Annotated in this window: 59 protein-coding genes (2 of these 59 only partly in view); 31 read left to right on the forward strand and 28 right to left on the reverse strand. The window is 54.6% G+C overall.

Annotated elements, in window-relative coordinates; genetic code table 11:
* The 6 genes from ACN0VD_RS08275 to ACN0VD_RS08300 form a co-directional block, all read left to right on the forward strand.
* Nucleotides 1-96: the final stretch of a DUF2460 domain-containing protein gene (locus ACN0VD_RS08275; RefSeq protein WP_417593464.1), read on the forward strand. Its footprint begins 2,253 nt before the window's first position; the window shows 96 of its 2,349 coding nt (coding positions 2,254-2,349); its start codon lies beyond the left edge, outside the window; its stop codon occupies nt 94-96.
* A complete protein-coding gene (locus ACN0VD_RS08280; RefSeq protein ID WP_417593465.1) occupies nt 93-911 on the forward strand; it encodes a DUF2163 domain-containing protein in 819 nt (272 codons plus the stop codon). Before ACN0VD_RS08275 ends, ACN0VD_RS08280 begins: the two co-directional genes overlap by 4 nt.
* A 20-nt stretch (nt 912-931) precedes the next feature.
* Nucleotides 932-1,330, forward strand: a complete 399-nt coding sequence (locus tag ACN0VD_RS08285) for a peptidoglycan endopeptidase (protein WP_417593466.1) — start codon at nt 932-934, stop codon at nt 1,328-1,330.
* Nucleotides 1,331-3,556, forward strand: a complete 2,226-nt coding sequence (locus ACN0VD_RS08290; RefSeq protein WP_417593467.1) for a phage tail protein — start codon at nt 1,331-1,333, stop codon at nt 3,554-3,556.
* 51 nt (nt 3,557-3,607) lie between these two features.
* On the forward strand, nt 3,608-4,057 hold the full coding sequence (locus tag ACN0VD_RS08295; protein ID WP_417593468.1) for a DUF2793 domain-containing protein: 450 nt from the start codon (nt 3,608-3,610) through the stop codon (nt 4,055-4,057).
* Between the two features lie 191 nt (nt 4,058-4,248).
* The gene (locus ACN0VD_RS08300; protein ID WP_417593469.1) at nt 4,249-5,358 is read left to right on the forward strand and encodes an OmpA family protein; all 1,110 of its coding nucleotides are present in this window, start codon (nt 4,249-4,251) and stop codon (nt 5,356-5,358) included.
* A gap of 312 nt (nt 5,359-5,670) precedes the next feature.
* Here ACN0VD_RS08300 and purQ read toward each other — a convergent pair whose 3' ends face one another.
* The 5 genes from purQ to purC all read right to left on the reverse strand — a co-directional run bounded on the left by purQ (nt 5,671) and on the right by purC (nt 10,315).
* A complete protein-coding gene (gene purQ / locus ACN0VD_RS08305) occupies nt 5,671-6,327 on the reverse strand; it encodes a phosphoribosylformylglycinamidine synthase subunit PurQ (RefSeq protein WP_417593470.1) in 657 nt (218 codons plus the stop codon).
* Entirely contained in the window at nt 6,327-6,581 is a 255-nt protein-coding gene (gene purS, locus ACN0VD_RS08310; RefSeq protein WP_417593471.1) for a phosphoribosylformylglycinamidine synthase subunit PurS, read from the reverse strand. Before purS ends, purQ begins: the two co-directional genes overlap by 1 nt.
* A 119-nt stretch (nt 6,582-6,700) precedes the next feature.
* Entirely contained in the window at nt 6,701-8,119 is a 1,419-nt protein-coding gene (locus ACN0VD_RS08315) for a surface lipoprotein assembly modifier (protein WP_417593472.1), read from the reverse strand.
* Nucleotides 8,120-8,128: 9 nt separating this feature from the next.
* Complete coding sequence (locus tag ACN0VD_RS08320) at nt 8,129-9,385, reverse strand: hypothetical protein (RefSeq protein ID WP_417593473.1); 1,257 nt, start codon at nt 9,383-9,385, stop codon at nt 8,129-8,131.
* 153 nt (nt 9,386-9,538) lie between these two features.
* Nucleotides 9,539-10,315 carry a phosphoribosylaminoimidazolesuccinocarboxamide synthase gene (purC, locus tag ACN0VD_RS08325; protein WP_417593474.1) on the reverse strand — a complete coding sequence of 259 codons (777 nt, stop codon included), beginning with the start codon at nt 10,313-10,315 and terminating at the stop codon, nt 9,539-9,541.
* A 174-nt stretch (nt 10,316-10,489) separates the two neighbouring features.
* Between purC and ACN0VD_RS08330 the strand changes: the two genes are divergently transcribed.
* The 3 genes from ACN0VD_RS08330 to parC all read left to right on the forward strand — a co-directional run bounded on the left by ACN0VD_RS08330 (nt 10,490) and on the right by parC (nt 14,230).
* Nucleotides 10,490-10,954, forward strand: coding sequence for a hypothetical protein (locus ACN0VD_RS08330; RefSeq protein ID WP_417593475.1), 465 nt, complete (start codon nt 10,490-10,492; stop codon nt 10,952-10,954).
* Nucleotides 10,951-11,733, forward strand: coding sequence for a ceramidase domain-containing protein (locus tag ACN0VD_RS08335; protein ID WP_417593476.1), 783 nt, complete (start codon nt 10,951-10,953; stop codon nt 11,731-11,733). Before ACN0VD_RS08330 ends, ACN0VD_RS08335 begins: the two co-directional genes overlap by 4 nt.
* Nucleotides 11,734-11,956: 223 nt before the next feature.
* Complete coding sequence (parC, locus tag ACN0VD_RS08340; protein WP_417593477.1) at nt 11,957-14,230, forward strand: DNA topoisomerase IV subunit A; 2,274 nt, start codon at nt 11,957-11,959, stop codon at nt 14,228-14,230.
* A 720-nt stretch (nt 14,231-14,950) separates the two neighbouring features.
* Here the strand turns inward: parC and ACN0VD_RS08345 are convergent.
* Nucleotides 14,951-15,418, reverse strand: a complete 468-nt coding sequence (locus ACN0VD_RS08345) for a hypothetical protein (RefSeq protein WP_417593478.1) — start codon at nt 15,416-15,418, stop codon at nt 14,951-14,953.
* A 181-nt stretch (nt 15,419-15,599) separates the two neighbouring features.
* The gene (locus ACN0VD_RS08350) at nt 15,600-16,385 is read right to left on the reverse strand and encodes a DUF2189 domain-containing protein (protein WP_417593479.1); all 786 of its coding nucleotides are present in this window, start codon (nt 16,383-16,385) and stop codon (nt 15,600-15,602) included.
* A 309-nt stretch (nt 16,386-16,694) separates the two neighbouring features.
* On the opposite strand from ACN0VD_RS08350, the gene ACN0VD_RS08355 reads away from it, so the two are divergent.
* The gene (locus ACN0VD_RS08355; protein WP_417593480.1) at nt 16,695-17,372 is read left to right on the forward strand and encodes a nitroreductase; all 678 of its coding nucleotides are present in this window, start codon (nt 16,695-16,697) and stop codon (nt 17,370-17,372) included.
* A gap of 98 nt (nt 17,373-17,470) precedes the next feature.
* On the opposite strand, the gene acs is transcribed toward ACN0VD_RS08355, so the two are convergent.
* From acs to ACN0VD_RS08380, 5 genes are all read right to left on the reverse strand, one after another.
* Nucleotides 17,471-19,426 (reverse strand): acetate--CoA ligase, encoded by a 1,956-nt coding sequence (gene acs / locus ACN0VD_RS08360; protein ID WP_417593481.1) that lies wholly within the window; start codon nt 19,424-19,426, stop codon nt 17,471-17,473.
* An 81-nt stretch (nt 19,427-19,507) separates the two neighbouring features.
* A complete protein-coding gene (locus tag ACN0VD_RS08365; protein WP_417593482.1) occupies nt 19,508-20,695 on the reverse strand; it encodes a CCA tRNA nucleotidyltransferase in 1,188 nt (395 codons plus the stop codon).
* A complete protein-coding gene (locus tag ACN0VD_RS08370; RefSeq protein ID WP_417593483.1) occupies nt 20,692-21,291 on the reverse strand; it encodes a CoA pyrophosphatase in 600 nt (199 codons plus the stop codon). Before ACN0VD_RS08370 ends, ACN0VD_RS08365 begins: the two co-directional genes overlap by 4 nt.
* On the reverse strand, nt 21,288-21,848 hold the full coding sequence (locus tag ACN0VD_RS08375) for a DUF1285 domain-containing protein (protein WP_417593484.1): 561 nt from the start codon (nt 21,846-21,848) through the stop codon (nt 21,288-21,290). Before ACN0VD_RS08375 ends, ACN0VD_RS08370 begins: the two co-directional genes overlap by 4 nt.
* A gap of 47 nt (nt 21,849-21,895) precedes the next feature.
* Nucleotides 21,896-22,408, reverse strand: a complete 513-nt coding sequence (locus tag ACN0VD_RS08380) for a GNAT family N-acetyltransferase (RefSeq protein ID WP_417593485.1) — start codon at nt 22,406-22,408, stop codon at nt 21,896-21,898.
* A gap of 129 nt (nt 22,409-22,537) precedes the next feature.
* On the opposite strand from ACN0VD_RS08380, the gene ACN0VD_RS08385 reads away from it, so the two are divergent.
* Nucleotides 22,538-23,404 (forward strand): DUF1499 domain-containing protein, encoded by an 867-nt coding sequence (locus tag ACN0VD_RS08385; RefSeq protein WP_417593486.1) that lies wholly within the window; start codon nt 22,538-22,540, stop codon nt 23,402-23,404.
* 18 nt (nt 23,405-23,422) lie between these two features.
* On the opposite strand, the gene ACN0VD_RS08390 is transcribed toward ACN0VD_RS08385, so the two are convergent.
* Nucleotides 23,423-24,589, reverse strand: coding sequence for a PQQ-dependent sugar dehydrogenase (locus tag ACN0VD_RS08390; RefSeq protein ID WP_417593487.1), 1,167 nt, complete (start codon nt 24,587-24,589; stop codon nt 23,423-23,425).
* A gap of 152 nt (nt 24,590-24,741) precedes the next feature.
* Here ACN0VD_RS08390 and ACN0VD_RS08395 point away from each other — a divergent pair, with 152 nt between their 5' ends.
* Together ACN0VD_RS08395 and ACN0VD_RS08400 are read left to right on the forward strand one after the other, a co-directional pair.
* Entirely contained in the window at nt 24,742-26,067 is a 1,326-nt protein-coding gene (locus ACN0VD_RS08395; protein WP_417593488.1) for a methyltransferase family protein, read from the forward strand.
* Between the two features lie 37 nt (nt 26,068-26,104).
* A complete protein-coding gene (locus tag ACN0VD_RS08400) occupies nt 26,105-26,680 on the forward strand; it encodes a DNA-3-methyladenine glycosylase I (protein WP_417593489.1) in 576 nt (191 codons plus the stop codon).
* On the opposite strand, the gene ACN0VD_RS08405 is transcribed toward ACN0VD_RS08400, so the two are convergent.
* Nucleotides 26,681-27,160 (reverse strand): c-type cytochrome, encoded by a 480-nt coding sequence (locus ACN0VD_RS08405; protein ID WP_417593490.1) that lies wholly within the window; start codon nt 27,158-27,160, stop codon nt 26,681-26,683.
* A 249-nt stretch (nt 27,161-27,409) separates the two neighbouring features.
* Here ACN0VD_RS08405 and ACN0VD_RS08410 point away from each other — a divergent pair, with 249 nt between their 5' ends.
* Nucleotides 27,410-28,672 carry a DUF2254 domain-containing protein gene (locus tag ACN0VD_RS08410; protein ID WP_417593491.1) on the forward strand — a complete coding sequence of 421 codons (1,263 nt, stop codon included), beginning with the start codon at nt 27,410-27,412 and terminating at the stop codon, nt 28,670-28,672.
* Between the two features lie 184 nt (nt 28,673-28,856).
* On the opposite strand, the gene ACN0VD_RS08415 is transcribed toward ACN0VD_RS08410, so the two are convergent.
* Together ACN0VD_RS08415 and ACN0VD_RS08420 are read right to left on the reverse strand one after the other, a co-directional pair.
* Complete coding sequence (locus ACN0VD_RS08415; RefSeq protein WP_417593492.1) at nt 28,857-29,471, reverse strand: GNAT family N-acetyltransferase; 615 nt, start codon at nt 29,469-29,471, stop codon at nt 28,857-28,859.
* Between the two features lie 80 nt (nt 29,472-29,551).
* On the reverse strand, nt 29,552-30,436 hold the full coding sequence (locus tag ACN0VD_RS08420; protein WP_417593493.1) for a mechanosensitive ion channel family protein: 885 nt from the start codon (nt 30,434-30,436) through the stop codon (nt 29,552-29,554).
* 84 nt (nt 30,437-30,520) lie between these two features.
* Between ACN0VD_RS08420 and ACN0VD_RS08425 the strand changes: the two genes are divergently transcribed.
* Entirely contained in the window at nt 30,521-31,933 is a 1,413-nt protein-coding gene (locus ACN0VD_RS08425; RefSeq protein WP_417593494.1) for a phospholipase D-like domain-containing protein, read from the forward strand.
* 212 nt (nt 31,934-32,145) lie between these two features.
* Here the strand turns inward: ACN0VD_RS08425 and ACN0VD_RS08430 are convergent, their stop codons facing one another.
* The 3 genes from ACN0VD_RS08430 to ACN0VD_RS08440 all read right to left on the reverse strand — a co-directional run bounded on the left by ACN0VD_RS08430 (nt 32,146) and on the right by ACN0VD_RS08440 (nt 33,333).
* The gene (locus tag ACN0VD_RS08430; RefSeq protein ID WP_417593495.1) at nt 32,146-32,550 is read right to left on the reverse strand and encodes a YidH family protein; all 405 of its coding nucleotides are present in this window, start codon (nt 32,548-32,550) and stop codon (nt 32,146-32,148) included.
* Nucleotides 32,551-32,664: 114 nt separating this feature from the next.
* Nucleotides 32,665-32,850 carry a PLD nuclease N-terminal domain-containing protein gene (locus ACN0VD_RS08435; RefSeq protein WP_417593496.1) on the reverse strand — a complete coding sequence of 62 codons (186 nt, stop codon included), beginning with the start codon at nt 32,848-32,850 and terminating at the stop codon, nt 32,665-32,667.
* Between the two features lie 39 nt (nt 32,851-32,889).
* Nucleotides 32,890-33,333 carry a PA2169 family four-helix-bundle protein gene (locus ACN0VD_RS08440; protein WP_417593497.1) on the reverse strand — a complete coding sequence of 148 codons (444 nt, stop codon included), beginning with the start codon at nt 33,331-33,333 and terminating at the stop codon, nt 32,890-32,892.
* Between the two features lie 131 nt (nt 33,334-33,464).
* On the opposite strand from ACN0VD_RS08440, the gene ACN0VD_RS08445 reads away from it, so the two are divergent.
* The gene (locus tag ACN0VD_RS08445; RefSeq protein ID WP_417593498.1) at nt 33,465-34,853 is read left to right on the forward strand and encodes a mechanosensitive ion channel family protein; all 1,389 of its coding nucleotides are present in this window, start codon (nt 33,465-33,467) and stop codon (nt 34,851-34,853) included.
* Between the two features lie 107 nt (nt 34,854-34,960).
* The gene (locus tag ACN0VD_RS08450; protein ID WP_417593499.1) at nt 34,961-35,386 is read left to right on the forward strand and encodes a BLUF domain-containing protein; all 426 of its coding nucleotides are present in this window, start codon (nt 34,961-34,963) and stop codon (nt 35,384-35,386) included.
* Between the two features lie 72 nt (nt 35,387-35,458).
* Here the strand turns inward: ACN0VD_RS08450 and ACN0VD_RS08455 are convergent, their stop codons facing one another.
* Nucleotides 35,459-35,674 carry a hypothetical protein gene (locus ACN0VD_RS08455; protein ID WP_417593500.1) on the reverse strand — a complete coding sequence of 72 codons (216 nt, stop codon included), beginning with the start codon at nt 35,672-35,674 and terminating at the stop codon, nt 35,459-35,461.
* 229 nt (nt 35,675-35,903) lie between these two features.
* Here ACN0VD_RS08455 and ACN0VD_RS08460 point away from each other — a divergent pair, with 229 nt between their 5' ends.
* Complete coding sequence (locus tag ACN0VD_RS08460; RefSeq protein ID WP_417593501.1) at nt 35,904-36,095, forward strand: NepR family anti-sigma factor; 192 nt, start codon at nt 35,904-35,906, stop codon at nt 36,093-36,095.
* Entirely contained in the window at nt 36,082-36,672 is a 591-nt protein-coding gene (locus tag ACN0VD_RS08465) for a sigma-70 family RNA polymerase sigma factor (RefSeq protein WP_417593502.1), read from the forward strand. Before ACN0VD_RS08460 ends, ACN0VD_RS08465 begins: the two co-directional genes overlap by 14 nt.
* A 169-nt stretch (nt 36,673-36,841) precedes the next feature.
* On the opposite strand, the gene ACN0VD_RS08470 is transcribed toward ACN0VD_RS08465, so the two are convergent.
* Complete coding sequence (locus ACN0VD_RS08470) at nt 36,842-37,621, reverse strand: response regulator (protein WP_417593503.1); 780 nt, start codon at nt 37,619-37,621, stop codon at nt 36,842-36,844.
* A 120-nt stretch (nt 37,622-37,741) separates the two neighbouring features.
* On the opposite strand from ACN0VD_RS08470, the gene ACN0VD_RS08475 reads away from it, so the two are divergent.
* From ACN0VD_RS08475 to ACN0VD_RS08500, 6 genes are all read left to right on the forward strand, one after another.
* The gene (locus tag ACN0VD_RS08475; RefSeq protein ID WP_417593504.1) at nt 37,742-38,080 is read left to right on the forward strand and encodes a DUF883 family protein; all 339 of its coding nucleotides are present in this window, start codon (nt 37,742-37,744) and stop codon (nt 38,078-38,080) included.
* Nucleotides 38,081-38,274: 194 nt separating this feature from the next.
* Nucleotides 38,275-39,780, forward strand: coding sequence for a sensor histidine kinase (locus ACN0VD_RS08480; RefSeq protein ID WP_417593505.1), 1,506 nt, complete (start codon nt 38,275-38,277; stop codon nt 39,778-39,780).
* Nucleotides 39,780-40,517, forward strand: coding sequence for a Crp/Fnr family transcriptional regulator (locus tag ACN0VD_RS08485; RefSeq protein WP_417593506.1), 738 nt, complete (start codon nt 39,780-39,782; stop codon nt 40,515-40,517). The genes ACN0VD_RS08480 and ACN0VD_RS08485 overlap by 1 nt, the downstream gene beginning before the upstream one ends.
* A gap of 71 nt (nt 40,518-40,588) precedes the next feature.
* Nucleotides 40,589-40,816, forward strand: coding sequence for a hypothetical protein (locus ACN0VD_RS08490; RefSeq protein ID WP_417593507.1), 228 nt, complete (start codon nt 40,589-40,591; stop codon nt 40,814-40,816).
* A 474-nt stretch (nt 40,817-41,290) separates the two neighbouring features.
* Nucleotides 41,291-41,740, forward strand: coding sequence for a hemerythrin domain-containing protein (locus tag ACN0VD_RS08495; RefSeq protein ID WP_417593508.1), 450 nt, complete (start codon nt 41,291-41,293; stop codon nt 41,738-41,740).
* Nucleotides 41,733-42,347 (forward strand): DUF421 domain-containing protein, encoded by a 615-nt coding sequence (locus ACN0VD_RS08500; RefSeq protein ID WP_417593509.1) that lies wholly within the window; start codon nt 41,733-41,735, stop codon nt 42,345-42,347. The genes ACN0VD_RS08495 and ACN0VD_RS08500 overlap by 8 nt, the downstream gene beginning before the upstream one ends.
* A gap of 72 nt (nt 42,348-42,419) precedes the next feature.
* Here the strand turns inward: ACN0VD_RS08500 and pal are convergent, their stop codons facing one another.
* From pal to ACN0VD_RS08520, 4 genes are all read right to left on the reverse strand, one after another.
* A complete protein-coding gene (gene pal, locus ACN0VD_RS08505; RefSeq protein WP_417593510.1) occupies nt 42,420-42,935 on the reverse strand; it encodes a peptidoglycan-associated lipoprotein Pal in 516 nt (171 codons plus the stop codon).
* 235 nt (nt 42,936-43,170) lie between these two features.
* Entirely contained in the window at nt 43,171-43,860 is a 690-nt protein-coding gene (locus tag ACN0VD_RS08510) for a response regulator transcription factor (protein WP_417593511.1), read from the reverse strand.
* The gene (locus ACN0VD_RS08515; RefSeq protein ID WP_417593512.1) at nt 43,857-45,419 is read right to left on the reverse strand and encodes an ATP-binding protein; all 1,563 of its coding nucleotides are present in this window, start codon (nt 45,417-45,419) and stop codon (nt 43,857-43,859) included. The genes ACN0VD_RS08510 and ACN0VD_RS08515 overlap by 4 nt, the downstream gene beginning before the upstream one ends.
* Nucleotides 45,420-45,546: 127 nt before the next feature.
* The gene (locus ACN0VD_RS08520) at nt 45,547-45,972 is read right to left on the reverse strand and encodes an RrF2 family transcriptional regulator (protein WP_417593513.1); all 426 of its coding nucleotides are present in this window, start codon (nt 45,970-45,972) and stop codon (nt 45,547-45,549) included.
* Between the two features lie 83 nt (nt 45,973-46,055).
* Between ACN0VD_RS08520 and ACN0VD_RS08525 the strand changes: the two genes are divergently transcribed.
* The 6 genes from ACN0VD_RS08525 to ACN0VD_RS08550 all read left to right on the forward strand — a co-directional run bounded on the left by ACN0VD_RS08525 (nt 46,056) and on the right by ACN0VD_RS08550 (nt 53,626).
* Nucleotides 46,056-46,511 carry a group III truncated hemoglobin gene (locus tag ACN0VD_RS08525; RefSeq protein ID WP_417593514.1) on the forward strand — a complete coding sequence of 152 codons (456 nt, stop codon included), beginning with the start codon at nt 46,056-46,058 and terminating at the stop codon, nt 46,509-46,511.
* A gap of 2 nt (nt 46,512-46,513) precedes the next feature.
* The gene (locus ACN0VD_RS08530) at nt 46,514-46,957 is read left to right on the forward strand and encodes a hypothetical protein (protein WP_417593515.1); all 444 of its coding nucleotides are present in this window, start codon (nt 46,514-46,516) and stop codon (nt 46,955-46,957) included.
* On the forward strand, nt 46,957-47,262 hold the full coding sequence (locus ACN0VD_RS08535; RefSeq protein ID WP_417593516.1) for a DUF1971 domain-containing protein: 306 nt from the start codon (nt 46,957-46,959) through the stop codon (nt 47,260-47,262). Before ACN0VD_RS08530 ends, ACN0VD_RS08535 begins: the two co-directional genes overlap by 1 nt.
* 247 nt (nt 47,263-47,509) lie before the next feature.
* Nucleotides 47,510-48,526, forward strand: coding sequence for a toll/interleukin-1 receptor domain-containing protein (locus ACN0VD_RS08540; RefSeq protein ID WP_417593517.1), 1,017 nt, complete (start codon nt 47,510-47,512; stop codon nt 48,524-48,526).
* A complete protein-coding gene (locus ACN0VD_RS08545) occupies nt 48,526-50,286 on the forward strand; it encodes a TRAFs-binding domain-containing protein (RefSeq protein ID WP_417593518.1) in 1,761 nt (586 codons plus the stop codon). Before ACN0VD_RS08540 ends, ACN0VD_RS08545 begins: the two co-directional genes overlap by 1 nt.
* Before the next feature lie 289 nt (nt 50,287-50,575).
* Nucleotides 50,576-53,626, forward strand: coding sequence for a tetratricopeptide repeat protein (locus ACN0VD_RS08550; RefSeq protein ID WP_417593519.1), 3,051 nt, complete (start codon nt 50,576-50,578; stop codon nt 53,624-53,626).
* A 67-nt stretch (nt 53,627-53,693) separates the two neighbouring features.
* On the opposite strand, the gene eda is transcribed toward ACN0VD_RS08550, so the two are convergent.
* The 3 genes in view from eda to edd are tightly spaced (at most 29 nt apart) and all read right to left on the reverse strand, a layout consistent with a single transcriptional unit that may run on beyond the window.
* Nucleotides 53,694-54,230: a bifunctional 4-hydroxy-2-oxoglutarate aldolase/2-dehydro-3-deoxy-phosphogluconate aldolase gene (gene eda, locus ACN0VD_RS08555; RefSeq protein ID WP_417593570.1), complete on the reverse strand. Its 537-nt coding sequence runs from the start codon at nt 54,228-54,230 to the stop codon at nt 53,694-53,696.
* A 29-nt stretch (nt 54,231-54,259) separates the two neighbouring features.
* Complete coding sequence (glk, locus tag ACN0VD_RS08560; RefSeq protein WP_417593520.1) at nt 54,260-55,231, reverse strand: glucokinase; 972 nt, start codon at nt 55,229-55,231, stop codon at nt 54,260-54,262.
* Between the two features lies 1 nt (nt 55,232).
* Nucleotides 55,233-56,414, reverse strand: partial view of a phosphogluconate dehydratase gene (edd, locus tag ACN0VD_RS08565; protein WP_417593521.1) — the 3' portion only. Its footprint extends 639 nt past the window's final position; the window shows 1,182 of its 1,821 coding nt (coding positions 640-1,821); its start codon lies beyond the right edge, outside the window; it ends in the stop codon at nt 55,233-55,235.

The raw sequence follows: 56,414 nt of genomic DNA on the forward strand, positions 1-56,414 counted from the left end.
CGCTTCGAGAGCGACCATCTGACCGTGAATCACGCGACATTTCTCGCCGGGGATATTCCGGAGGTGCTGCTGGTCGAGGTAAGGGAAGGTTCATGAGTCTCGACTGGCTGGACCGCGACGTTACCACCAGCACCTATCTCTGGCGGCTGGAACGCGCAGACGGGATTGCGCTGGGCTTCACGTCGCATGATCGCGATCTTGTTATTGATGCATTTCCCTATCGCGCTGCACCTGGCATGGTGCCATCGTCGATCGCGCTGTCCGATAGTCTCGACATCGACAATGTCGAAATTGCGGGTGTCATGAATAGCGAGGCAATTGCGGAAACCGACCTGCTTGCAGGCCGCTGGGACGGCGCGCTGCTCTATATTTCGCTGATCGACTGGGAGCAGCCGACTGTGGAACCTTTACCGCTGATTTGCGGAGAATTTGGTGAAATTGTAAGATCAAGGGACGGTTTTACGGTCGAGATGGTGGGCGCGACATCCTTTCTCGATGAACCGGTTGCGCCGCTGACGTCTCCCACCTGCAGGGCCGAATTCGGTGATCGCCAATGCAAGCTTAGTCTGCACCGGCACCAACGGGAGGGCCGGATTACGACGATCAGCGGGGACGAAGTCGGGCTTGACGCATTGAACGGGTCAGCTGCCGATTTTATCTTTGGATCCTTGCGCATCTTGGGTGGACCGGCTTGCGGTCTCAGCTATGCGATTATTGATGGACAGGACGATGTCGTCAGACTGGCCGACCCGCTTTCGCCGTCCGTTGCCCCGGATACCCGGATATTGCTCACCGCCGGTTGCAACAAGAATTTCGCGACCTGCCGCGACCGTTTTGCCAACAGCATCAACTTTCGTGGCGAGCCCTATCTCCCCGGCAATGATCTGCTGACGCGATATCCTGGCGCGTGAAACAAAAGAATTGGAGACCAATGAAAATGGCGGAAAAGGCAGTGTCGCTGTGCGGCGCACAATTTTGCCTGCACGGACGTGACGAAGCAGCCGGACTGGATTGCATAGGACTTGCGGAGCAATGTCTGATTGCCGCCCATTTCGAATGTGACGTGCCCAACGGCTATTCAATCCGCGGCGGGTCTGAGGAGGCGATCAGCGCGTTTATGACCGAAACCGGTTTCGAGCGTTTCCCGCCGACCGCCGAATTGTGCGAAGGGGATATCGTTCTGGTCCGGCCCAGCCCGGTCCAGTGGCATTTTCTGATCCGCGCCCAGGATGGTTTTGTCCATGCGCACGCCGGACTGGGCAAGGTCGTGTTCTGTCCCGGCGATGCGCCGTGGCCGATTGTCTCGATTTTCAGACTGACGGAGGATTGAATGGCGACCTTGGTGTTGACCGCCGTGGGCTCTGCCATCGGTGGGCCGATTGGCGGTGCTATCGGCACAATTATTGGCCAGCAGTTCGACCAGAATATCCTGTTCCGGCCCAGGCGGGGAGAAGGGCGACGACTGCAGGAACTGGCCATTCAGACGTCGAGCTACGGATCCCAGATTCCAGGAATATTTGGTAAGATGCGCGTCGCCGGAACTGTCATATGGGGGACGGATCTGAAGGAGCGCCGAAGCCGGGAAGGCGGAGGGAAAGGCCGGCCAAGTACGACGATCTACAGCTATTCTGCCAGTTTCGCGGTTGCTCTGTCGAGTCGTTCTATCCAGGGAATTGGCAGGATATGGGCAGACGGAAAAATTTTCCGGGGAATCGCCGGGGATTTCAAGACCGAAACGCAATTTTTCTTTTATTCTGGCCATGAAGATCAGCCCGTCGATGGTCTGATGGCCAGCGCAGAAGCGGCTGGCGGAACACCTGCCTATCGGGGCTGTGCTTTTGCCGTTTTCGGTGACATGGATTTGACCGAATATGGCAATCGGATACCGTCTTTGACCTTTGAAGTGATTGCTGACGACGGCTCGGTTTCGATTACCGACATTATTACCGATATTTCGCGTGATCATATTGCCCTGGCGCAGGGCGAAACTGTTATCGGATTTGCCGCTGGTGGAGAAGATCGGCATGCTGCTCTGGGGTCTCTGACCGATGCAATTCCCTTGTCATTTTCGGCCGATCCGAGTGACATTGACCACATCGATGCGGAAGCGCGCTTTGTGACTGATCCTGCGTCCGCGCTGACAATTGAGGGTGATTTTGTCGGTGCAGCAGGGGCGCAGGAAATCGCACAGGCTGAAACGCGCACGGCACCGATCACGGCGGCGCCCAGACAATTGTCTGTCCGTTATTATGATCCGGCACGCGATTACCAATCTGGTATCCAGTCTGCTTTTCGTCCGGGTAGCGGCCGAATATCACTTGTCCGGGACTTTCCCGCGACAATCGCGGCTGATGAAGCCAAATTGGTAGCGGCGACGGCGCTGTGGTCTGCTTATGACGAACGCTCGACCATGCATGTCACGGTTCCGGTGCGCGGCCGTCCGTATCGGCCAGGTCAGTTGGTCGAATTTGCTTCCTTGGAGGGGCTTTGGCGCATTCGGGAATGCGAGATCGGTCAGGGGGTCGTGCAGCTTTCGCTGACGCGGGCAAACGCCAATAAAAACCTGAGTCCGGTCGAATCGGATCAGGGCCGAAATATTTCGGATCCCGATCTTCGTGCCGGATTTACCCGCCTTGTTCTTGTCGATTTGCCCTTCGCCATCGATGCGCCGACCGCAGTTTCAGAATCGGCGAGAATTTATGCTGCGGCTGCCGGAGATGCCGGATGGCGAAGCGCGCAACTTTTTGCCTCCGGTCAGGATGGTTCGCCAGGTTCATTTATCGGCCAAATTCCCGCTCCTACGGTCATTGGTATTACATCAGGAGCACTTGCGTCTGGCAACCCTGCCTTGATCGATCGGATCAACCATATCGATGTGGATTTGGACAATCCGGCGATGACGTTGGCTCTTGCCAATGATTCACAACTGCTTGCTGGTAGCAATATCGCTCTTATCGGGCGGGAAATTATCCAGTTTGCCGAAGCAACCCGACTGGGCGAAGGGCGATTCCGCCTGTCCCGGTTGATCCGCGGGTTGGGTGGTACGGAGACAGAAATCACGCAGCATGACGCTGGTGAAGATTTTGTCTTGCTTGATGCCGGATCAATGTTGGAAATTGGCACCGCTTTCTATTCTCCATTTTCAGCGATCACTGTTTTTGCGCTGGGTCGCGATGATCTCCTTCCCGTGTCCGCATCTATCGCATTGCCGGGGCGGGCCTTGATGCCTTGGTCGCCCGTTCATCCTGCATGGAATTTTCTGGACAATGGTGATCTTGCTGTCAGCTGGACGCGCCGGTCTCGAGCGGGAACCCTCTGGTCTGACCATGTTGAAGTGCCGCTGGCAGAGGAAGTTGAGAAATACCGGGTGGAACTGTCAGCGGAAGACAGTACGGAAATTTTCGTTTCTCTGGAATCGATTGTGCCGCAAGTCATTGTGTCGGCAGCACAAATGGCACCGATCATGATAAATAATATCAGCTACCTGAAGGCCAGAATCCATCAGGTCGGCGGGTATGGCCTGTCGCCGGCGCTGACCGTTGAAATCCCGCTTTAAACCCCGCCTATCCCCTTTTCGCAAGCGCAACATCACCGGAAGGAAATTGACATGGCTATACTCGAAACCGCACGGTTTGAAATTCCACTGCTCGCAACCGGACAGGCCCATAAGGAACTGTTTCACAATGAAGCGCTCACACGCATCGATTTTCTGCTTCACCCGACTGTGCAGGCGATTGAAACCGACCCGACAGCAATTGTAGCGGTTCCCGGACAGTCCTGGATAGTCGGACCGGATGCGATTGGCGACTGGTTGGGGCATGACGACCAGATTGCCGGCTGGACGGGAAGTGGCTGGTTGTTCATCCTGCCACAGGCTTTGATGCGTGTTTATATAGAAACATTGGATAATTTCGCCGTTTATCGCAACTCTTGGCAATCGGGATCGGTAATCGACAGGCCGACAACGGGTGCAGTTATCGATGTTGAAGCGCGGAGCGCTATCGATTCGATATTGGCGGCACTTCAGGCGCAGGGAATTCTGCAATCTGACGTATAAAAACGCTTTCTGGATCGCAGCAGAAACGCCGCTTCTCTCAATTCCCCCTGGTTCCGATGCCATTTTTTGGGCTAAATGCCGAAAATGGCGACATTTTCGCAACAGTTCTGCGATTTGGCTGCTTGCACTGATCGATACGAAGGGTTAGAAAGCGGCGTGAATTTAGAACCTAATTGAGAAGGGGAATATAAATGCGGAAGCTTGCCTTAGGAATGGCGCTTGCCTCCACAGCGCTCGCAACACCTGCTCTGGCTCGTGATGACCAGTGGTATATCGGTGTCGAGGGCGGTGCAATGATTGCCGAAGACCTGTCGATTGACGTTGCCGGCATTAATGATGCTGTCAAAACAGATCATGACACAGGTTATGATTTTGACGGTATCGTCGGATATGATTTCGGTGGTTTCCGTCTGGAAGCCGAAGTTGGATATAAAGCTGCAGCTGCTAATAGCGTGCAAGCAAATACACCTGGCATCCCTCAGACGGTTAACGGCAGTGGAACACTCTTCACCGGCACAAACGCGATCAATGGCGAAGTAAATGCGCTCAGCTTCATGCTGAACGGCATGCTCGACTTTGGCGATGATGACGGTGTTCAAGGCTTTGTTGGCGGCGGCGTCGGCGTTGCTCGGACCGAAGTGACTAATATCTTCGCAGCACCTTATCTTGATGATTCGGACACTGGCTTTGCATGGCAACTGCTTGCAGGCGTTCGCGCTCCGTTGAGCGATAGCTGGGATGTTGGACTGAAATACCGCTTCTTCAATGCTGAAAAAATCAATCTCGTGGATCAACTCGGCCGTGCCAACGATACGCGTCTGCGGACCCACTCGATTTTGGGTAGCTTGATTTATAACTTCGGCGGCGAACCAGCGGCACCACCACCGCCACCACCTCCACCGCCACCACCACCGCCACCACCACCACCGCCACCAGCCCCAGCGGCTGTATGTGAGCCTGGCCCTTATATTGTGTTCTTTGACTGGGATCAGTCGGACATCACACCAGAAGCGGCTTCGGTTCTCGACAATGCGGTTACCGCATATGGTGATTGTGGTTCGGCTCAGGTCATGCTGGCTGGTCACGCTGACAAATCTGGTTCTGCCAGCTACAATGTCGGTCTGTCCCAGCGTCGCAACGCAGCTGTTCGTGCGTATCTTGAATCGCGCGGCATCAGCGGCGGCGTTATCTCGAGCGAAGCCTTCGGTGAATCGCGTCCTCGCGTTGAAACCGCAGACGGTGTTCGCGAACCGCAGAACCGTCGTGTTGAAGTTATGTACGGACCTGGTTCGGGTAACTAATAACAACATAGATACCAATTGTGAAAAGGGCTGGTCTTCGGACCGGCCCTTTTTGTTTGGCATCCGCCAATATGATTGGGCTCGACCTTCACCGTCATGGCGATCCCACAACACATGCGGCCTTCGCGGACCGCAGGAGTGTGGTTAGTTTTCAGGCGATGATGAATATATCCGGAGCACGATCGATTCCTCGCGCCCGGAGATACAAGGCTATCATCGTGAGGGAGCTATCCCGATTTCTTTCGGAAAAATAGCGGTTGATAGCCTGTTCGGCTGGCCACCATCAGACGGCAGAGTCGCGCGGCTGGATTTTTAGCGTAAGAGACTTTCGAAAAGCGGCAGTCCGTCCGTCCCGCCGTGCTTTTCATCGATCGCCCGTTCAGGGTGCGGCATCATGCCGAGAACATTTCCCGCTTCATTGATGATGCCGGCAATATTGCGTGACGATCCGTTGATATCATTACGGTAGCGAAACACGACCCGGCCTTCGTTCTCCAGTCGATCCAGCGTGTCATTGTCGGCGAAAAAATTGCCGTCGTGATGGGCTACCGGAGTCACGATCGGGGTGTCTTTCGAATATCCGGACGTGAATATCGTGTCGGTATTGATGACATCAAGTTCGGCATCTTTGCAGACAAAATGGATATTGCTGTTCCGCATCAGCGCGCCGGGTAACAGTCCCATTTCGGTGAGAATCTGAAACCCGTTGCATATGCCCAATATCCGGACGCCACGTTGTGCGGCGTCCATGACCGGTTTTATGATATTGGAGCGGGACGCCATTGCGCCCGATCGAAGATAGTCGCCGTAAGAAAAACCACCCGGAATCGCGATTACATCGAGTCCGGAAGGAAGCTCGCTGTCACCATGCCAGACCAGATGGGGTTGTTTTCCCGTAACGGTTTCCAGGGCGACAGCCATATCGCGGTCGCAATTCGAGCCGGGAAAGACGATTACCGCGGTTTCCATCAGGAGACGGTCCCCGGTGCTGTTTCGGGGAGCTCGATTTCATAATTTTCAATGACAGTGTTGGCGAGCAGCTTGTCGCACATTTTGTCAATGTCTTCACGGCTGACGGATGGGTCAACATCGAGTTCGATCAGTTTGCCGGCACGAACATCATTGACGCCGGAAAAGTCGAGGCTTTCCAGCGCATGATGAATGGCTTTACCCTGAGGATCCAATACGCCGTCTTTCAGCGTTACAAAAATTCTGACTTTCATCCTTCGCCCTCGCTCTGTTCCGCCGGCTAATATGGCCTTGCTATAGCGCCAAGAATAGCCGGGGCAAGGGGAAGAACGCAAAATGGAAAAGGCAGGCGGTCGATTGTCGTCAAACCGCTTCAGAAATAGCGCGCGAATTTGAAATTTACCCGGTGACGATTCATCTCATACAAGGTGTAATTGCTGTCTACGCGCGAGTAATTATAGTCTATTGATGGCGAGAAGCCGAGAAACTTGATTTTGCGGCTGCCGACATATGCGCGGGCGAATCCCCGCCAATCCTGCCGGTTCTCCGTGGAATAAAGTAGCAAGGGTGCGTCAAATTCGGAACGACTGATGCTGGCGGAAACACCCGCATTCAAGCCGAGCGGCAATTCGCCGCCAACGCCTAAATTGACACCGTAATTGAAACTGGAAAAGCCGTCGGCGTTGAGCAGGTCGCGACGCGCAAAAACACTGGCTGATGCGATCAATGATTTGCCGATCAAGTGCTCGTAAGTGGCGTTGGCGCCAAGCTGCCAGCCACTATAGGCACTGCTAAGCTCGGATTCTGTACGGCGAGCGTCCAGTTCAAAGCCCAGTCTCTGGCCTTCGCTGAGCGCCTGTTGATACCCGACTCTGCCGCCATATTCGCGGGTGGCGAGTCTACCACCATACCAGCGATGCAAACCGACAGCCTGCAGCGAAATACTGGAATAGCGGGCGATGCGGAGCTCGGGCCCCGCGGCGACCTGGACGACAATATCGTCGGCTTCTTGGCCCTTGTAATTGACTATCTTGCTATCGGCATCCAGCAGCAGAGCCAGACGGTCGCTGGCTTTAATACGAATACCGCCGGAAAATCCTGCAGTTTGACCAATTCCCGAACGTTCCCGTGCATTTTCATCCAGTTGCAGGGGGAGTTTGATGGGACCGAAATTGATGTCGACGCTTTCGGCACTGGTGGCGCCGTTGATATTCGTGTCGGGTGCAAAACCGAAGTCAAAACTGAAGCGCCAGACCCGCTGATCGCGCAAGATACTACGCGTATTGCGAATGGTTCGGGCGATTTCATCGGGCAGATTTTCGTCATTCTGGGCGAGGCGGAAATGATAGTCCGCACTCGCCTCTTTGCCCGACATCAGATAGGCTCTGGCCAATTCCAGCCTTACACGGGTCTGACCGGGATTTTCATCCAGAATCGAACGGAATTGCTTTATTGCGCCGTCAACGTCTCCCGTCTCAATAGCGATATAGCCCGCGAGGAACCGCTGTTGCATTTGCAGCTCGGGTACCTGTCCCAATGCTTCAACCAGCGGCAGCGCCTGCTGATATTGCCTGGCGTGGATCAATGCCTCTGCTTTCGACAAAAGCTGGTTGGGCGTTACTTGAACATGACATCTTCCCCTTGCATCGCAAGTCGGTTGTAGCACGGGTGCGATTTCCACAACGGCATCGGCTGAAACAGCCAATGGTTCGGCGGCCTGCGCCTGACCGAGGCCTGCTACGGATACGCAAGATAAAACTGTAGCCTTGACCAAAGAGCCCGAATTTATCATCCCCGAAGCTTAGGGCTTTTTGCCGACGAAGGTTCCCAAGACATCGATCCGCTCATCCGGCGTGCCGCCAACGATACGGTAGCCACCACCCACTTCAACCCCGTTGGGGCCATAAAAGGCACCGTCGATGCTTGATCCGGCAATCACCATATCAAGACGTCCACCACCCGGATTGACAAACCAGGCTTCGTTAAACTGCCCGAAGAAGCCACCTGCTGAAACGAGATTGATATCGCCAGCACCGTTGGCACGGAACTGGGCATTTTCCAGCACGCTGTGCTGGCGGCTTGTGCCATCAAAAAAGGGCGCTCCAACCGTGCCATCGAGAGAAAGCGAAAAGGTATTGGCTCCAAAATCGACGTTGGTTGTCGCGCGTCCGGCGATCCATTGGAAATAGGTGTCGAAATTTCCTATCGCATCAGGCTGATCGTTGAACACCATGGACGCGAGCATCGTACCTTCGAATGTGCCGCTACCGGTAGTAGGCACTTCATCATTCGGCGTGACTTCACCATAAGCAAAGGCACCGCGTTCGAACTGATTGGATTGTCGGAGAAATTCGGTAGTCGAACCGTCAGCATTTTCTATTGTGATATTGCTAACGCCCGCGCGATTGCGCAAATAACCGGCAAAAGTCACATAATTGGTTTCTGTTCCCGGTGTTTGATAGAAAAACGTGGTGGCTTCGTAGCTTCCGCTCTGACCCGGATCGACGAGACCAAAGGCAAATTCGTTGGGTACCGTGCGGGTTACATTGTTGGCCGATCCCGATTCCAGATAATTGATTCCCGCAATGCCGAACTGGGCTGCGCCGAGGTTGGGCGTGCCGACCTGTGGTTCGACAACCCCGCCGAAATCGGTGCGGTGCAATGGATCCTGAAAGCGGCTGTTCGCGGAAGTGCCCGCCAGAGAATTGGTGAAGCTTACATCAAAAATTGCGTCACGCGGGTTATAGGCAATTGTCAGACCGCTGTTGCGCACTGTGGTTGCGTCACCCTGATACAGCTGGGCTGTCTGGCCTGCGCCGGGGTCGCCAGCAGCTTCCACTGTATAGTTATAGCTGTGAGATGCGCCGACGGCCGTGTAGGTCTTGGATTCGGTCGGATCGACAAATGTATGCGTCGTCCCGCTGCCGCTTCCGCTACCGGAGCCGCTGCCTGAACCACCGCTACCGGCTGGAGCTGCACTGCTGCCAGCAGATTGGGGGCCGGCACCACCGCAGGCGGCGAGCATCGTTGTCGTGGCGAGCAAAATTATTAAGCGCATCGGGAATATTCCTCACATGAGTTCCACATGAGGGCGGTGCTATCATTTCAATGGTTAATTTCACGTAAACCATCGGTGATGTGTGCGGGATAATGCCGCCCCCGTGGCGGGGTTAATCGCACGATCACCTAACGATGTGGCGAAAAGCTATGGTTACTTTCCGCGCTTCTTTCGTTCACTATTGAGGTCCAGCACTTCGCTTTCGCCTTCCGGAAAAAGGCCGAGACGCCGGGCAACCTCCTGATATGCTTCGGCTTCTCCGCCCAAATCGCGGCGGAACCGGTCCTTGTCGAGCTTTTCATTGGTTTCGATATCCCAAAGACGACAGCCGTCCGGGCTGATCTCGTCGGCGAGAATGATCCGCGAAAAATCTCCTTCGAAAATTCGCCCGAACTCGAGTTTGAAATCGACCAGTCTGATACCTATGCCGGCAAACATTCCGGCCATGAAATCGTTGATCCGAATAGCCATGGCAGAAATATCCTGCATTTCTTCCTGGCTTGCCCAGCCGAAGCAGGCGATATGTTCTTCCGCGACCAGCGGATCACCGAGGGCATCATCCTTGTAGCAATATTCCAGCAAGGTGTGCGGCAGCGGCGATCCCTCTTCGATGCCGAGTCGCTTGCAAAGAGATCCGGCAGCAACATTGCGGACGATCACTTCGATCGGAACAATCTCGACCTGTTTGACGAGCTGTTCGCGCATGTTGAGGCGGCGGATGAAATGGCTGGGGATTCCGATATGACCCAGCAATGTGAAAATATGCTCGCTGATCCGGTTGTTGATCACGCCCTTGCCGTTAATCGTGCCTTTTTTCTCGGCATTGAAGGCGGTGGCATCATCCTTGAAATATTGGATGATGGTACCGGGTTCGGGGCCTTCGTATAGAATCTTGGCCTTGCCTTCATAGATTTGGCGGCGACGGGACATTGCTTGGTTCCACTTCGCAAAGAGAGCGACAAAAAATCATGCCCCGATTGTTCGAATCATGACAGATTGAACGGATCGGGGCAACCGAGCCTTCCTATATGCGAAACCGACTTGCGGCGCAAACAATCCCGTTTCATGATGGTTGGACGAACAAACCGAGAGATTGCGATCGCAATGACCAAATACGCCACCATAGATGAAGTCCTGGACACGCTCTACGATTGCATATCGGGACCGCCGGGTGGGCAGGACTGGGAGCGTGACCGCGAAATCTATCATCCGCGTTGCGTGCTGGTCCGGACGCGGATCGAGGAGGGCAAGCCGGTAGCCTATCCGTTCAGCTTTGACGAATTTGTCGAAGCGACGATCCCCCTGCTGGAAGGTAAATCCTTTTACGAGATCGAAATTGGCCGCAAGATCGATATTTTCGGTCAGGTCGCCCATGTCTATTCCGCCTATGAGGCGCGCGAGACACCGGACCATCCCGACATCCAGTTCCGCGGCGTGAACATGATCCATCTCTGGAATGACGATATGGGAGATGACGGAAAGCCGAGTGGTCGCTGGTGGATCATGGGGATCATCTGGGACAATGAACGCGAAGGTCTCAAGTTGCCGGAAGAGTGGCTGTCGCGTTGACCCATATATCCGGGAAGCTGTTTTCGGCCTTCGCGTTGACGACTGTGACCGCGATGGTGAGCATTGGCTTCCTCATGCAGATCGGACCCGACTGGTCGCGCTTCGCTTCGGCAACCTGCACCGAAACCAGATGCTTCTGCGAAATGCCGAGGACTGGCGCGTTGCTGTTGCAGCCTGCCAACAGCCTGTCGTCACTTGGCTTCGTTTTCATCGGCTTTCTGATGATCCTGATGGCCCGGTCGCGCGACTGGATGTCAGCTTTTCCGCCGCCAGCCGCCAGTATATTGGGGGTGGCTGCGATCATCGTCGGGATCGGATCTGTCCTGCTCCACGCGACGCTCACATTATGGGGGCAGTTTTTCGATGTGCTCGGCATGTATCTGGTTAGCGGGTTCTTTCTGGTTAGTGCGCTGGCGAAATGGCGGAGCATCCCGAACCGCCGTGCAATGATCTATTATGGACTGCTTTGTATCGGCCTTGTCGCAATCCTCTATGCGCTCCCCGAAGTCCGCCGCTGGCTTTTTGCAGTCATCCTGATCGCCGCGATTGTCCTTGAACTGGTCTTTGCAAGACCGCTGCGCCCGCAGGTCCGGACCGGCTATTATGTGGCGGGGCTTGTCGCCAATATCGTTGCCTTCACGATCTGGAATCTCGACCAGCGCGGCCAGCTTTGCGCGCCCGAAAGCCTGTTGCAGGGCCATGCCGTCTGGCACCTGCTTGGCGCGGTCGCTCTTTGGTTCGCCTTTCTCTATTATCGCAGCGAACGGGTCGCGAACTGAAGCGGGTTGCAGTGCCCCGGCGAAGGCCGGGGCCCATCTCCCGATCGATGGATAAACCGAGCAGATGATTGGTTGCGTGACCTCGAGTACACGCTCCCAATTTCCTTTGCGTCTTGCCGAAAGTCTGCGAGATGGACCCCGGCCTTCGCCGGGGAGCAGATCAATCATCAATCTGCCAATTTCCCACTACCAAGCATGAATCCACCCTGCTATCGCTCCTTGTATGAGTGATCTAACCGAAGCCCCGCCCGAAGAACCCGAAGATGAATTTGATGCGATAGTCGAAGCGCCCTTTGATGCGGCATTGTCCGAACGCTATCTGATTTACGCGATGTCGACGATCACTGCGCGATCGTTGCCCGATTTGCGCGATGGGCTGAAGCCGGTGCATCGCCGCCTGTTGTGGGCGATGCGGCTGCTCAAGCTTGATCCGTCACAGGGTTACAAGAAATGTGCCCGCGTCGTCGGTGATGTCATCGGTAAATATCATCCGCATGGCGACCAGTCGGTCTATGACGCGATGGTCCGCCTCGCCCAGACATTCTCGCTGCGCTATCCGCTGGTCGACGGACAGGGGAATTTCGGCAATATCGATGGCGACAATGCAGCTGCCTATCGTTACACAGAAGCCCGTCTGACCCGCACGGCGATCGAACTGATGCACGGTCTCGACGAAGGCACGGTCGATTTCAAACCCACTTATAATGGCGAAGACGAAGAGCCGGAAGTCATGCCCGGCCTGTTCCCCAACCTCCTCGCCAATGGCGCCAGCGGAATCGCTGTGGGTATGGCGACCAGCATTCCTTCGCATAATGTGCACGAGATTATCGATGCGGTGACATTGCTGATCGAGAATCCCAAGGCCGAACATGCCGAGATCATGGAGATTATCAAGGGGCCTGATCTGGCGACCGGCGGAACGCTGGTTGATCCGAAATCGGTGATCGATGCGGCTTATGAAAGCGGACGCGGCGCGATGCGGGTGCGCTGCAAATGGGAGAAGGAAGACGCCGAAGGTCGCGGTGCATGGCAGATTGTCGTCACCGAAATTCCCTATCAGGTGCAAAAGGGCAAGCTGATCGAGCAGATCGCCCAGATTATTGCCGACAAGAAATTGCCGATTCTTGCCGACATCCGTGATGAATCCGACGAAGAGGTGCGGATCGTTCTGGAACCGAAGAGCCGTGCCGTCGATCCCGATGATCTGATGAACGCACTGTTTCGCATGTCCGATCTGGAAAACCGTTTCTCGCTCAATATGAATGTGCTCGACAAGGACCGGGTGCCCAAGGTGATGGGCATCACCGAAGTGCTCAAACAATGGATCGTTCATCAGATCGAGGTGCTGGTCCGCCGTTCGCAGCACCGGCTCGAAAAGATCGATGCCCGGCTGGAGCTGCTTGAAGGCTATATCATTGCCTATCTCAATCTCGACCGCGTGATCGAGATTATCCGCAATTATGACGAACCCAAGCCGATGCTGATGGAAGAGTTCAAGCTGACCGACCGTCAGGCCGAAGCGATCCTCAACATGCGGCTGCGGTCTTTGCGCAAGCTGGAAGAAATGGAATTGCGCAACGAGCGGGACAAGCTGCTCGAGGAACGCGATGGGCTGGAAAAGCTGATCGAAAGCCCGGCGCGGCAGAAGACTCGGCTGAAGAAGGATCTCGCGGAGCTGCGCAAGCTTTATGCCGAGGGTACCGAGCTTGGGGCGCGGCGAACAATGCTGATCGAGGCCGCACCGGCCAAGGAAATCTCGCTCGAAGCCTTTATCGAGAAAGAGCCGGTCACCGTGATCATGTCGCAGCGCGGCTGGATCAAGGCGATGAAGGGGCATGCCGACCTGTCTACGCCGGACAGTTTCAAGTTCAAGGAAGGCGATGGTCCGAAATATGCCTTCCACGCGCAAACGACCGACAAGCTGTTGATGTGCTGTGATAACGGGCGTTTCTATACGATCGGTGCGGACAAGCTGCCCGGCGCGCGCGGTTTTGGCGAGCCGGTGGGGTCGATGGTCGATCTCGAGCCGGGCGCCGAACCGATTGCGCTGATGGTCGCCGACATGAAGGCCAAACTGTTGCTGGCTTCCACCTGGGGGCGTGGCTTTGTCGCGAATATTTCCGATGTCGTGGCCGAAACGAAAAAGGGTCGTCAGGTTGCCAATCTGAAGGGCGACGCGCGACTGTTGGTTGTGCGCCGGGTTCCCGAAAGTGCCGACCATGTCGCGGCTATTGGCGAAAATCGCAAGCTTGTGGTCTTTTCGCTTTCCGAAATGCCGGAAATGGCGAAGGGGCAGGGCGTCATGCTGCAACGCTACAAAGACGGTGGGCTGTCCGATGCGACCGTGTTCAGGCTTGAAGATGGCTTGAGCTGGGCGATGGGCGGCGAAAGCGGGCGGACCAGAACCGAGAATGATCTGACCATGTGGCGGGTTGCGCGCGGGGCCGCAGGACGGTTGCCACCAACAGGATTTCCCAAGAGCGGGAAGTTTGATTGAACGCAGCCAGCATGTCGCAGAGGCAGGTCTTTTCCGCTCAAGACGATTTACGATGGTCCCGAAATATAGATTTACGACATTAAGCAATATTTTGTTAGCATCAAGAGCTTGAAATATTCTGCGTAATCGTTAGTTGGCTCCGCTAGCGCATTGGTCATAAGTCGATCAATGAACAGTTGATTTGTAAATCTTGAACCGAAAGGGACATGTGTAGTCGTTTCTTGCCAGACATTTGGTGCCATCTTTGATGTGAAGCTAAAGAGGTGCGACAATTCCGTCACTGGATTATCCGGCAAAGCGACACGAAGAGCGGAATAATCATTTACTACATCATGACATAGCGTCAATTTACAATAGTTTACACGATATCGAGGCAGATCCATTGTCGAAATATTCATCCAGATTTTTGGAATTGGATTCAGCTTCTACTTGTTATTTGGAAATAGTTGACTTTTTGATGAAAAAGAGTCAAATGAAACTAGTCGAATTTGGACGCTCAACCGATAACAGGAAGAACTTTCTAACCTATGAGCACTGACCAAGAGACGATACGAAACTGGATTGAAGAACTCGAGCAGATTCTATTACAGCTTGATTCTATCAATGCGGACATAGCGGCAATTCATGTTGATATAGCGATTGGGGAACTTTGCCAGATTGCAGATGTTCAACGGGCGGTTGAGACGACCAGGGCTGCTTAGCTATTGATGAAGAGCCGGGTCAGATATTCATCAGTTCATGGCCGATTTTTCTAAGAGTATCGCTGATCAAGGCATCGCCGGACGCGGTTAATTTCAATAGACCCTTTACCGCAGGTTCAGCATCAACATATTCGTCGATTAGTCCGACACTGTTCAAATATTTTACATATCTGGCCATGGTGTTCGGCGCCAGATCATGTGTGATCGCAAGATATTCTACTGTAACCGGTTGTTCCGAGTTCATTGAAACCATTAAACTCAACAAGATATGCCAGGACATATCATCAATGTCCGGCTGGCTGTCCCGGATGTGTTCCAGCCTGACGGCGCGGCTTTTTAACAATAATGCCGCCGTTTTCACGGGATCAATATCATGCTGGTTATTCAAGAGAATATCTGGAACTGAGACTTTGATTTGTTCGGATTCGCCATCTTTCGGATCGACAATATCGACTTCAAAAAAAAGCGGGTCCTGGCGCTCACACATGCTATTCCCCCCGTCGCAAACCAGACACTGTCGACCGTATCGACTGATCAGGCGGTCGTCAATCTTGACTGGCGACTATGTGAACCTCGCTGTCAATAATGACCGGGATATCTATAATGATATTGAAAACGTCGGACATGAGCAGGGTTCAACGGTCTCTATAGCGGAGCCAGATGATGCGCTATGCTGATCCGGGAAGCGGCTGGACCACGCGACGATACAAATGCCATGTGGCATGTCCGAGCACAGGGAGGATGATGAACAATCCCAGAAAAAGAGGCAACATGGCGACAAACAGAGCGATCGCAATCATGATCGCCCAGGCCAGCAATACGGATCGGTTCGACCGGATTGTAGCCAGACTGACGATGATCGCCGTGATAAAATCGACTTTGCGGTCGACCAGCATCGGTAGGCTGACCACCGTGATTGCATAAAAGACGAGCGCCATCAGGCCGCCAACGAGGCTCCCGACCAGCAACATTATCAGTCCGGTTTCGGTGCGGAGCAGTGCCATCTCTGATCCCACACCGGATTCGGACAGGAAAATGGCGAAAATTCCGTGGGCGACCATCAGCCAGAATTCGAACGCGACAAACAGGATCACGCCCATGCTAATGATTTGATCATCGCCATGCCCCCTGAGTGCGCCGAGCACCGCACGCCAGCTTATCGGCAGCCCGGCTTCGCGGCGGCGGCTGACTTCATACAGGCCTACAGCGGCAAACGGAGCCAGAAGCGGGAAGCCTGCCGCTGCTGGGATCAGCCAAAACAGCTCCCCCAGAACAAAAAGGGCATAATAGAGAAACATGCCCGTTATCGCGAAAACGGCGGAGAAGAATAGCCCGAATATCGGATGGGCCTTAAAGTCACCCCAGCCTGCTACCAGTGCTGCGCGCAGGTCTCCAACCGTAAGATCGTTCGCCACGGATGCGGGCGCGATCGGAGCTTGTCCGACTGTGCTCATGACATTTCCTCCCTGATGGAAATATGACGGGAGTGTGCATCAAATGAAACGATTGGGCAAGTTTTGGTAGAATTCACAAACGTTCACTTTTGTGACGCGATGAGATTTCCAAATCGGCCAAAGGCCGCCGCCCCATCCGGTCAATTCTGACGCGAGATCACGACATTGACGTAAATACCGATATCGGTACGGCCTTGGTCAACGCATCGCATGATTGCCTGATGGTGATTAGCTGACCAGTTAAAAGCGGGTTTGCATAAGGTCATTTGTCCGCTAGCCCGCAACGGATATCTATAAACGGAGCCTGCCATGCAATTTGACGAAGTCATCCTCGGTCGCCGCAGCATACGCGGATATAAGCCGGAACCTGTTCCACAAAAGCTAATCGAAGAGATATTGGAACTGGCGATGCGCGCGCCGTCTTCAATGAATACACAACCGTGGAGCTTCTATGTCATCACCGGAGAGCCGCTGGAAAAAATTCGTGCGGGCAACACCGAACGGATGCTGGCTGGTGTACCGCAGTCCCGCGAATTCCGGACGGGAGAAGCCTTTTCCGGGCCGCACCGGGAGCGGCAAATCGGCGTTGCGAAGCAGCTGTTTTCCGCAATGGGGATCGAGCGCGATGACAAGGATGCGCGGCAGGACTGGGTGATGCGCGGCTTCCGCCAATTTGATGCACCGGTTTGTGTCATCATTACCTATGATCGTGCGGTGGATGGCAGCGACGACACACCCTTTGACTGCGGTGCGGTGGCTACGGCGCTGGTGAACGCGGCCTGGTCGCGCGGACTGGGTACCGTGATCAATAGCCAGGGCATCATGCAATCGCCAGTGGTCCGCGAACATGCGGGGATTGCTGACGATCAGGTGATCATGAAAAGCATTGCAATGGGGTGGCCGGACGAAAGTTTCCCGGCAAATGCGGTGGTATCGACGCGCAAGCCCATTGATGAGGCGGCGGTATTTGTCGGATTCGACAATTAGCTGAATCTAGACGCCCCTGCGATGGCAGGGAGCCTCCTCCCGTAGGCGCCCAGCGGCCCCGACTGAACAAGGGTAGCTGCGTTCGCAGGGAAACACGTCTACCTATTCAGCCGCCCTTTGACCAAAGAATCGACTACGCTTGGATCAGCTAGTGTTGATGTATCGCCCAGCGCGCTATGTTCATTCTCGGCAATCTTGCGCAAGATCCGTCGCATAATCTTTCCGCTACGGGTCTTGGGCAGGGCCGGCGTCAGGTGGAGATGGTCGGGCGTCGCAATCGGTCCGATTTCGGTGCGGACATGGCCGCGCAGTTCGGCGACCAGCTCGTCGCTATGCTCCTCACCCGCGTTCAACGTGACATAGCAGTAAATGCCCTGTCCCTTGATATCGTGCGGATAGCCGACCACCGCTGCTTCGGCGACCTTGGGGTGGGAAACCAGAGCGGATTCCACTTCCGCCGTGCCCATGCGGTGGCCCGACACATTGATCACGTCATCGACCCGGCCGGTGATCCAGTAATAATCATCCTCGTCGCGTTTGCAGCCGTCGCCGGTGAAATATTTGCCTTTATAGGTGCTGAAATAGGTCTGGACGAACCGCTCGTGGTCGCCATAGACCGACCGTGCCTGACCTGGCCAGCTGGCGGTGATGCACAGATTGCCATCGGTTGCGCCTTCCAGGACTTTGCCATCCCCGTCGACGAGCTGGGGCTGAACGCCAAAAAACGGCTTGCCGGCGCTGCCCGGTTTCATGCCATGTGCTCCCGGCAGGGTGGTAATCATTATACCGCCGGTTTCGGTTTGCCACCAAGTGTCGACGATCGGTGATTTTCCTTCACCGACCACGTCATAATACCAGCGCCACGCTTCCGGATTGATCGGCTCGCCAACGGTGCCGAGCAAGCGGATCGAGCTGCGGTCATGCGCCTTAACCGGCGCATCGCCTTCACGCATCAGCGCGCGGATGGCGGTCGGCGCGGTGTAGAAGATGTTGACCTTGTGCTTTTCCGCTACTTCCCAGAAGCGACCGAAATCAGGATAATTCGGAATACCTTCGAACATGATTTCGGTCGCGCCATTGATCAGCGGTCCGTAGACAATATAGCTGTGCCCGGTGACCCAGCCGATATCCGCCGAGCACCAGAAGATTTCGCCGGGTTGATAATCGAACACATAGTGAAATGTGGACGCTACCCAGACCGCATAACCGCCGGTGGTATGAAGCACGCCCTTCGGTTTTCCGGTCGACCCGGATGTATACAGGATGAAAAGCGGATCTTCGGCGTTCATTGGTTCGCACGGGCAATCTGCGGGAACATCGGCACCAACTTCATGATACCAGTGATCGCGGCCTTCGACCATTGCGATAGCCGTATCGGTATGATTGATTACCAGCACGGCATCGACCGCCACTTTTTCCAGTGCTGCATCGACATTGGCCTTGAGCGGCACCGGTTTGCCGCCGCGCAATCCGCCGTCCGCGCAAATTATGAACTTGCTCTCGCAATCCTCGATCCGGCCGGCCAGCGCGTCGGGGGAAAAGCCGCCAAAGACAACACTGTGAATCGCACCGATCCGGGCGCAAGCGAGCATGGCAAAAGCACCTTCGGGGATCATCGGCATATAGATGGTCACCCGGTCGCCCTTTTGGACACCGAGCTTCTTGAGGCAATTGGCCATTTTGATGACCTCTGCCTGGAGATCGGCATAAGTGATGTTGCGACCGGGCGTAGCCGGATCGTCTGGCTCGAAAATCAGCGCCGTTACATCGCCTTTGCCCGCTGCGACATGGCGGTCGATGGCGTTGTGGCAAATGTTCAAAACACCATCTTCAAACCATTTGATCGACACCGGATCGAACGACGTATTGGATATTATCGTGGGCGCTTTCTGCCAGTCCAAGACCTCTGCCTGCCGGGACCAGAAACCGTCGGGATCGCTGATGCTTTCCTGGTATAGCCGCTTATAGTCCGCTGCGGTGCAATGGGTCGGTTCAGCGCTGCGCGGCGATGCAATCAACGCCATCTGATCCTGTTGTCCCGCATTGTCAGTCATCTTCCATGTCTCCTCTACTCGCGACTGTTCGGCATTATTTACCGTTGCTTATGTTTGTCATATCACTTCTGGCGGCGCGTTTCATGGCAAAATCGTACCATCCAGATCATCAAGATATTTTTTGAGCCACTGATCATCCGGAAATCCTTCGGTGATCCATGCCGCCTCTATTTTGGCCAGCGTCCGCGCTACAACCGGACCCGGTTTCAAACCCCGTTCGATCAAGTCACCGCCGGTTAGCGGCAAAACGGGTGGGTGCCAGCCGTCAAGCTGTGCGAGTATAGCGGGCAGGGCTGTCTCATCGGCGTCTAAAAGTGCGACATCGCGGGCGGTCTCCACGCTCGTGCGATAGGCGAGGGCGCGGATATCATCGGTCCCCAACTCGAGACGCGCCGCAATCGCCTTTTGCATTTTTTTCGAAAGCTTCAAACTCTTGGCAATCGCGTCTGCCTTGTTCTTGTCCTTGGGCAGTATCGCCACCAGCCGCCGAACCGCACTGGGTCCGATGGCGTGCGCCTTCTCGCGCTCGACAAGCCGGTTCAGCAATCGATCTGCGGCGGGATCGGTCTCGGCAATGACTTGCGTGAAAATATTGCCGTCGAGCATCTTGCCGACGGCAAATCGGGGATCGTCTGTGGCGAGCAATTTCAGGAGTTCATCCGCTACCCGTTCTCGCGATAGCAGCTCCAGCTTGGGCGCTGCATCGACGCAGGCCTGGAAAGCTTCCTTATCCAGAACATCCAATCCGAAGCGCGCCAGAAAACGGAAATAGCGCATGATTCTCAGCCGGTCTTCGGCGATCCGTTCCGCCGCAGAACCGATGAAGCGGATGCGGAGATTACTGAGATCGTCCAGCCCCCCGAAATAGTCAAAAACCTCAAGCGTCTCGGGATCGGCGGAAAGCGCGTTGATCGTAAAATCCCTGCGCGCGGCATCTTCTTTCCAATCATCGCTGAACGCGACCGTCGCCCGCCGCCCATCGGTAGAAACATCGCGGCGAAGGGTGGTGATCTCGATCGGTCCGTCGGGCAGTATCGCGGTTACCGTTCCATGCGCTATGCCAGTAGGGATCACCTTGATTGATGCCGCCTGTAGCCGTTCCATCACGTCCTCCGGCAGCAATGGCGTGGCAATATCGACGTCCTTTACGTCAAGCTCCAGCAAAGTGTCGCGAACGGCTCCCCCGACATAGCGTGCCTTGCCATCAAGCGCTGCGATCAATGCATCCAGGCCACCTCTCTCTGTCCATTTTGCCGGAGGCATTTTCATGATTCCCAGCCCAGTCTCTTTCCGAGATTGTTCAATATACCTGCCGTGATCCCCCAGATCCGATAATCCTGCCAGTAGATTTCGTAATAATGTCGCTTGCGTCCGTTCCATATGCCTTCGTGGATGGTCCGATTCTTGGGATCGAGCAGGAAATCCAGTGGTGCTTCAAACCAGCTCTCTACCTCACCTGGGTCTGCGACAAAGGGCAGGTCGGGCGGAATGACGCTCAGCACCGGCTGGATATTATATCCGCTACCGGACTGGAAGCTGTCGGTCATGCCGATAATGTCTACATGGCCGCGATCCAGCGCGACTTCCTCGTGCGCCTCGCGCAGCGCCGCATCTATCGGGTCGCGGTCGCCAGGATCAATCTTGCCGCCGGGGAAAGCAACCTGTCCGGGATGGTTGCGCATATGCAGCGGCCGCTGGACAAAGATCACGCCGGGATCAGAACGATCCGTCACCGCAATCAGCACCGCCGCGTCGCGCAAAACCTTGAGGTCGTCGATATGGTCGTGTTCGTTGTAGAGCAAATGATCAAGGTTACTTTCGTGGCCTTTCACCAGCGCTTTTTCCAATCGGTCGCGCAGGGTCATGGCCGCGCTTCCATCGGGAAAAAAACACCATCAGACCAGATTCCGACCGGATCGGCACCTTCTTCCAGGGCCAGTTCCGCAAGCTGATAATAAACCGGCCGCGCCAGCACTGCCTCCAGTCCGTTACGTACCTGCAAATAGGGCTGCGGCCTGTCTGCACCAAATCGCAAGGGATGATCAGCGCCTGCAACCACCAGATGGTCGGTGTTGAGCCGGAACGCCAGCGTTCGCGCTGGCCCCGAGTTCTTGCTTTCCAGCTCCACGGCGACGAACGGCGCATCCTCGACGATGATGCTCAGCTTTTGATAGGGGGTAACCAGAGCGTAACTGCCATCCGCTTCCCTTCGCAAGATGCTGGAAAAGGCGCGGACCATTGCCGGACGTCTGATTGGATCACCCTGATGATACCAGATTCCGTCCGTAGCGATACGCATCTCGCTATCTCCGGTCTCCTGGGGATCCCATTGATCGACAGGGGGCAGCTTTTGGGCTTCGACCAATTCCGCGATTTCCGCGATAGAGAGCGAGGCAAGTTCGGGCGGCGGCGTATAGGGCATAGCAACGGCCTATTGCCCGGCGCCAATTCTGTAAAGCCCTAGACGCGCTATCTTGACCAGGGGCCGAGGGTGCCGGTTTTCGGTAACGGATTTGCCGGGTTGGAACGCACCAGCAATCGTGACGGTTCCCATGGTCCGGGCAGCGTCCATCCGCCGGTTCCCTCTGCCGTGAACCCGAAGAACCGCTCGTAATATTCCGGGTCGCCGATCATCACCAGCGGTAGAGGATCGTCGGGATGAATTTCTTTCAGCAGGGCTGTCATCATTGCGCGGCCAATCCCCTCCCGCTGAAAATCGGGGTAGACTGCAACCGGTCCGACCATGATCATCGGGTACATCCGGCCTTCTTCATCGGTCAGGGCGATGGGCCAGCATTGAATTGATCCCAGCAGTTCGTGCTTTTCCTGATCCACGGCGGCGAGTGACAGGCCTTCGAGCATGTCCATGCCTTCGCGCAGCTTGTAGGCAGTGCGATCGTGGCGATCTGCACCAAAGGCTGCGTCGAGCAAAGCCTCGACAAGTTGCGGATCGATTTCGGCGAGAGGAATGATGCTGGTCAAGTCGTGAATCTCATATAGCGGCAAAAGCGCGCGCTACTCCGCTTTGTGATAAAAGTCGAGCGGGATAGGTTGCAATTGCATGATCGCAGACTGCCAGCTAATAGATTGATCTGTTAAGGGAGTTTGCGCATGACCGACCAGAACGAGCCAACCCAGCCCCCCATTGGCGAGACCCAGCCGGCATCCACACCAGTGAAACCGGGAAAACTGGGTTCGCTACGCCGCGATCCCAAGGGTTGGCTGATCGCCTTGCTTGGTCTGGGCGTGCCTGTCGCATTTCTCGTCGCCGCAGGTGGTAGCGGCATTGGCCTGTGGGGCTGGCAGGCTGGTCTGGCGGCGATACCCTGGATTTTGTTGATCGCCTTGCTCACACTGATTCTGGCGATTGTCTTCATCGTGCTCAACCGGCGCAAGGGACGAAAGACCCGCTGGCCTTTATTGGGGCTGGGCATGGTCGCAACGTTGGGCTTTCTGGCGTTTATGGTGCCTTATGGTACCGCGATTGTGATGCTTCCCGCAATTCATGACATTACCACCGATCTCGCCGATCCGCCGCAATTTACCGCTTTGACCCTGCGTGCCGATAATTGGGATAATATCCCGGGCGCGGATGATGGTGACATGCGCGGCATGAACCCGCGGCAGCGTTGGGCGACGGTGCATCAGGACGCCTATCCCGACATTCGCTCTGTCCGCATAGACCAGCCGGTCGCCGAGGTGATCGAAAAAGCCAAGCGGCTGGCCGAAGATCGCGGCTGGAAAATCGTCGCCGTTGATCCGGCTGCGGGCCATCTGGAGGCAACCGATACGGTCTCCCTGTTCCGGTTCAAGGACGATATCGTTATTCGTGCGCGGTCGGCGGAAAATGGTGCTGCCAGTATCATCGACATGCGTTCGGTCAGCCGTGTCGGCGTGCATGACCTTGGCGCAAACGCCAAACGTGTTCGTCAGTTCTTGAGCGACTTGTCCGGCACGACCACAGCTGCTTCGCAATAGATTTCGTGCAGCGAAGGGTTATCTGGCTGGTGTCAGCTTGAGCATCCTGCCGCCTTCGCCGTCTTCCAGCACATAGATCGCGCCTTCGGGCCCCTGTTCGACTTCCCTGATGCGATTGTCCATCATGAAACGTTCGGCTTCCTTGGCGTTATCGCCATCGAAACTGACGCGGATCAGCGCTTGACTGGCAAGACCGCCGATAAAGGCGCTGCCTTTCCATGCGGGGAACAGGTCACCGGAATAGAAGATCAACCCGCTCGGTGCGATGGTCGGAACCCAGGCCACTTTCGGCGCTTCGAATTCGGGGTGGGTCTCATGATTCGGGATTTTTCTCCCGTCATAGTGATCGCCTTCCGAGACGATCGGATAACCATAATTGGCGCCGCGCAGGACCAGATTAAGTTCATCACCATCCCGCGGTCCCATTTCTTGATTCCACAGCCGGCCTTTGCTGTCGAAGGCCAGGCCCAATATGTTCCGATGGCCCAGCGTCCAGATTTCGCCAAGCACGTCTTCCTGATCGACAAAGGGATTGTCTTTGGGGACCGTGCCGTCCGGATAGAGCCGCACAATCTTGCCGAGGTTTGTCGCCATGTTCTGCGCGGGAGCAAATTTTTGCCGCTCGCCGGAACCGATGAAGAGATATTTGCCATCGGGGGAAAAAGCGATGCGATGAGAAAAATGCCCGCGGCCAACTACTTTCGGTTGTTGTTTCCAGATGATTTCAAGATTTTTTAAAGATGGTTTCTGGCCAGCCAGTTCCAGTCTGGCGCGGCCAACGACGGCACCGCGGTTATCGTTGTCTCCCGCCTCAACCCAGCTCAGATAGACCATCTTGCTCGTTGCGAAATCGGGAGCAAGCACGATGTCGCCCAAACCACCCTGACCGCCATAATCAACTTCGGGCACACCGTTGATTCCGGTTTTTTGTCCCCTGACATCGACCAGTTGCAGTTTTCCCGCTTTTTCGCTGACCAACATCTGGCCGTCGGGAAGGAATGTCATTGCCCATGGTTCATCAAAACTCGCAATTGCGGTTGTTTCAAAGGGCTTGCGATCGACTGGGGAAATATCGGTCAGGGTCTGCTGCTCTACGGCACCGCTACCATTTGCCTGGGCATCATCACCATTGCTGCAGGCCACCATCAGGATTGCGATTGAGAATGAGAGTCCGATATTTCTCATGGCATTCCCGTATATTATCATCAAATTGTCCCGATCTATCGCTATAAGGGGTTATAGGGGACCCGAAGTAATTTTTCCAGACGAATCCAGAGTAATGCCCATAATATAGCGCCGTTCACGGGTTGCTTACCATTGTTGGTTAAAGCAGCCGCATGTTCGGACACGAATCCAGAAGCGTTGACCCGCGCCCCCAGTCGGCGGTTTCGCATGGCGTAGGGATAGCGGGCCTCTTGGGGTTGGCCTCATGGGTCCTGATCGCTCGCCAATATAGTATGGATGGGCCTTATTCTGCGCTCGCAGCCTGCTTTGCCTGTGCGGTGCCGATGGTTATCTGGTCGTTGCTGATGGACAAGGTTCATCTGCGGCCATCGACCGGGATTGACTGGAAGGCACCAAAACCGCTCAAAGAAACCTTTGACATCAGTCTGGTGAAGTTGACGGGGTTGTGGGCAACCTGGGGCATCATCGCGACGATTTACTGCGTCGGACGCTGGTACTGGACGGGTCAATATCAATTTTCGATGGAGATGATGGCAGCGGCTGCGCCGTGGTTGTTCGTGCTATCTGTCCCCTATGTCCTGTTCATGGACCGTTTTGCCGTCGAGCCCCGCGATGGAGCGTGGCATTTTGGTCAGCTGCTGATCGGTGGAAAAAATGATTGTGATCGCCAGCAGATTTATCACCATCTGCGCGCTTGGGCAGTGAAGGGCTTCTTTCTTGCCTTCATGATCTCGATCGTGCCCGGCGGCTTCGGTGAGCTTGTTCGGCTGGATATCAACGATCTTGCCGGCGACCCGGTGGCGATCGCAGGCTGGCTGATCACCGCGATGTTTGTCGTCGATGTCCAGTTTGCGACGGTTGGCTATTTGCTGACGATGAAGCCGCTTGATGCCCATATCCGCACCGCCAATCCCTATCTCGCCGGTTGGGTCGCCGCCCTGATGTGCTATCCGCCGTTCATTCTGATGGGTGGAAACGGACCGCTCAACTATCATGTCAACACCGCCGACTGGGCTTATTGGTTCGAGGGCCATTCAACCATTCTCTGGATATGGGGCGGCATATTGGTCATTCTCGCGGCGATCTATGCCTGGGCGACGGTTGCGTTTGGGCTGCGCTTCTCCAATCTTACCCATCGCGGGATATTGACCCACGGTCCCTATAGCTGGACCAAGCATCCTGCCTATGTCGCGAAAAATGCCTATTGGTGGCTGGCGAGCATGCCTTTTCTGGTGACCTCCGGCAGCTTCACCGATTTTGTCCGCAACACGGTGCTGATGGCGCTGGTCAGCGGAGTCTATTACTGGCGGGCCAAGACCGAAGAGAAGCATTTGCTCGGCGATCCTGCCTATAAGGATTATGCCGAATGGATGGACCGCAACGCGCCGATCCCGCGGCTGCTCAACGGGATCAAGCGGAAGATCGGCTGGTGGACACCGGATCAGGGAAAGACACCGGAAGTGCAGCCAGCTGAATAAAATTGTCAGAACCAGCCGGAAACGCTAATTTGCCCGCATGACAGTGGTTGGCTCAGACGGGAAACACCGATGCTTTGGCGGACAGCCGGGCAAGGAATTTTATGGCGACTATCACGACCTGGAATGGGGTGTGCCCGTCCATGATGACCGGTTGTTATTTGAAAACCTGATCCTTGAAGGCGCGCAGGCCGGCCTGAGTTGGGAAACGGTGCTGCGCAAACGTGATGGCTATCGCCGCGCCTTTCATGAGTTTGATATCGGGCGTTGTGCCGTGATGACCGACGATGAACTGGAGGCGCTGCGCGAAGATGAGGGCATTATCCGCAACCGGCTCAAGATTTACTCGGTTCGCAAAAACGCAGAGGCTTTTCTTGAAATCCAGCGAGAATTTGGCAGTTTCGATGGCTGGCTCTGGAACCATCTCGACGGTGCGCCGCCGGTCAACCGGCCGGCTCAATTTTCCGATATGGCAAGCACTTCTCCAACTAGCGATACGATCTCCAAATCCCTCAAGAAGCGCGGTATGAGCTTTGTCGGCAGCACCATCATCTATGCCTATATGCAGGCCATCGGCATGACCGACGACCATCTCGCCGGATGCTGGAAAGCCTGATCAGCTTGGGTTTTTGAGATAGGCAATCAGGTTGGCGCGTGCCTGTGGATCCGGCATGCCGGCATAGAACATCTTGGTTTTCGGGATGACCCGCGCCGGCTTTTCCAGAAACTGGAACAATTTTTCTTCCGTCCAGGTGATGCCGCTATTGGCATTGGCATCGCTATAGTTGAACCCTGCAACCGAGCCGGCCTTGCGACCGACGATATTGGCCAGGGAGGGGCCGAGGCGGTTCATTCCCGGATCGATCACATGGCAGGCGCGACACTGGTTGAAGCTCGACTTGCCGGACGCGGCATCCCCGGTCAGACTGGCATATGTAACGCCGTCCAATGTAGCAACTTCGTCAGCGGTCGGCGGTCCGGTATCGACCGGTGTTTCTGCCTTCGCTTTTTCTACCGCCGGTTCGCTGGATTCTGAACCACCTGAACAGCCTGCGGTCAAAACTGACAAAGCCACGACAGCTGCTACCGTCTTCATGCGAACCATATTCTTTCCCATCGAGTCATATTTTCAGGAGATCAGTTTTACGATTGCCTAATGCCGATTGCTGCAAAATTAAAGCGTCCATCTGGTATTTGTGTTTTGAGCAGCCTTCGTTGCTGCGGATCGGATAGTGAAAGCCGTGCTGGCCGGGCTGTTCAAATGCCGCTATCCTCGCTGCATGGACAGATTTCGACACGGACCGCCGGTTAGAAGCTGGATTAAACTGACGGGAAAGAACCGCGCATGATATTGGCATTGAAGAAATATATGACGCGGCTGCCCGAAAAAATCTGGTTCCGGGCGATGCTGTTCAGCCTGGGGGCAATTGCCGCAGCGGCTGCGGCGGAATGGGTCGGCCCAATGTTTCCCTATGAAGCGGATCTCGAGCTCGCCAGCGGTTCGGTCGGCGACATATTGACGATATTGGCATCAAGCATGCTGGCGGTCATTGCCTTTTCCGTATCCATCATGGTGTCGGCTTACGGTGCGGCGACCAGCACCGCCACACCGCGAACCATCGCTCTTATGCTCGCAGATGATCGTTCGCAAAATGCATTGTCGACTTTTCTCGGCACGTTCCTGTTCAGTATCGTAGGTATTATCGGTTTGTCGGCCGGCTATTATGACGATCAGGGGCGGATCATATTATTTTTCGCCACGATTCTGGTGATTGTTCTGATCACCGGGACGCTGATCAACTGGATTCAGCAGCTTTCTACGTTCGGCAGAATGAATGACCTGATCGAGCGCGTCGAGCAGGCAAGCTCAAAGGCGTTGCGCTGGCATGGGCAGCACCCCTTTCTGGGCGCGCATCCCCCAATCGATATTCCGGATGAGGCTCTTCCCGTCAGTTGCGATATTGCCAGCGGCGTCGTGACATCGGTCGATATGGGGCGTCTGGAGCAAGCCGCTGAAAAATATGGTGTGACCGTTCATCTCTCCATCCATCCGGGTAAGCTGGTATATCCCGCGCGGCCGTTACTCTATCTGTCCGGAAACGAGGTGAATGGCGTTGATCCGCAACCTTTTCGGGATACGATATTGATTGAACATGATCGCAGCTTTGACCAGGACCCTCGCTTCGGCCTTGTAGTGCTTTCCGAAATAGCCTCCCGGGCCCTGTCTCCTGCTGTCAACGATCCCGGAACGGCCATTTCGGTACTGGACAGCGGTCTGCGCTGTTTCGAGGTTTTCGCCGCAGCCTGCGCCGCGCCCGAGGACCCCCGCTATTCCAGAGTGCATGGTCCTGTTATCGAGACGGGAGATTTGTTCACTGATTTTTTTATCAAGATAGCTCGGGACGGAGCCGGAATCGTCGAGGTGCAGCAGCGCATCCAGTTGTGCCTGCTGGCGCTCGCGCAATCTTGGCCGGATATTTTTTCCGCAGATGCTTCGGAAGCATCCCGCAATGCTCTGGCGAGGGCGCGCGAACATATTGTCCATGAGCAGGACATAAAAGATCTCGAAGCAAGATCGCAAAAGGTCGTCGAAATCGGCGGGACGTAAAGCCGGAAAACGCGAAGCTCAAAATATGATATATATATCGGAGCCGCGCTTTCCGGCGTAGGTCCACGGGTCGAAGGTGAATTTGGACATCGCCCGGAGATTAGTGATGGAAACGCAGCGTCTCAGCATTGGTTCCACGATCAGCGATTTTCTGTTGTGGCTCGCCGGCATTCTCTAACGATGTTCAGCTTGTTGTAAACGCAGCCATAATATCCTTGATCCCCAATGGATGGTCCATTTCCCTTAGCGCCGAAATCGCGGTTTCAATGTTGAGACTATATTGGGCGACGGACCCTTCCATCGTGCAGGGCTCTGCGCCGATGGCCCGGATAAGGCCGGTGGCTTTGCTGTTGCTCCGCAATATATCGATCCGCAGTTGCAGCAAGCCTTCACAATAGCAGTCCAGGAATAATGCCGTCATCAACAACCGCGCGACGCCAAGGCCATGATATTGGTCAAGCACGGCGATGGCAAACTCGCCATGATCGCTGGTTTCCGTTTCCCGGAAAACATGTGTGGCAGCAACGGCGGGAGTATTTTTTTCGTCCATGTTTACCAGACCCCAGGCGAGATGTTTGATGCCATCAACGGTCGCCAACCGTTCGATCACCGACGGCGGCATGGTTTTTGAACCGGAAAAGAAGCGCAAATAGCGGCTTTGATCTGACAATTGGCTTATGCCTTTTTCAATCTCCTCCAAGTCCGAATGACGGATACGCCGCAGGCAGACATGCGTGCCGTTGTCGAGTCTGGTTTCCACCGATTGGACCTGATTCTGAAACCCTCCTGTTTCAGCCATCGAATTCTCCTTCTTCGCCATGGCTACGACATGGTGCGCCAGTCATCGCCTCAATCCGCCCGGATCCCGTTGGGCTGCCGTCAATCCCCTGATGAAGATATTGGCAAGGGCTCTTTGAATATATGTGTCCTATAAGGGAATGGAATCTCAATGTCCGCGTCATCCAGCGCCCGTTTAACGGAGCGTATCACAAAATCGCGGCTTTCGTGCATGTCGCGCTGAGCCGAACCCGACCACCAGCGCAGTTTGAAATCAACGGAACTGGAATTGAACTCGCAGGCGAATATATCGACCGGCTTTTCGCTATCAACCACATCTGTCGATTGCACGCCTTCGCGGATCACAGTGCGTGCCTGTTCGAGGTCGGTGTCATAGGAAACGCCAACGACAATTTCGTGCCTTCGCTGCTGTTGGTCGGTCAGAATTTCTATGGGATTTTTGAACAGGACCGAATTGGGGACGATTGTTAGCTCATTCGACGGCTTACGGATGTGCGTTTCACGCAGCAAAATCTGTTCAACTTTCCCTTCGATACCTTCGCATTTGACATAATCACCGATCCGCATCTTTTCACGTGCCATGATCAGAATACCGGCGAGAAAATTCTCGAATATATCCTGAAACGCGAACCCGATCGCGACCGTTCCTATGCCTAATCCAGCAACAAGGCTGCCGGGAGTCAAATCGGGCAACAATATGGTCAGGGAAACCAGCAGTCCGACGGTCCAGATTGCTATTTTGACGAGCGTGTCAACAAGCTCCCGAAGCGACGGCCGCATTGACGTCTTTGCGGTGAGCTTGTCTGAGATCCTGATGGCAAATTTCGCGACGATCCATGTAAAGATCAGGAATGCAATCGCGATGACCAGACTGGGCAAGAGAGCAATAATACCTTCCCACATTGACTGCAGTTGTGCGATTAAAATTTCAAGCGTGCTCAGCGATTTATTGACCTGTTCATTCATTCGTCCAAAACGCATAGCTTTGAGTTTGGTTGCATGATCAACGCTTGAGTGGGAACCGTTATCGTGCAGGATCGTTGCTATTCTATGGCGAACATATTCAAACCCGGGGTAAATTGCTGGCGCGTGGAGCATGCAGATCGTTCCGCCGTGCTTATTGATGGCGAAAATTATTTTCGGGCGGTGCGAAAGTCGCTGGCGCAGGCGAAGCAGCGGATCATGCTGCTGGGATGGGATTTCGACGAGCGTGTGGAAATGCACGATACCGTAGAGCAAATCGAGGGGCCGCTGCAGATCGGGGCCTATTTCGACTGGCTGCTCAAGAAGAATCGCAATCTGGACATCTACGTGCTGCGCTGGGATACTGGGGCGTTAAAGTCCTTTGTCCGGCTCAACGGGCTTCTGACTCTGGCGCGCTGGTATTTTCATCCGCGGGTGCATTTCAAGCTGGATGCCCATCATCCGGTAGGTGCCGCGCATCATCAGAAGGTCATCGTTATCGACGAAGACACCGCTTTTTGCAGCGGCATTGATGTCACGAACAATCGCTGGGATACGCGGGCGCATGAAGAAAGCGAGGAGCAGCGCTATCAGCCCGACGGCAATGATGCCGGGCCATGGCATGATGCCGCGATGGTGGTTCAGGGAGACGTCGCCCGCGCTTTGTCGGAATATGCCTGTCAGCACTGGGATGCGGCCGGCGGCAAGGATGTGAAACCGGTCACCGCCCGTGCGGATTGCTGGCCGGTAGGTTTGGATGCCGATTTTACCGATTGCCCGGTTGCCATTGCCCGCACGTTGCCAGAGATGGATGATCAGCCGGGTGTGAATGAAATCGAGAATCTTGGAGTCGATCTGATAGCCGCAGCCGAGCGACATATTTATGTGGAGAGTCAATATTTCGCCTCTGCCACGATTGCCCGCGCCATCGTTGAACGCCTCTCGGAACCGGACGGGCCGGAGGTGATCATCGTCAATCCGCAAAGCGCCGAAGGATGGCTGGAAGCCGAAATCATGAATTCGTCTCGGGCGCGGCTATATCAGGCTGTCAAGGCACGGGACAAATATGACCGGTTTCGTATGTTCCACCCGTTTAATGATGCTGGCACGCCAATCTATGTTCATGCCAAGATAATGATCGTGGATGACCGTTATATCCGTATCGGATCGTCCAATTTCAACAATCGCTCGCTCGGGTTTGACAGCGAATGTGATGCGGCGATTGATGCTTCTGTTACTGAAGGTGACGCTGTTTCCAGCCAGATTGCACGTATCCGGGACGATCTAATCGCCGAACATCTCGGGCAAGACGAGGTCGAGGTCCGCAGGTCAATCGCTGAAACTGGTTCGTTGATCGCTACCATAGAGAATCTGGGAAAAACGGAGAACAGGTTGCGGCGTTATCAAACGCCCGACATCAACGCCGTGGAAGAATGGCTGGCAGATAATGATATTCTCGACCCGGAACGGGCCGATGACGTCTTCGCCGGCATCATTTGATACAGCTTCGCCATCAGATCCGGCCCGTCATTAGGCCGTGGTATCGGCCTGCTTTTTGTCCTGGATTTTCTTGATGATGATTCTGGCGGCAATTGAAACGGCACCTGCGGCGATAGTTCTGATGATGAAGCGCATGTTGCTTTCCTTTATAGGTGATAATCTATTGATATATCTACCTGCGGAAAGCGGATTGGTTCCGGACAAGCGGCAATTCAGTCGTTAAAATCCATTGCCCAGATGGCGACGATCAATGTTATCGCGCCCATCGCCATCAAGCCCGAGATCAAGCGCATATTATTGGGTTTGACTGGCGTGGCCTTGTGCGAATCGAGCCGGCTCTGAACCGCACAACCATTGCGTTGGGCTGCCCAGAAGATAAAAATGCCGATGCCCATGAACAGTGATGCAATTGCCTTGGGCACCCAGAACGGTTCGAGTTTTCCAAACAGGGCGTTGAAGCCGAGTCCGATACCGACGGCGGCTAGTCCGGTGCGCATCCATCCCGCAAAAGTTCGCTCATTGGCCATGATCGTTCGATCTTCGGCCCACTCTGTACGGTCTTCGGCAAGGTCAGTTCGCTCGCTTGCCAATTTATTGTTCGATGGAGTCTTGGCCATGATGGTTTCCGGGCAGCGTGGATGGGCGGTTTCTTGAGGATGAATAGCAAAAAGCCCCGATATCCACCATAATGGCGTCTGTCGGGGCTTATGATATCAGGCGAGGATGTCAGGCTAAATGGCCCGTGCAGTCCCTCTTGGCCCGACAAAGAACCACAAAAGCAGTCCGATAACAGGCAAGACCAGAATGATCAGGGTCCAGATGAGTTTAGCGGCCGTTGAAGATCCGCTTCCCCATACGCTCAGCAGCGCCCAGATGTCCAAAGCCAGAATCAGAAGGCCAATAATTCCATATTCCATGATAAATTCCTTTCTTTAAAATGTGATGCAATGTCGGGTTTACGAAGTTGCGTCTTCGAGATGGTCAATAAGGCGACCGTCCGCTTTCAATTCACCTTGGTAGTTTCTGAGCAATGTCTTTGCGGAAGGCGGGAGTTCATCGCGCTCGAGGGCTCTTTCGAATTTCATGCGAAGATATTCCTCGCCGGATTCGACGGCTTCAATCGCGGCTTCATCGTTGTCCTGCAAAGCGGCGCTCAGACCCATGAACACGCGATGGGCAGACGCCAGGATTGTACCATCGCTTTCCGGCGTATCGCCATGTTGCATTATTTCGTTGCGGACGGCGGAAGCCATCGCCCGACGAGCGGCTGCGCGACGGGAGAAGAAGTTTTTGAAAGTCGTGCGGTCCGCAATCTCCGCTGCTTTTTCATAACCATGCGCGGAATCGATCAGGGTTTCCAGGACGTCATTCAATATATCCGTTGAAGTGTTGTTTGTCATTTTACCCTCGTTGCTTGTTGAATATGATCAATCAACATCGGACGGGCTTGTCGGTTCCAAACTATATTTTCCCCAGCAGCAGGAACTTTTGCTATGCTGCAACGTATGCTAACGCTGCAGACTGGAAAATTATGCTCCTATATCGCCTGCTTCTGATCATCGGCTTTTTAGCGATAGCCTTTTGTGGTTCGACTACCGTCTTTCCACGTCTCGGCGCAGTCGATGCGCAGGTTCCAGTGACCGAACCGGCGGACGAACCAGAAATTGTCATTGATCCGGGGGCGAGCGGCCGCGATGACAATGCCATTGCGGAGAGGCTGCGCGGGATTTTTCAGGAGATTAGTGGCCTGGAAAGCGTGGTGGTTGCGGTGGACGCTGGTGTCGTCAGCCTGTCCGGATCGATCGCCGATGACGCATTGGCCGAGCGTGCGAAAGCCATAGCTCAGCGCGTATCCGGTGTCGTCACGGTAGAAACCCAATTTGAGCGCGATCTGTCGGTGGGCAGAAATGTTGAACCCGTCGTCGATAAATTTGGGGTGAGTCTGCAGAATTTTCTTTCGGCCCTTCCGCTCCTTGGAATCGCCTTTCTCGTGGCGATTTTCGTTGGGCTGTTGGGCCATTTTATTGCCTCACGGATGAGCTTCTGGGAACGTGTGACGCCCAATATATTTTTGGCCGAACTGATCTCCGGAACCATCCGTGTGATGTTCATTCTGGTCGGGATATTTATCGGTCTGGACATTTTGAACGCGACTGCGTTGCTTGGCGCTGTGCTGGGCGGTGCCGGTGTTATCGGTTTGGCGGTCGGTTTCGCACTGCGCGATACGGTCGACAATTATATGTCGAGTATTATGCTGAGCATCCGCCAGCCGTTTCGCGCAAATGACCATGTTGTGATTGGCGCGCAGGAAGGCCGGGTTGTTCGGTTGACTTCGCGGGCGACGATTCTGATGACTCTGGATGGTAACCACCTGCGTATTCCCAACGCGTCCGTATTCAAGGCGGAAATATTGAATTATTCGCGCAACCCCCAACGCCGGTTCAGCTTTGAGTTGGGCGTCGATGCCGATGATGATCCGGCCGCCGCGATCGAAACCGGATTGCAGGCGATCAATGGGCAGGATTTTGTTCTGAATGATCCCGAAGCGACGGCAGAGATAAGGGAAGTTGGCGATTCCAACATCGTCATCGCCTTTCACGGCTGGATCGACCAGAGGGACAGCGATTTCAACAAGGCCAGAGGGGCCGCGATCCGGGTTACCAAATATGCGCTCGAAGAATCCGGTTTTGCTTTGCCTGAGCCAATATATCGTTTGCGTTTCGACAATGGATTACCGAGCGTGACCGGGAACTTGAGCAAGGATGACCGCCGCGAACCGACGGGCGCGAGCCCAATAAAAGCGAAGGCGGAAACGGCCTTCGACGTATCCCCAGAAGATCATGTGGAGAAGCTGGTGGATTCGGAGCGATCAGACCAGGGAACCGACGACCTGCTGAACAATCAACAGCCGGTCGAATGACAATGGGTGTGGCTAATCTATGTTAAGCCGCGATCGGACAAAATGCATTAATCGACCGCGGGACAATGGTTCCAGCTGCGAGAACTACGGTTCAAAGAAAGTTATCTGTGCCCTCCCGTTTAATCACTTCCCTCATTTATGTGAGTACCGCTCGCTGTGACTTGAGCCTTGAAGACTTTCTCGGCATCATGACGGTGTCGCAACGCAATAATCAGCGGTTTGGCATTACCGGTCTGCTCGTGTTCAACGGCACCAATTTTATGCAATGCCTCGAGGGCGACAAAGCGGCGACCAATGATTGCCTCCGAAAGATTGGCTCGGACGAACGCCATAATGGCATCACGATTTTAAGCCACGAGCTACGGGCAAAACCAGAATTTTCAGGCTGGCACATGGCCGGGCGATATCTTCCGGCAGAGCAGTGTCTGGGGGAGGCGAGCCTCGCGGCACTGTTGGCCGATGAGGCGGTTTCGGAAGCGACACGCACGCTTTTCCAGAGTTTTCGTTCTCTTGGCGGCTTGCCTCAGCCGTAAGAGACTCCTTAATCAAGTGCGCGCTATTTATGCCGCTTCCTTTGCTGTTCGCGACACAGCGTACCGATCTTTTCAGGCAGAAGCGTTACCCTGCGCGGATGCTTTTCTGGCTTTTTCCAGTTCGGCTGCTTCGTCACCGTCAAGCGCACGGGCAGCATCCTTTGCCTTTTTCTCGACTTCTCCGCTCTTCGCAAATTCATGCTGCGCGTCCTGGAAGCGGCGAGAACCTTCGCGGCTTCCTTCGCCTTCCATTTTCAGGTTGGATGTCTGTTCTGTTCTATCTGACATTGCTAAAATCTCCTTGGTTGCATGTTGCCATCCCTTAGAAAACCACGTTGCCGGGAGATCGTTCCGCGCAATTGGACAAAATCTATTAAAATTTATATGCAACTTTTACCGACATCGGGTGTTTATCTTGCAAGCAACATAAATTGAGGCATGTTTTGGGGAACCCCGATAAAAATCAGATTGAGTCGCCGGGAAGCGGTGATGGGGTAAAAAACCGAAGGACGTGCTGGTGAAAAGCAAGGACGACATGCAACAGAGATTGGGCCTCGGGCTTAAAAATATGTATTTAAGTGTACTGGAGGAGCCTCTTCCGGACGACATGTTGGCGCTATTGGATCAATTGGATGATGCCGATGACAACGGTGATAAAAACGATAAAAACAATGGTGCCAGTCGATCGGGCCTAAATGACCAAGGATAAAACTTTATCATCAACGCAGTTCAAGCAGGAACTGGCGGAGGCGATCCCTCATTTGCGTGCCTTTGGGCGGAGTCTGGCCGGCGACCGAGACGTTGCGGATGACCTCGTTCAGGACACTTTGCTGAAAGCATGGGCTGCACGCGACCGCTTCATTGCGGGAACATCGATGCGGGCATGGACCTTTGTCATTTTGCGCAACACGTTTTTTTCCAGCATGCGCAGAAAGAAATTCACCGGGAATTATGATGAACTGGTAGCAGAACGGATTTTGTCCGCGCCAGCGTCGCAGCAAGATCCATTGCATCTGGCAGATTTGCAGCGCGCCCTGATGGAATTGTCCGAAGATCAGCGTGAAGCGATCATTCTCGTGGGTGCCGGTGGCTATTCCTATGAAGAAGCCGCCGAAATCGCTGATTGCGCGATCGGCACAATGAAAAGCCGTGTATCCCGCGCCCGCAAGACGCTGGAAGAAATCTTGGACGAAGGACGCTTTACATCCGCGTCGGACGGGCATGAAGATCTGGCCGCAACTGCACTAGAGAATATCATCGGCGAGGTGGCGAAGATCGGGTCCTAGCGATTCCGCGCCGATCAGCCGTACCCGTCCCCTTACAATTGTAAAATGAATATCACCATGGCGATACCGATCACAGCAAGCGGTATCGACCAAGCAAGCGTCTTTCGATTCAGCTTGGGGGGACGAGTCTGCCTGGCGTCATTGCGATCGAAAGATGACATGCGTCTCCTTATGCTGGCTGCGCTGCAGTCGAAAAGAATAATGCCTGACTGATTGCTGCACGGATTGCATTGGGCTGGAATGGCTTAGTGATAAGAAAAGTAGGTTCAGGTCGTTCGCCAGTGAGCAGGCGTTCGGGAAATGCGGTAATGAAGATCACCGGAACCGATATCTGTTCCAATATGTCTTTCACAGCATCTATTCCCGAGCTGCCATCAGCCAGCTGAATATCGGCAAGCACCAGGCTCGGCTTGGCTTTGTCGACAGATTCCAGGGCGCCCTTATGGGTGGTTGCGGTACCACATACACGGTGGCCCAACTCTGTAACGATCTGCTGTAACTCCATCGAGATCAAGGCCTCGTCCTCGATTATCAGCACGTCAGACCGGATTTCCTTGTCGATGTCCGCGATCGCATCTTCCAGCAGGTCATTAATGGAAGCCTCTCCAACATCCGCAATTTTCGCGACTTCGCTGATCGAGAAGCCTTCGAGCGCGGTCAGCAGCAGCACCTGCCGACTGATAGGTGGAATGGCGTTCAATCGGTTTTGCGGCGTGTTATCGTCCGGGTTTTCAGTGACTCTTACATTTGCGCTTTCCCAGATACGGGAAAAAATCCGATAGAGTTGAACGCGGATATTGTCGTCATTTGATACCGATTCCGGATCAGCGATGATCGCTTCCAGCGTTGCTTTGACAAAGGCATCCCCACTTTTTTGACTGCCGGTTAGCGCGCGCGCGTAGCGCCGTAAATAAGGCAAATGCGGTTTTAGAATTTCAGCTAGCGACATATATATCTATCTCCGTGATACCCTCTCATACGCATGACGTGTAAAAGGGTTCCACAGATTTTTCAATCAGTTGAAACTGGGGGCGGATTCCAAATTTTAGCGCCAGACCGGAACCAAGCAGTGGGCAAACCGTATGTTTTGTATCAAACGGATATTGGAGCAAATAAAATGACAGGCAATTATTCAGAAGAAATGGATGCGGTCAAATCAGACCTGGTGACGCTTAAAAGCGATCTCGCGAACTTGACGAAATCCGTCAAGGCAGACGCGCAAACCAACGCGGCGGAATTGCGCGAAAATGCATCCATAAAATTAAAGGCTGCCCAGAAAAATGCAATGGAAGCCGGAACAAAGAGCCGGGAAAAGGCACAGTTAACGATCAAGAAAAATCCAATCGCAAGTATCGCTGCAACCGCAGGGCTTGGCCTGATTGTCGGTGCTTTGATGGCACGACGATAATCGGCGTGTACTATTGGAATTAAAAAGGGCGAGGGGACTAATCTTTCCCTCGCCCTTTTAACTATGTTTATCCCGGTCGGGATATTGTGATAGCTATGCGCGGCGTGGGGTTTTGGTCCCGTACGCATGGAACGAGATCGCCAGTTAGACGTTTGTATGTTGATCTCTTCAGGGGCATGAAAAAAGGATCAGATATGAGCGCGGTTAACCGTACGACCGACAAGCGGCACAAATCGATGGAAAGCGAACGGTTGGCGATACTGGACAGCTATCACATCATGGATAGTGGGCCTGAGGAAGCCTTCGACCGTATTACACGATTTGCCGCCGACATTTTTTCGGCTCCGATGGCGTCAGTCGCGTTCTTTGATGAACAGCGGGAATGGTTCAAATCCAAGGTCGGTATTACAGAATCCCATGCCGACCGGTCGGTTTCTCTGTGCAGAAATCTGATTGAAGGCAAAGAATTTGTCGTCATTGAGGATACGGAATGCGTACCGGAGCTAGTAAACAATCCGTTGGTCAGTGGCGATCCGTCCCTTCGATTTTATGCCAGTGCACCGCTCGTCGCTCCTGGCGGCATGGTCTTGGGCGCGATTTGGATCGGAGACACGGTCGCCCGATTTCGGACAACACGAAGCCAGCTCCACCAGCTGCGCAACATGGCTGATATCGTGATGAGTGAAATGGAGTTGCGCCGGGAGATTGCGCTGCGTGAGCAAGCACAAAAAAATGCTGCGATTGATCGGTCCAATTTAAATCTTACCCTGGCGCTCAGCAATACCGCGAGCTTTCGGCTCGATTATACGACGGGTATGATTGAATGGGGCGGGGCCTATATGAAAATCTGGGGTGAAGATGCTTCGGAATCGCTCGCAGAATTGCCAGCCGCGTTGGACCGCATTCACCCTGAAGATCTTGCATCGGTGCAGGAGGCGATGAATCTGGCGTCAGCCCCGGGTGAAAAATTTGAGACCCGATTTCGCATTGTGATGCCATCAGGAGAAATTCGATGGGTGGAGGCCTATGGCGATTATATCGAAGTGAACGGTCGCCCGACCCTGACCGGCCTCAACAAGGACATAACCCATTCCGTTGACCAGCAGGAACAGCTTAAACTGCACACGCGCGAGCTTCACCATCGCCTGCGCAATCTGTTCGCTACGCTGCAATCGATCATGGCGCTGACAAAAAAATCAGCAACGTCGATTGATGACTATATCGAGCGGATCAATAGTCGGCTTAGTGCGTTGAACCGGGCCCAGCAAATTCTGCTCGACACCAATTTCGTGACAGGTTCCTTCACCGCCTTGGTTAGGGATCTTGGCAGGACCTACCCAAGGGTGCGATGGACTGGTGTGGATTTTCCCCTTTCGGAAAACGCGATGGTGTCCATGTCGCTCGTCCTGAATGAACTGGCGACCAATGCCGCCAAATATGGGGCGCTGACCAGCGATAAAGGCCTTGTAAAGATAGATTGGACGATTGAGTCCGAAGATGGCGCAGACATTGTCAACCTGCGCTGGTCTGAACGCGGTGGTCCCAAGGCGGCCGCCGTGCCGATAGGGGCAGGCTTCGGCTCCTCGCTCATTGATCATAGCATCACCCGAAACTTGCGGGGAGAGATCATCAGAGACTGGACAGCGGACGGTCTAATCTGCACCATCACTTTTCCAGTTTCGGAATATGGGGGATATTAGTGGCGCAAAAGGCCCTGCTCCGGCGGATTTCATTCTACGCCGATCTTGATAGCGACGATCAGCAGGTAATCATGCAGATCGCGGGGCGTGAACAGCATTTCGAGAAAAATACAGAAATTATCGACGCCGGTCAGGAACTGGATAGCGTATTGATTGTGAAGGAAGGCTGGGCGATCCGGTACAAGTCTCTTGAAGATGGTCGGCGCCAGGTGTTGAATGTGCTCTTGCCCGGAGACATGTTCGATTTGCAGGTTCTGGTAGCCGCCGAAGCCGACCATTCGGTAAAAACCGTCACCAGCTTGACCGGATTGTCGGTCCGGCCCTCGGTGTTGCGCCATCTGTTGACCGAGTCCGGAAAACTGACACTCGCCTTCTGGTGGATGCAGGTACAGGAGGAAGCCTTCCTGCGCGAACAGATCGTTCGAAACGGGCAGCAAACAGCGCGGGAAAGAATTGGACATTTTCTTCTCGAGCTTCATCGCCGGGTGCGAATATCTGGAGAGGGCACCAGTGACGGGTTTCGCGTACCGCTGACGCAAACTGTCATTGCCGACGCGCTTGGCTTGACCCCGATTCATACCAATCGGGTGCTCCGGCAGTTGGAACGCGATGGACTGCTGGAGCGGGGAAAGGGATGGATCCTGTTCAGGGACGCCGCCCGGCTTGCCGAAATCAGCCAATTTGATCCCGCCTATTTCCATTTAGACGCTTTTCGGATGCGTCTCGGCCGCGATTAAATTTGGGGCGCATTGGAACCCGATGCTGACGTCCTGCGTTGGACATATCGAACCAATGAAGGGAGTTCATTATGAATAAATTTATAATCGTCGCAGCGATGGCTGCTGGTCTGACCCTCTCCGGCTGCGAGGCCAAAGTTACGGAAGAGGGCGAAATGCCTTCCGTGGACGTCGACGTGTCCGGTGATGCGGGTACGTTGCCTGAGATCGACGTTGATACAGCCGATGTAGAAGTCGGGACCGAAGAAGTGACGGTAGACGTGCCTGACGTGGACGTGAAAATGCCTTCCGAACAATAGTTTTTTTAAAATTGGCAAGAATGGCTGGGGCATTATGTCCCGGCCATTTTTTTTGCGCCAAAATATCCGCATGTCGCTTCACCTACATATTAGGACAGAAGTGTGGCGGGGTGGATTATAATGTCGGCTGGTTTTGCAAAAGTGACTGGGAAATTCGTCCGTTCGGAAAACGGGGGGGATTACGATTCGGCGAATTTCCCAGCCGGTTTTTGAGGAATGAAGGCAACTCCGGGTCCCGGGTTGTCACTCATTCAATCCATATAACCTTTTGCGCAGCATGTGGTTCCCTGCGCAGCAAATTTTTTTTCGCATGTCTGAAGGCGGGAAAGGAGGTGCATCTCCGCGTTTCTGTGGTCAGCTGTTCGGGAGCGATGGAACTCCCCAATGGGATGTTCGTGAGGGCGCGACGTCGAAAAATGCAACTGACAGGCGGTTCGTGCGTCTATTCAGGAGAATATAGACGATGGAGATAATATGACCGACATTTTTACCCGTCTCAAACAGGATCACGACCGTCATCGCGAGATGCTCGACAGGGTGGCGGCAACAAGCGGCGACAGCGAGAAGCGGCGTGAGGCTTTTGAACAGTTGCGGATCGACGTTTCAGCCCATGCCAACGCGGAGGAACAATCCTTGTATGCCGAGATGCTGAGCAGGCCCGATCTGCAGGACAAGGGCCGCCATTCAGTCGCCGAGCACAAGGAAGCGGAGGATTATTTCGAGGATCTGGTCGACATGGATTTCGAAAGTAGCGGCTGGCTGACACGGTTCAAGACGCTGAAGGAGCGGCTGGAACATCATATGGACGAGGAAGAAGACGAGATATTTGCCGCCGCCAAAAAGGATCTGAGTGCCGAGCGCGCACAAGAACTCGCCGAGATTTTCGACGATCGCAAGCCGGTGGAGAAACAGGAAGTTGCTTGATCAACTGATCGGATCCGGGGCTGCTGACATGCTGTCGGACTGGACCAGCACAGGATGGGCGCAGGTTGCGCTGATCGCTCTGTCCGCTCTATGTATGTATGTCGCGGTGATCGTGCTTACCCGGCTGGCGGGCGTCCGCAGCTTTTCCAAAATGAGCGGTTTTGATTTTGCCGTCACCGTTGCGATAGGGTCGGTGCTGGGTTCGGTCATCCTTTCCAAAAACCCGCCTATTGCCAATGGCGTCGCTGCGCTCGTCATTCTGTTCGGACTCCAGATCGGAATGGCGGTGCTCAGAAGCCGGTTTCCCGGCCTGCAATTGCTGGCTGATAACAAACCGCGGCTGATCATGATCGGTGGTGAAATACAGCATGATCAGTTGAAAAAGGCAAAGATGACGGAAAGTGACCTGTGGGGAAAATTGCGGGAGGCGAATGCCCTGAATTTTTCACAGGTGTTGGCCGTGATCGCGGAGACTACAGGCGATGTGTCCGTTCTGCACGCGAAGGATGGCGATCGTGATATCCAGCCAGAACTTTTAAATGGCGTGATTGCCGGTGAGCGCTATCATCTTGACCGCCCTCGCGAGCAACTACCCCGGTCCTCATGACCCACCAACATCGTCGTCGGTGGATCATGATGGAACATGGTTGCTTTGGCCGGCGTGTCGCCAGATGGATGTCTAGCGGACGGTCACCGTTACGGCGCGGCGATTCAGACCCCATGCCTGTTCATCCGAACCCAAGGCGTCGGGGCGTTCCTTGCCGAAGCTGACGACCGATATTCTTGAGGTTTCCACGCCCAGCGTTGAAAGATAGTTTTTCGCGGCATTGGCGCGGCGTTCGCCCAAGGCGAGGTTATATTCGCGGGTACCGCGCTCGTCGCAATGGCCTTCGATCCGGATGCGGACACTTGGATTGGCGACAAGCCAGGCGGCCTGACTGCGCAAAATTTCCTGATCCTCGCTGTCGACATTGCTCCGGTCGGTTTCGAAGAATATTCTGTCTGCTGCAACATTGGCCAGAAAGTCTTCTTGGCTGCCTTTGACCGGTCCGCTGCTGCTATTATAATAGTCTGTGCTGTCTCCAGGTGCTGGCGGCAGCCCTTCCGGTGCCTTCTTGCTGCAAGCGGACAGCGACAGGGCTGCGACCAATAGGGGTATTGATGCGAATTTGAGCGAAGCTGGTATATGGGACATAGTGTAGCCTTTTGAATGTTACGAGTGTCCCATAGGTGTTTTTGTTCGAAGCAATTACCACGGATTTTATATGCGTTAGCCCAGGGTCCGGACATAGGAATTCCATGGTAACGGCCCGACGGTGATTGACGTAAAACAAGCGGGCCCCTTCCAGGGGCGATTTGAACTAGAAGACGTCCCCCCTGAGATGGCGCGGGCACCCGCCCACCCCGACGAAGTCCGCGCCATCCAGGTTTCAATGTTCCGATTCAATATCCAGTCGATAGCCCACACCGGGTTCGGTCAGCAGATATTCCGGCTGGGATGAATCAAACTCCAGTTTCTGACGGATAAGCGCCATATAGCTGCGCAAATATTGGGTATCGACCGTGGGGTCATTCCATCCGGCGAGCAGAAGCTGGCGATGGGTCACCACCTGTCCGGCATGCCGCGCCAGTGTTTCCAGCAGGTCGAATTCCTTGGGCGAGAATTTGATTTCCTCGTCCATCAACACGACCTTCCTTTTGAGAAAGTCGATGGACAACGGACCGGACTGGAACTGCTGGCTTTTGACCGCCTCGCTTTTCCTTCGCCGGACAGCGGCCCTGATTCGCGCCAGCAGCTCCTCGATATTAAACGGCTTGTTGATAAAATCATCCGCGCCCTGATCCAGCGCGGCGACCTTTTCCGCTTCCTGGTGGCGGGCTGACAGGATGAGAATCGACAAGGCGTTCATGCTCAGTAATTTCGAGATGATTTCCTTGCCGTCGGCATCGGGCAAACCAAGGTCGAGCAGAATGATATCAAACACGGTATCCTTTGCCTTTTTCAGGGCTTCCGCAGCTGTTCCGGCTGAATCGACGCTATAGCCCTGCGCGATTAGCACCGGTTGTAGCGAGCGGATGAGAGCGGTCTCGTCATCGACCAGTAATATTTTCGCGTTCATTGGCTGATGCTTTCTGTGGGGGAGGGGGATACTGGAAGCTTCACGACTATTTTCGTCCCCTTGCCCATTTCCAGCGGGCTATGCGCGGCGATATCGCCTCCGAAGGCTTTAGCAAATCCGGAAGCGATCGACAGGCCCAGGCCATGGCCTTCCTTGCGCACATTTTCTGCCGAGCGGTAAAAACGGTCAAATACTCTGGTCAGCTCGGAAGCCGGGATGCCGCATCCCTGGTCGGATATGGCAATCTCGACCCGCCCGGCCTGTTTGTGGCCGGTGATCAAAACCGGCGCGCTTTCCGGACTATATTGGACCGCATTTTCCAGAATATTGTAGAATAACTGTTCGAGCATGACCGGATTGGCGCGCACCGTGCACGAATCGAACGGCAGGGATATGATGATTTCCCGCCCGCTGTGATGGAGTTTTACCGTGTTGACGGCCGAGCCCAGCATTTCCAGCAAATCCAGACTTTCCAGCTGGTCGGGCGATATCCCGGCTTGCAGCCGGCCCAGATTGAGCAGGTTGGTTGTATAGCGGTTCAGGCGTTCGCACTGGTCCTGAATGATCGTCAGCATGTCCTTGCGGGACGCTTCGGTCAGTTTCTCACCATAAGACGCGAGGCTGGATGCCGACGCCGAGATGGCCGCAAGCGGGGTGCGCATGTCATGCGATATGGAGGAAAGCAGCGCGGTCTTGAACTCTTCGGACCGTCGCATGGCTTCCGCTTCCGATTTCTGGTGCAGCAGAACAAACCGGTCGATTGCCATGCTCAGCAGGTTCAATACTGCAGCGAAATCAATCTTGCTCAGTCTCTTCGAATTTTGCGCGTTTTCGGTACAGATCAATAGCCCAACAGGGCGCTGCGGCGATGACAATTGATAGGCGATTTTCCGATCCTTGAGATTCTGTAAGCCTTCTGGTCCGATGGCTTGCTGCGCTTCGGCCAGCCAGCGTTCTTTTCCTGCAACCGCTATCCATTCCTTGTCGCCGAGCGCATATATTTCGAATGCACTGGCGGAATCAAATATCCCCGTCCGGACGATCGCCCGGTCGATATCTTCGAGATGGACGGCGGTTTGAAGCTGATTGCTGATGTCCAGAAGCAGGTTGATCTTCTGCTGTGCGATTTCCGCCGCGCGGGCCCGGTCATTGATCCGTCCGGCCAGCGCACCCGACAGAAGAGCGCTTAGATTAAACGCCAGCAGCGGGATATATTCATCGGACGTGGTGACGCCGAAATCCAGCAATGGTTCGCTGAAGAAAAAATTGTAGAAAAAGGAAGCGCCGATGCCCGCCAGCAAGCCGCCGCGGAGGCCATTGACTGCGCCGATGATCGTCACGGCCGACACGTAGATCAGCGCCGCACTGACCGGCCGGTCCGCATTCTGGGCCACATAGGTTGCCAGGGTTCCGGCGATAAAAACCGCAATGCCGATAAAGAAGGAAAAATAGCTACGGGAGCCATCCGGGGACAGTCGATCGACCATAGGCGGCATTTTATTGGGCATCGGTAATTTCATCCCGACGACATAGCGGAGAATCCGGAAAGCTACATGCACGGATTTTCTATGCTGCCCGTGTCGGGCTTTCCCGATTGGCGGGACGGGTCAATGCGCTGTGCCGATTGTTACCCGGCGGTCCTGATGATCTATGCGGCCAGATCGGCCGGTATGCGGCGCTGGACGACTAGTTCCACGCAGATTGAAACCTGACTTTGTCGCCAACCAGGTCGGCCACGGTGAACCCGTCCAGATGCTGCAGAAAGGCTTCAACACCGTCGGAGAGCACATGGCGGAGGCCGCATACCGGGGTGACAACGCAGCCATTGCCGGCCCTGTCGAAACATTCGACAAAGGTGCCATAATCTTCGAACGTGCGGACGACCGTGCCGACATTGATGGTGTCGGCGGGCTGGCCCAGCAACAATCCGCCACTGCGCCCGCGGACACTCTCGACAAAACCTTCTGCCACCAGTCGCTGGGCAACCTTCATTAGATGGTTTTTCGAGATGTCATATCGCCGGGCGATTTCGGTGATCGAATGATGGCCGTCATTGGCAGCCAGATACATCAGGGTACGAAGCGCATAATCGGTGTGAACGGATAATCTCATAAAAGATGCATATCATATATTGCTATTAACTGCCAAGCGGTATAAACAGTGCATATGAAATACACCTTATCCGAGTCGAGGCCATGACCGAAGCCAGCTATGCCGAACGGGCCAGAGCGAAAAAGACCGCACAAGCCAACGCGCTTGGCATTGACGATAGGCTGATTTCCAATCTGGTCGAGACTTTTTACGACTCGATTCGCAGCGATGAACTACTCGGTCCGATCTTCATGGCCCATGTGGCCGACTGGACGCCGCATCTCGCACGGATGAAGGACTTCTGGGCTTCCGTAACTCTGGAATCAGGACGCTTTCGCGGCAATCCCATGCTCAAGCATATCGCTATCGGCGGCCTCGACACTATGCATTTCGACCGGTGGCTGGTGCTCTGGAACCAGACTCTCGATGATATCGCACCCAGTGAAGCCGCGGCGCAGGTCTTTCGCCAGGCCGCCCAACGGATAGCCGAAAGCCTTCTGACCGGTATCAAAGTCCAGCGCGGCGGTCTGGACTCAATTTCCAACCGAAAGGAGAAGTGATCATGTTGATGGATTTCCAGATGGAAGGCGGACAGGCCATTGCCGCCGAGATCATGGCAGAGATGGAAAATATGCCGGAAAGCTACCATGCGCCATCGCACGAGATCCGCACCTTTGAACTGCCCAGTTCGGTCTGGATCACAATGTTCGCTTCTTATGCCGTCTTTTTCGCTGCGCTCTTCATTGCCACCGGTCACGGTACGGCGGCCATATTCGCGCTGGTGGTCAGCATGGCCTATGCCGTGATGTATTTTGGTACCGCAGCAGTCCTGAACAATGTCACCGCGGCCCAACGCAAGGCTTTGCCGCCGACTGACCCGGTCGGCGGGATAGAAACACAAACCGGCTGGATGACCAATGGCGCCGCTAATGCCCAGATTCTGACGGTTCCGATATTGCTGGCTGCTTTCGGCTGCGCTTTCGCCGTCATCCGGGCTCTCGTCTGATGGCGGGCTCGTCCGGGACGGTCGCTCCTTATGGCGCGTCACCGATATTTGACGAGATTAGCCTGCCGGATTCCCTGCGTAACAAGCATAGTACCAAAGATGGTACCTGGGGCTTGTTGCGGGTGCTCGAAGGCGAGGTTGAACTGGTGTTTATCGATCCGCCGTCACGGCATATGGTCACGGTCGATAATCCCGCACCGATTCCTCCGCAGTCCCCGCATTTTGTCAATCTTATCGGTCCGATGAAAATGCAGGTCGAATTTTATCGCAAACACCCGCTGGGCGCGGATGATTCCGCGTCCTGATTTTCTATTCTGAAACAGACGTTCGTTTCAGCGATTGTTCGCACTAGCCCGGTCTAATATCCGCTGCGGGCGCAAAATCGGCCATGTGCCAAACATGTAAAGTCCTCAAACAGTAGATCAGTGGTGAACATTTCACAGGCCCGGATCGTCGAATTTCCCTTAAGTTTTCAACTCTCTTGTTCAGTTTAGCACTCGACACTATAGCTGATCGGCAAAAGGTGAAGATCTATTTTGACGGGACATTGATATGGCCGATATTTTCATAAGCTACTCGCGCAGCGACCGGGATCGGTGCAAGGCGATTTGCGACATATTGGAAGGTCTGAAAGTCAGTGTTTGGTTTGATGCAGGCATAGGTGCCGGTTCATCCTTTGATCGCGAGATTGAACGCGAGATTGACGCGGCGAAAGCCTTGCTGGTCTTATGGTCGGAAGACTCGGTAGAGTCCGACTGGGTGCGCAACGAAGCGCGCACTGGCAAAGAACGCAGCGGACTGATCGCTGTTCAACTGCGGCCTTGTACCTTGCCATTGGAATTCAGGTCGGTTCAGGCCGAAGTTCTACCTGAAGGGGCAGAGGGATCTGACAATGCGATCTGGTTGGGAATATTAGAGCGGATTGGTGAGTTGCTCGATAGGCCAGGTCTGGTCGAATATACTCGATTGAAAGATAAGGGCAGCGTTGCGGACTGGAAAAAATGGTTGGCGCGCCACTCCGATGATCCGCTGGTTCCGGATGTCATAGACAATATCATCGAAAACGCGACACCCGACATAAGCCAGCAACTGGCTGGAGAGCGGGCAAAGCGCAGTGCTCTGCAAGCGGAGCTGGCTGAATTGTCGGCAGCTTCTAAAGCGCAATCGGGGGAGCTTGCCACGGGCGCCCGTGAATTGGTCCGGCTGCGCCGCGAACTGGATCAGGCTCAATCTGGTCAGCATGCCGCCGAGTCTGAACTTGCCCGGTTTCGCGAAGCCGGTGGCGGCAAGAATAAGGGCGATGGGGAATTGTCCGGCCTTGGTATCGTTCTGAACGACAAGATAGCGCTCTATATTGCAGCATTATTGTGGATCGTTGCCATCCGCTTCTGCTGGGAGCCTCTCAATCAACTAATCAAAGGCTATGGCGCACTTGGTGACGTGTTCTGGATTGCATTTGGGATAATCACTTTGGCCGTTCCGGCAGCACTGCTGTCGCTCAAAATATTCCGGAAGCGCAAAGCATTGCAACGTGAAGAAGAGGCACTGGCGCATAATGTTGCCGATTGATGGTAATCGGGGATGCAACTGCTCGCACCCAGGCTGCCATTGACAGCGGCAATCTGCTGCTGGCCTATGACACGGCAATCTCTGCCTTAAACGGCGGTGATACGACGCCGGAATTATGCCACTTGATGGTACTCGCGCTGGCCCGAATGGGTAACGGCGAACAGGCACTTGAGCTTTTTCATCAATATGGTCTGGATTCTTCACCTGATGCTCACCATCGCAGCATCGCCGCGCGGATATTGAAAGATTCGGCCTTGGCCACTTCCGATAAAGCCGAGCGGAAATCGGCATTGCTGAAAGCCTATCACGCCTATCGTCACATTTTCGAGTCTAGTGGAGATGCCTATCCCGGCATTAATGCGGCATCTATGGCCTTTCTGGCTGGTTTGCCGATAGAAGCGCAGACAATTGCCACGGCCATTCTGAAAATTCCCGCAATCCGCAACCCGGACAACTATTATGACCTGGCAACAAAGGCCGAAGCGCTCTTGATCGCAGGTCAGCCCGAAGAAGCTGGCGTGACATTGTCCGACGCGGGGACAATGAAAGATGCCAATGCCGGCGCGAGGGCCAGCAGTGTCAGGCAACTGGAATTGGTTGGTCTTGAAGCGGGTCTGGACAAAGATATAATTGATACATTGCTCGCGCCAATATCGCCCCCAATGGTCATCCACTATTGCGGGCATATGTTTCTGGAAGACGCAGAAACGGAAGCCAATCTCCGGTCAGCTATCGACGACTTTCTCGACCAGAATGATGTTGGATATGCCTATGGCGCGCTCGCAAGTGGCGCCGATATTTTGATCGCCGAGGCCGTGCTCGCCCGTGGTGGTGAACTCAATGTAGTTCTGCCATTCATCCAGGAAGATTTTATCGCCCAGTCGATTACCCCCGCTGGAAATGGCTGGCTGGCTCGCTTCGAGGAGTGCATGAAAAAAGCTAACAGCATCAATTATGCAACCGAAATGCATTATGTCGGTGATCCCGACCAGTTCAGCTATGCCAGCAAGGTTGTCATGGGAATGGCGAAGCTTCGTGCACAATATCTCGGCAAATCAGCGCAGCAGCTTGCGATTTGGGACGGTGTTCAATCTTCTGGCTCAGCGGGAACCGGCGCAGATGTCGCGACCTGGAAATCTTTCGGGGGCGATTCCCATATCATTGATTCCGGACCTATTGATCGTAATCTCGCCCGTTCGCAAAAGCCTAATGAGAACCTGCACAAACGCACCGTAGCAGCCATAATATTCACCGATTTTCCAGGGTTTTCAAAACTGGCCGAGGCGGCACTGCCTGCATTCTGGAACGGCGTCATGCGGACCATGGCCATGGTTCTGGAAAACTACCCCGGCCAAATTCTTGCTCAGAATAGTTGGGGGGACGCCCTTCTGGCGGTCACACCCGATGCACCCTGCGCCGCCAGTCTGGCGCTGGAGCTTCAAAGTGCGTTGCTGGATTTCGATTATTCACTTTTGGGGTTGGCGGAAAGTGGGGGGATGCGGATAGGTGTACACTATGGTCCGGCCTATGAAACGCGCGATCCGATCACCGGCAAACCCACGCTTTACGGCACTGAAGTGTCCAGAGCGGCACGGATCGAACCGGTGACGCCTCCAGGTGCTGTATTCGTTACCGAGCCATTTGCAGCCATTCTAGCGCTTGAGGCCCCGGGCGAATATACGTGCCGCTACGCCGGAAAAATCGAATTTGCGAAAGGCTATGGCACTTATCCGATTTATCAACTCAAAGATCGGCATTGATCCCGGAGATTTCATAGTCTCCATCATGACCCGCTTCGTAAACCTGTGTTGGCGGCATTACCGCCTTCAATATACCAGTGCAATCTCGCTGGCGGTGCGCGCGGTCCAAACGGTTGGAATGCCAAATGACGAATGATGTGGCAGGGGATACAGGTGCTGCAAATACATCTGGATCATTGACCCGCAGTTCAACAGGCTAAAGGGTGAGGGACATCACATAGTCAAAAGATAGGATATGTCATTGCGTTCGTGAGTGAATTTTGAGACGATCCGAACGGGGGAACGGGACATGGCTTGCAAAATCGTCAAACGAAATGACTGCAGAGCATTCGGGGCAATGATTGTCGCCTTGTCTCTGATTACTTGTTTCTCCGGGCTTGGCGCCGCAGCATCAGCCCAAGAACCGGGCCTGGAAAGCCGGGAAATCAAGGCCAGCATCAAAAATTTTCGCAAACAGGCCGATAAAGAGCGCAGATCGGGTCAATATCAAAAAGCCGCAGCATTGTCGGCTCAACTGTTGCCGCTCATCGCAATGAAAAATGGCAGTCAATCCAAGGATTATGCGAATGCCCTTATGGTGCATAGCGTTGATTTGATGCAGGTTGGACGTAACAAAGAGGCCGAGAAAATAGTCCGGGAAGCACTGCGGCTCCAGGAAGAGATTTTTGGTGTTGGCAGCGAAGAAAGTTTGACCGCATATAATAATCTTGCTGCAAATATGTTCGGTCAGGGGCGATATAAAGAAGCAGAACCGATCTATCGAAAAGTTTTGGCATCACGCCAACAGATGCTTGGTTCAAAACACCAGGATACCGCCTCTTCTCTGTCCAATCTGGCGCTAAATTTGATGATGCAAGGACGTCATGATGAGGCAGAGCCACTCAATCGGCTGGCCTTTGAGATCCGCACAAAAGTCTTGGGAAAAGGACATAGTGATACCCTTGACAGCCTCAATAATCTGGCCGGAAACCTCCAGTTGCAGGAACGCTACGCCGACGCAGAACCGCTATTTCGTCAAGCCCTGTCCATCCGTACAAAAACACTGGGTAAAAAGCATCCGGGCACTTTGATCAGCCTTGATAATCTTGCCACGATATTGGGCAAGCTGGGGCGTGCAAAAGAAGCAGAGCCACTCCATCGGCGTGCATATGCTATGAATATCGAAATTTCGGGAGACAAGCATCCGGATACACTGGTTAGCATGGGAATGCTGGCCAGCAATCTCAGCAAACAACACAGATATAAGGAAGCTGAGGCGCTCCAACGGCGCGCGATTGAATATATGACGGAGGTTTTGGGCGAGGCCCATCCGACCACACTGACTGCGATGGGTAATATGGGTTTCACTTTGAACCATATGGGAAATGACGAAGAAGCGGAAAAAATATACCGCCAAATTCTGGCCTTGAAAACAAAATCGCGCGGCGAGAATCATCCCGACACATTGTCGTCATACGGCAACCTCGCTTATAATTTGATAGAACAGGTTGATCGTGCTGATCTCGCGATCGTCCCGGCCAGAGCGGTGTTAAACGGTTGGCTCTCTCGCTGGAATATGAGGGGCAATGATGCACGGGCAGAAGCCCAGTATCAGCGCGAAATTAAAAGCAAAAAGCACTATTTCACGCTTTTTGCTGACGCGGGCTGGATAGCGGCTGGAGAAAATCCATCTCAACGCGAGCCGTTACGGGAAGAAGTCTATAGCGTATTACAAAAAGCGGTGGTGGGGCCAGCGTCCCGCGCAGTTGCGCAAAACGCAGCGCGACGGGCAGCGGAGAATCAGGCCGCCGGCTTGGGTGAGCTTCTTCGGCAAAGACAATCTCTCGCCAATGAGTGGCAAAGCACGGACACACGCATAAACCGGCAATTGATAGCAAGCGAACGGCGCAAAGATAGAAAGCTCGAAAATTTAAGGCAAAAGCACATTGCGCTGGTGCAGAAAATAGAAGCGATTGATGACCATGTTCGCGAAGCTTTTCCGCAATATTTTTCCATGGTTCGGCCAGAACCACTGACCATCGCAGAAACTCAAGCAATGCTCGGTCCGGACGAGGCCTTTCTGATGGTCGTACCGGCGGCACTGGGAACGCATGTTATTGCAATCAGCGATGACGGCATTCAGTGGGCACGATCCGACTGGAAACGCGGCACGATCAATGCCGTTGTCAAGCGCCTGCTTTGGGATGTGGGTGCGACTGTCGATGTCAGTCAAGTGCAGGCGGCCGAATGGGCGGAAGAGGGTGAAGGCGTTTATCCCTATGACCGTGGCACGGCGTTTGCGCTTTACAATCAAATCATTGCTCCGGTTGCCGATCGCCTAAAAGGTAAGCGGCACGTTTTCATCGCTACAACGGGATCTCTTAGCAGTCTGCCGTTTGGCATATTGGTCGCTGAAAAACCTGAAGGTGCCGATGGCAATCCAGCCAGTTTGCGCGCGACCAGATGGTTCGCCGATCTGCATGCGTTGGTCCAAATACCATCTTTACAGTCTCTGCAATTTTTGCGGCGCGCAAGTCCCGCCGACAAGAACAAACAGGATTCCAAGCGTTTTATCGGTTTCGGTGATCCGGTGTTGCTTGGCCAATCAAACATTCGAGGCGCAGGCGGTACAAGAGCCAAGCATGATAATCTGGCTCAAAGTGATGATGGTACGGCTGTTTCAGCTTTTCGCGACAGCCGCACACGATCTGGTGCCGGTATTGCTGATATTACAGCGCTCAGAAAAATGGCGCGTCTGCCCGGAACCGCGCAGGAGCTGGAAGCCATGCGCATTGCCTTGAATGCGCCGCAGGCCTCGATCTTCACCGCGGCGCGCGCCAGCGAAAGTAATGTTCGCAATGCCGACCTTTCCGGCGTCAATATTGTGGCGCTCGCGACCCATGGCTTGCTGGCAGGTGAAATTCACGGTGCAGCCGAACCCGGACTGGTCTTCACGCCTCCGACAGAGGCCAGTGAAAACGATGACGGTTTGCTCACCGCTTCTGAAATAACGGGATTAAAACTCAACGCCGAATGGGTGATAATGTCGGCGTGCAACACGGCTGCCGGCGATGGCAGTGAGGGGGCTCCCGGCCTGTCTGGACTGGCGCGTTCCTTCTTCTATGCTGGTGCGCGAAATTTGCTCGCATCGCATTGGCCGGTACGCGATGATGTGGCCGCCAGGATCACCGTGCGGACGATCGAGATCAAACGCGATAATCCGCAACTGAGCAGAGCGGAAGCATTTCAGAGAGCGATGCAGGAAATCCGCAACGATCCGTCCGCGGATAGTGATAATGATACATGGGCTCACCCCAATGCCTGGGCGCCGTTCGCGCTGATTGGTGATGGCGCGCAATAATGGGGTGCGAAGCGGCGCCAGGCGCGTACTACACGGGAGCACTTGTCCCCGATTGAGCAGTCGCGGGTCAGTCTGGCAGGCTTATCCAGCTACCGCCGACACAGAGCACCGATTCAAGCGCTAGCCAGTCCGCAGCAGTGCTTTCCGAGATTCCGCCCGTAGGGCAAAAAAAGCACTGGCCAAAGGGGGCGGACAGGGATTTGAGCGCGGGTATCCCGCCGTTTGCAGTTGCGGGGAAAAACTTGAAGTGGGTCAGTCCAAGATCCAGCCCGCGCATTATGTCGGCGGCAGTCGCAATGCCGGGAAGAAACGGAATATCCGCCGCGATAGCCGCTTTGCCCAAGGCATCGGTTAATCCGGGAGAAACGATAAACTCTGCCCCGGCTTCAATAGCCGCTTGCAGCTGTTCTGGATTTGTCACAGTGCCCGCTCCGACAATGGCACCCGTAACCCGACGCATTTCTGCAACGGCCTCCAGCGCGCATTTTGTCCGCAATGTAACTTCCAGAACAGGATAGCCGCTATTGACCAGCGCTTCGGCAACGGGTTTCGCTTGTGCAAGATCGTGGATGACGAGCACCGGAATGATATTTGTCTTCCGCATTATCTGTTCGATCGGTTTGATTTCGGGGGTCAATCGCCATGCTCCTGAATATAAGCCGCCGCAGCGCCAAGCAGGCCGGGTTCGGGATGCGAGATCAGTTTGACCGGCAGATTTTCCATCAAACCGCGGTAGCGGCCTTTGGATACAAACCGGTCAGCGAAGCCCGAGCTTGATATGTGATCGATCAGCCTGAGTCCCAGACCGCCAGCCAGGACAACTGCCGCCGAACCATGCGAAAGGGCTATATCTCCGGCTACCGAGCCGAGCGCCAGAAAGAAGCGATCAAGCGCCGCGGTGGCTATGCTGTCATGGCCTTCCAGTGCCATTTTCCAGAGAGATTTGTCATCTCCAGGCGGTACCGGCCGGTTTTCCATTTCCGACAATATCTCGAATATTGTCCGGAGGCCGGGCCCCGAGACAACGCGTTCGACCGATACGCGTCCGTGTTTGGTACGCAGAGCCCGGAGAATTCGATCGTCAATGGCATCCCGGGGTGCGAAGTCACAATGCCCCGCTTCGGTTGCGAGCACTTGCGTTCGATCGTCATTGCGGATCATTGCGGCTACACCAAGACCGGTCCCAGGACCAATCACGCTGATGACTCCGGATTGGGGAAGCGGGATATCCGGTCCGGTAATATGCTTAAACTTTGTTTGTTCAACCATCGTCACGGCGTGGGCCACGGCGGCAAAATCATTGACCAGCGTATAGTGATCCACTTCGAGTTTTTCCCGGATCTGGGGAGGCCGGATGATCCACGGATTATTGGTCAGATTGATCAATTCGGCATTGATTGGAGCGGCAACCGCAATTGCTGCCGCTCTCGGAAGTGAACAGCCCAACGTTTGACCAAACACTTGCCATGCAATCTGGAAGCTTGGGTGGTCGGCCGTTTTCAATGTGACGGGAGGAGTCAAAGCTGCAATTTCGCCATTGTTTATTTCTGCGATGGCAAAGCGCGCATGGGTTCCGCCGATATCGGCTACAACAATCTCTGTCACCTTATAGCCCCGCCTCGGACAGCATCGCGGATCCGCCTTTCTCGGCTGGATCGCTATGATGGCGCAGCATTGCAAACAGCTCGCGGCCGGTTCCCATAGCCGGGGGCGGGGGAGCGGCCTGTTCGCGGGCGTCCCATATTGCGGGATCGACCAGTGCGACCAGCTCGCCTTTTGCCGCGCAGACACGCACCATATCGCCGTCCCGCAGCTTGCCGAGCGGGCCGCCGTGGAAGGCTTCCGGAGAGATATGGATCGCGGACGGTATCTTGCCGCTGGCACCGGACATCCGGCCATCAGTCACGAAAGCGACCTTATAGCCCTTGTCCTGTAATACCCCCAGTGGAGCGGAGAGCTTGTGCAGTTCCGGCATGCCATTGGCAGCGGGCCCCTGGAAGCGCACCACGACAATGACATCGCGGTCCAGTTGCCCGGCTTTGAATGCCGTGACGACGTCATTCTGATCATGGAAGATTACCGCCGGCGCTTCTGTCGTCCAGCGGCTCGGATCGACGGCGCTAACTTTGATGGTCGCGCGTCCGAGATTGCCTTGCAGCAGCTTCATGCCACCATCGGCCTGAAACGGAGATTCAACGGGGCGCAGGATGGTTTCATCCGCCGATTGTTCGAGGGCATCATCAAAGCGCAGTTCGCCGTCTTCCAGCTTTGGTTGCCTGGCTCCCTCCGACAGCGAGCCTCCATATATGGTCATAATATCACCATGGGCGAGCCCGGCACTGATCAGCTCACGGATGACATAGGGCATGCCGCCGGCTGCGGCAAAATGGTTCACATCGCCCGACCCATTGGGATAGACGCTGGCGATCAATGGCACAGCGCTGGACAGTTGATCCATATCATCCCAGTCGATCCGGATGCCGGCAGAGCGGGCAATTGCGGGCAAGTGGATCACATGATTGGTTGATCCGCCGGTAGCGAGCAGGCCAACGATTGCGTTCACAATGGCTTTCTCATCGATACAGTGACCCAAGGGGCGGTAATCTTCGCCGGTCCAGCCATTGCGTATCAGTTGATGCGTTGCGGCCCGGGTCAGTTCCTGACGCAGCTTGGTGCCCGGATTGACGAAAGAGCTGCCGGGGATATGCAGACCCATCATTTCCATCATCATCTGGTTGCTGTTGGCGGTTCCGAAGAAAGTGCAGGTACCGGCCCCATGATAGCTGGC

The sequence above is a fragment of the Parasphingorhabdus sp. genome, from assembly GCF_048267785.1.
In the GTDB taxonomy this organism is placed as follows: domain Bacteria; phylum Pseudomonadota; class Alphaproteobacteria; order Sphingomonadales; family Sphingomonadaceae; genus Parasphingorhabdus.

Bases quoted from the DNA above. Each gene is read 5' to 3' on its own strand.
- ACN0VD_RS08280 (WP_417593465.1), top strand. From the start codon at position 93: ATGAGTCTCGACTGGCTGGACCGCGACGTTACCACCAGCACCTATCTC.
- ACN0VD_RS08285 (WP_417593466.1), top strand. From the start codon at position 932: ATGAAAATGGCGGAAAAGGCAGTGTCGCTGTGCGGCGCACAATTTTGC.
- ACN0VD_RS08290 (WP_417593467.1), top strand. From the start codon at position 1,331: ATGGCGACCTTGGTGTTGACCGCCGTGGGCTCTGCCATCGGTGGGCCG.
- ACN0VD_RS08295 (WP_417593468.1), top strand. From the start codon at position 3,608: ATGGCTATACTCGAAACCGCACGGTTTGAAATTCCACTGCTCGCAACC.
- ACN0VD_RS08300 (WP_417593469.1), top strand. From the start codon at position 4,249: ATGCGGAAGCTTGCCTTAGGAATGGCGCTTGCCTCCACAGCGCTCGCA.
- purQ (WP_417593470.1), bottom strand. From the start codon at position 6,327: ATGGAAACCGCGGTAATCGTCTTTCCCGGCTCGAATTGCGACCGCGAT.
- purS (WP_417593471.1), bottom strand. From the start codon at position 6,581: ATGAAAGTCAGAATTTTTGTAACGCTGAAAGACGGCGTATTGGATCCT.
- ACN0VD_RS08315 (WP_417593472.1), bottom strand. From the start codon at position 8,119: ATGATAAATTCGGGCTCTTTGGTCAAGGCTACAGTTTTATCTTGCGTA.
- ACN0VD_RS08320 (WP_417593473.1), bottom strand. From the start codon at position 9,385: ATGCGCTTAATAATTTTGCTCGCCACGACAACGATGCTCGCCGCCTGC.
- purC (WP_417593474.1), bottom strand. From the start codon at position 10,315: ATGTCCCGTCGCCGCCAAATCTATGAAGGCAAGGCCAAGATTCTATAC.
- ACN0VD_RS08330 (WP_417593475.1), top strand. From the start codon at position 10,490: ATGACCAAATACGCCACCATAGATGAAGTCCTGGACACGCTCTACGAT.
- parC (WP_417593477.1), top strand. From the start codon at position 11,957: ATGAGTGATCTAACCGAAGCCCCGCCCGAAGAACCCGAAGATGAATTT.
- ACN0VD_RS08345 (WP_417593478.1), bottom strand. From the start codon at position 15,418: ATGTGTGAGCGCCAGGACCCGCTTTTTTTTGAAGTCGATATTGTCGAT.
- ACN0VD_RS08350 (WP_417593479.1), bottom strand. From the start codon at position 16,385: ATGAGCACAGTCGGACAAGCTCCGATCGCGCCCGCATCCGTGGCGAAC.
- ACN0VD_RS08355 (WP_417593480.1), top strand. From the start codon at position 16,695: ATGCAATTTGACGAAGTCATCCTCGGTCGCCGCAGCATACGCGGATAT.
- acs (WP_417593481.1), bottom strand. From the start codon at position 19,426: ATGACTGACAATGCGGGACAACAGGATCAGATGGCGTTGATTGCATCG.
- ACN0VD_RS08365 (WP_417593482.1), bottom strand. From the start codon at position 20,695: ATGAAAATGCCTCCGGCAAAATGGACAGAGAGAGGTGGCCTGGATGCA.
- ACN0VD_RS08370 (WP_417593483.1), bottom strand. From the start codon at position 21,291: ATGACCCTGCGCGACCGATTGGAAAAAGCGCTGGTGAAAGGCCACGAA.
- ACN0VD_RS08375 (WP_417593484.1), bottom strand. From the start codon at position 21,848: ATGCCCTATACGCCGCCGCCCGAACTTGCCTCGCTCTCTATCGCGGAA.
- ACN0VD_RS08385 (WP_417593486.1), top strand. From the start codon at position 22,538: ATGACCGACCAGAACGAGCCAACCCAGCCCCCCATTGGCGAGACCCAG.
- ACN0VD_RS08390 (WP_417593487.1), bottom strand. From the start codon at position 24,589: ATGAGAAATATCGGACTCTCATTCTCAATCGCAATCCTGATGGTGGCC.
- ACN0VD_RS08395 (WP_417593488.1), top strand. From the start codon at position 24,742: ATGTTCGGACACGAATCCAGAAGCGTTGACCCGCGCCCCCAGTCGGCG.
- ACN0VD_RS08400 (WP_417593489.1), top strand. From the start codon at position 26,105: ATGACAGTGGTTGGCTCAGACGGGAAACACCGATGCTTTGGCGGACAG.
- ACN0VD_RS08405 (WP_417593490.1), bottom strand. From the start codon at position 27,160: ATGAAGACGGTAGCAGCTGTCGTGGCTTTGTCAGTTTTGACCGCAGGC.
- ACN0VD_RS08410 (WP_417593491.1), top strand. From the start codon at position 27,410: ATGATATTGGCATTGAAGAAATATATGACGCGGCTGCCCGAAAAAATC.
- ACN0VD_RS08415 (WP_417593492.1), bottom strand. From the start codon at position 29,471: ATGGCTGAAACAGGAGGGTTTCAGAATCAGGTCCAATCGGTGGAAACC.
- ACN0VD_RS08420 (WP_417593493.1), bottom strand. From the start codon at position 30,436: ATGAATGAACAGGTCAATAAATCGCTGAGCACGCTTGAAATTTTAATC.
- ACN0VD_RS08425 (WP_417593494.1), top strand. From the start codon at position 30,521: ATGGCGAACATATTCAAACCCGGGGTAAATTGCTGGCGCGTGGAGCAT.
- ACN0VD_RS08430 (WP_417593495.1), bottom strand. From the start codon at position 32,550: ATGGCCAAGACTCCATCGAACAATAAATTGGCAAGCGAGCGAACTGAC.
- ACN0VD_RS08435 (WP_417593496.1), bottom strand. From the start codon at position 32,850: ATGGAATATGGAATTATTGGCCTTCTGATTCTGGCTTTGGACATCTGG.
- ACN0VD_RS08440 (WP_417593497.1), bottom strand. From the start codon at position 33,333: ATGACAAACAACACTTCAACGGATATATTGAATGACGTCCTGGAAACC.
- ACN0VD_RS08445 (WP_417593498.1), top strand. From the start codon at position 33,465: ATGCTCCTATATCGCCTGCTTCTGATCATCGGCTTTTTAGCGATAGCC.
- ACN0VD_RS08455 (WP_417593500.1), bottom strand. From the start codon at position 35,674: ATGTCAGATAGAACAGAACAGACATCCAACCTGAAAATGGAAGGCGAA.
- ACN0VD_RS08465 (WP_417593502.1), top strand. From the start codon at position 36,082: ATGACCAAGGATAAAACTTTATCATCAACGCAGTTCAAGCAGGAACTG.
- ACN0VD_RS08470 (WP_417593503.1), bottom strand. From the start codon at position 37,621: ATGTCGCTAGCTGAAATTCTAAAACCGCATTTGCCTTATTTACGGCGC.
- ACN0VD_RS08480 (WP_417593505.1), top strand. From the start codon at position 38,275: ATGAGCGCGGTTAACCGTACGACCGACAAGCGGCACAAATCGATGGAA.
- ACN0VD_RS08490 (WP_417593507.1), top strand. From the start codon at position 40,589: ATGAATAAATTTATAATCGTCGCAGCGATGGCTGCTGGTCTGACCCTC.
- ACN0VD_RS08495 (WP_417593508.1), top strand. From the start codon at position 41,291: ATGACCGACATTTTTACCCGTCTCAAACAGGATCACGACCGTCATCGC.
- pal (WP_417593510.1), bottom strand. From the start codon at position 42,935: ATGTCCCATATACCAGCTTCGCTCAAATTCGCATCAATACCCCTATTG.
- ACN0VD_RS08510 (WP_417593511.1), bottom strand. From the start codon at position 43,860: ATGAACGCGAAAATATTACTGGTCGATGACGAGACCGCTCTCATCCGC.
- ACN0VD_RS08520 (WP_417593513.1), bottom strand. From the start codon at position 45,972: ATGAGATTATCCGTTCACACCGATTATGCGCTTCGTACCCTGATGTAT.
- ACN0VD_RS08525 (WP_417593514.1), top strand. From the start codon at position 46,056: ATGACCGAAGCCAGCTATGCCGAACGGGCCAGAGCGAAAAAGACCGCA.
- ACN0VD_RS08530 (WP_417593515.1), top strand. From the start codon at position 46,514: ATGTTGATGGATTTCCAGATGGAAGGCGGACAGGCCATTGCCGCCGAG.
- ACN0VD_RS08535 (WP_417593516.1), top strand. From the start codon at position 46,957: ATGGCGGGCTCGTCCGGGACGGTCGCTCCTTATGGCGCGTCACCGATA.
- ACN0VD_RS08540 (WP_417593517.1), top strand. From the start codon at position 47,510: ATGGCCGATATTTTCATAAGCTACTCGCGCAGCGACCGGGATCGGTGC.
- ACN0VD_RS08545 (WP_417593518.1), top strand. From the start codon at position 48,526: ATGGTAATCGGGGATGCAACTGCTCGCACCCAGGCTGCCATTGACAGC.
- ACN0VD_RS08550 (WP_417593519.1), top strand. From the start codon at position 50,576: ATGGCTTGCAAAATCGTCAAACGAAATGACTGCAGAGCATTCGGGGCA.
- eda (WP_417593570.1), bottom strand. From the start codon at position 54,230: ATGCGGAAGACAAATATCATTCCGGTGCTCGTCATCCACGATCTTGCA.